Annotated in this window: 51 protein-coding genes and 1 riboswitch (1 of these 52 running past the window's edge); of the genes, 30 read left to right on the top strand and 21 right to left on the bottom strand. The window is 68.3% G+C overall.

All coding sequences use genetic code 11. From position 1 onward, the window contains the following. The 6 genes from uca to H610_RS0119705 form a co-directional block, all read right to left on the bottom strand. Positions 1 to 2458: the 5' portion of an urea carboxylase gene (uca, locus tag H610_RS0119730; RefSeq protein WP_028241267.1), read on the bottom strand. The gene continues 1226 nt to the left of window position 1, outside the view; only the first 2458 of its 3684 coding nucleotides appear in the window; its start codon is at positions 2456 to 2458; its stop codon lies beyond the left edge, outside the window. A gap of 265 nt (positions 2459 to 2723) precedes the next feature. Beyond that, positions 2724 to 3383: an urea amidolyase associated protein UAAP2 gene (locus tag H610_RS0119725; protein WP_028241266.1), complete on the bottom strand. Its 660-nt coding sequence runs from the start codon at positions 3381 to 3383 to the stop codon at positions 2724 to 2726. Positions 3384 to 3397: 14 nt separating this feature from the next. Next, the gene (locus H610_RS0119720; protein WP_028241265.1) at positions 3398 to 4126 is read right to left on the bottom strand and encodes an urea amidolyase associated protein UAAP1; all 729 of its coding nucleotides are present in this window, start codon (positions 4124 to 4126) and stop codon (positions 3398 to 3400) included. Positions 4127 to 4128: 2 nt separating this feature from the next. Further along, a complete protein-coding gene (locus H610_RS0119715; protein ID WP_051231883.1) occupies positions 4129 to 4983 on the bottom strand; it encodes an ABC transporter ATP-binding protein in 855 nt (284 codons plus the stop codon). A 5-nt stretch (positions 4984 to 4988) separates the two neighbouring features. Continuing rightward, positions 4989 to 5804 (bottom strand): ABC transporter permease, encoded by an 816-nt coding sequence (locus tag H610_RS0119710; protein WP_028241263.1) that lies wholly within the window; start codon positions 5802 to 5804, stop codon positions 4989 to 4991. Between the two features lie 148 nt (positions 5805 to 5952). Beyond that, positions 5953 to 6053, bottom strand: a riboswitch (guanidine-I (ykkC/yxkD leader). A gap of 200 nt (positions 6054 to 6253) precedes the next feature. After that, the gene (locus H610_RS0119705) at positions 6254 to 8212 is read right to left on the bottom strand and encodes a DNA topoisomerase III (RefSeq protein ID WP_028241262.1); all 1959 of its coding nucleotides are present in this window, start codon (positions 8210 to 8212) and stop codon (positions 6254 to 6256) included. Positions 8213 to 8948: 736 nt separating this feature from the next. On the opposite strand from H610_RS0119705, the gene H610_RS0119700 reads away from it, so the two are divergent. From H610_RS0119700 to H610_RS0119645, 12 genes are all read left to right on the top strand, one after another. Then, positions 8949 to 9170 carry a hypothetical protein gene (locus H610_RS0119700; RefSeq protein WP_043239123.1) on the top strand — a complete coding sequence of 74 codons (222 nt, stop codon included), beginning with the start codon at positions 8949 to 8951 and terminating at the stop codon, positions 9168 to 9170. Between the two features lie 241 nt (positions 9171 to 9411). Continuing rightward, positions 9412 to 9813, top strand: coding sequence for a hypothetical protein (locus H610_RS0119695; protein ID WP_028241260.1), 402 nt, complete (start codon positions 9412 to 9414; stop codon positions 9811 to 9813). A 246-nt stretch (positions 9814 to 10059) separates the two neighbouring features. After that, on the top strand, positions 10060 to 11112 hold the full coding sequence (locus H610_RS0119690; protein WP_051231879.1) for an isopenicillin N synthase family dioxygenase: 1053 nt from the start codon (positions 10060 to 10062) through the stop codon (positions 11110 to 11112). Between the two features lie 5 nt (positions 11113 to 11117). Beyond that, a complete protein-coding gene (locus H610_RS0119685; protein WP_408055008.1) occupies positions 11118 to 12047 on the top strand; it encodes a hypothetical protein in 930 nt (309 codons plus the stop codon). 22 nt (positions 12048 to 12069) lie between these two features. Continuing rightward, positions 12070 to 13137, top strand: coding sequence for a putative urea ABC transporter substrate-binding protein (locus H610_RS0119680; RefSeq protein ID WP_028241257.1), 1068 nt, complete (start codon positions 12070 to 12072; stop codon positions 13135 to 13137). A 416-nt stretch (positions 13138 to 13553) separates the two neighbouring features. Continuing rightward, entirely contained in the window at positions 13554 to 14819 is a 1266-nt protein-coding gene (locus tag H610_RS0119675; RefSeq protein ID WP_028241256.1) for an amidohydrolase/deacetylase family metallohydrolase, read from the top strand. A gap of 16 nt (positions 14820 to 14835) precedes the next feature. Continuing rightward, positions 14836 to 17226, top strand: a complete 2391-nt coding sequence (locus H610_RS0119670; protein WP_028241255.1) for a xanthine dehydrogenase family protein molybdopterin-binding subunit — start codon at positions 14836 to 14838, stop codon at positions 17224 to 17226. Next, complete coding sequence (locus H610_RS0119665) at positions 17223 to 18053, top strand: FAD binding domain-containing protein (protein WP_028241254.1); 831 nt, start codon at positions 17223 to 17225, stop codon at positions 18051 to 18053. The genes H610_RS0119670 and H610_RS0119665 overlap by 4 nt, the downstream gene beginning before the upstream one ends. Then, the gene (locus H610_RS0119660; RefSeq protein WP_028241253.1) at positions 18050 to 18529 is read left to right on the top strand and encodes a (2Fe-2S)-binding protein; all 480 of its coding nucleotides are present in this window, start codon (positions 18050 to 18052) and stop codon (positions 18527 to 18529) included. The genes H610_RS0119665 and H610_RS0119660 overlap by 4 nt, the downstream gene beginning before the upstream one ends. Positions 18530 to 18549: 20 nt before the next feature. Next, a complete protein-coding gene (locus tag H610_RS0119655) occupies positions 18550 to 19251 on the top strand; it encodes an SRPBCC family protein (protein ID WP_028241252.1) in 702 nt (233 codons plus the stop codon). Then, the gene (gene hpxZ, locus H610_RS24250; RefSeq protein WP_201768383.1) at positions 19248 to 20813 is read left to right on the top strand and encodes an oxalurate catabolism protein HpxZ; all 1566 of its coding nucleotides are present in this window, start codon (positions 19248 to 19250) and stop codon (positions 20811 to 20813) included. The genes H610_RS0119655 and hpxZ overlap by 4 nt, the downstream gene beginning before the upstream one ends. After that, the gene (locus H610_RS0119645) at positions 20810 to 22003 is read left to right on the top strand and encodes an amidase (RefSeq protein WP_028241251.1); all 1194 of its coding nucleotides are present in this window, start codon (positions 20810 to 20812) and stop codon (positions 22001 to 22003) included. The genes hpxZ and H610_RS0119645 overlap by 4 nt, the downstream gene beginning before the upstream one ends. Positions 22004 to 22488: 485 nt before the next feature. Here H610_RS0119645 and H610_RS0119640 read toward each other — a convergent pair whose 3' ends face one another. Beyond that, positions 22489 to 22995: a MarR family winged helix-turn-helix transcriptional regulator gene (locus H610_RS0119640; RefSeq protein WP_028241250.1), complete on the bottom strand. Its 507-nt coding sequence runs from the start codon at positions 22993 to 22995 to the stop codon at positions 22489 to 22491. 586 nt (positions 22996 to 23581) lie between these two features. Between H610_RS0119640 and H610_RS0119635 the strand changes: the two genes are divergently transcribed. Genes H610_RS0119635 through H610_RS0119600 form a run of 8 tightly spaced genes read left to right on the top strand, consistent with a single transcriptional unit; the run spans position 23582 to position 30998 of the window. After that, positions 23582 to 24337 carry an SDR family NAD(P)-dependent oxidoreductase gene (locus H610_RS0119635; RefSeq protein WP_028241249.1) on the top strand — a complete coding sequence of 252 codons (756 nt, stop codon included), beginning with the start codon at positions 23582 to 23584 and terminating at the stop codon, positions 24335 to 24337. An 8-nt stretch (positions 24338 to 24345) separates the two neighbouring features. Then, on the top strand, positions 24346 to 25314 hold the full coding sequence (locus tag H610_RS0119630) for an isopenicillin N synthase family dioxygenase (protein ID WP_161630486.1): 969 nt from the start codon (positions 24346 to 24348) through the stop codon (positions 25312 to 25314). Positions 25315 to 25364: 50 nt separating this feature from the next. Then, positions 25365 to 26519, top strand: coding sequence for an ABC transporter substrate-binding protein (locus tag H610_RS0119625; RefSeq protein WP_028241247.1), 1155 nt, complete (start codon positions 25365 to 25367; stop codon positions 26517 to 26519). 57 nt (positions 26520 to 26576) lie between these two features. Next, positions 26577 to 27449, top strand: a complete 873-nt coding sequence (locus H610_RS0119620; RefSeq protein ID WP_028241246.1) for a branched-chain amino acid ABC transporter permease — start codon at positions 26577 to 26579, stop codon at positions 27447 to 27449. Between the two features lie 3 nt (positions 27450 to 27452). Continuing rightward, complete coding sequence (locus tag H610_RS0119615; RefSeq protein WP_028241245.1) at positions 27453 to 28496, top strand: branched-chain amino acid ABC transporter permease; 1044 nt, start codon at positions 27453 to 27455, stop codon at positions 28494 to 28496. Then, positions 28493 to 29311: an ABC transporter ATP-binding protein gene (locus tag H610_RS0119610; RefSeq protein ID WP_043239119.1), complete on the top strand. Its 819-nt coding sequence runs from the start codon at positions 28493 to 28495 to the stop codon at positions 29309 to 29311. The genes H610_RS0119615 and H610_RS0119610 overlap by 4 nt, the downstream gene beginning before the upstream one ends. Continuing rightward, on the top strand, positions 29298 to 30002 hold the full coding sequence (locus tag H610_RS0119605) for an ABC transporter ATP-binding protein (protein ID WP_028241243.1): 705 nt from the start codon (positions 29298 to 29300) through the stop codon (positions 30000 to 30002). The genes H610_RS0119610 and H610_RS0119605 overlap by 14 nt, the downstream gene beginning before the upstream one ends. Before the next feature lie 27 nt (positions 30003 to 30029). Further along, the gene (locus tag H610_RS0119600; RefSeq protein WP_028241242.1) at positions 30030 to 30998 is read left to right on the top strand and encodes an XdhC family protein; all 969 of its coding nucleotides are present in this window, start codon (positions 30030 to 30032) and stop codon (positions 30996 to 30998) included. A gap of 16 nt (positions 30999 to 31014) precedes the next feature. Here the strand turns inward: H610_RS0119600 and H610_RS0119595 are convergent, their stop codons facing one another. The 9 genes from H610_RS0119595 to H610_RS0119555 all read right to left on the bottom strand — a co-directional run bounded on the left by H610_RS0119595 (position 31015) and on the right by H610_RS0119555 (position 41215). After that, positions 31015 to 32670: a dipeptide ABC transporter ATP-binding protein gene (locus H610_RS0119595; protein WP_028241241.1), complete on the bottom strand. Its 1656-nt coding sequence runs from the start codon at positions 32668 to 32670 to the stop codon at positions 31015 to 31017. Positions 32671 to 32679: 9 nt separating this feature from the next. Further along, positions 32680 to 33567 (bottom strand): ABC transporter permease, encoded by an 888-nt coding sequence (locus tag H610_RS0119590; RefSeq protein WP_028241240.1) that lies wholly within the window; start codon positions 33565 to 33567, stop codon positions 32680 to 32682. A 1-nt stretch (position 33568) separates the two neighbouring features. Further along, entirely contained in the window at positions 33569 to 34597 is a 1029-nt protein-coding gene (locus H610_RS0119585; RefSeq protein ID WP_028241239.1) for an ABC transporter permease, read from the bottom strand. Between the two features lie 3 nt (positions 34598 to 34600). Next, positions 34601 to 36229 carry an ABC transporter substrate-binding protein gene (locus H610_RS0119580; RefSeq protein WP_028241238.1) on the bottom strand — a complete coding sequence of 543 codons (1629 nt, stop codon included), beginning with the start codon at positions 36227 to 36229 and terminating at the stop codon, positions 34601 to 34603. 371 nt (positions 36230 to 36600) lie between these two features. Then, complete coding sequence (locus H610_RS0119575; protein ID WP_028241237.1) at positions 36601 to 37203, bottom strand: PqiC family protein; 603 nt, start codon at positions 37201 to 37203, stop codon at positions 36601 to 36603. Further along, entirely contained in the window at positions 37200 to 38876 is a 1677-nt protein-coding gene (locus tag H610_RS0119570) for a PqiB family protein (RefSeq protein WP_028241236.1), read from the bottom strand. Before H610_RS0119570 ends, H610_RS0119575 begins: the two co-directional genes overlap by 4 nt. Next, complete coding sequence (locus tag H610_RS0119565) at positions 38866 to 39483, bottom strand: paraquat-inducible protein A (RefSeq protein WP_028241235.1); 618 nt, start codon at positions 39481 to 39483, stop codon at positions 38866 to 38868. The genes H610_RS0119570 and H610_RS0119565 overlap by 11 nt, the downstream gene beginning before the upstream one ends. Continuing rightward, the gene (locus H610_RS0119560) at positions 39480 to 40121 is read right to left on the bottom strand and encodes a paraquat-inducible protein A (protein ID WP_201768382.1); all 642 of its coding nucleotides are present in this window, start codon (positions 40119 to 40121) and stop codon (positions 39480 to 39482) included. Before H610_RS0119560 ends, H610_RS0119565 begins: the two co-directional genes overlap by 4 nt. A 323-nt stretch (positions 40122 to 40444) precedes the next feature. Next, positions 40445 to 41215, bottom strand: a complete 771-nt coding sequence (locus H610_RS0119555) for an IclR family transcriptional regulator (RefSeq protein ID WP_201768381.1) — start codon at positions 41213 to 41215, stop codon at positions 40445 to 40447. A gap of 67 nt (positions 41216 to 41282) precedes the next feature. Between H610_RS0119555 and H610_RS0119550 the strand changes: the two genes are divergently transcribed. Genes H610_RS0119550 through H610_RS0119530 form a run of 5 tightly spaced genes read left to right on the top strand, consistent with a single transcriptional unit; the run spans position 41283 to position 47127 of the window. Then, on the top strand, positions 41283 to 42275 hold the full coding sequence (locus H610_RS0119550) for a TAXI family TRAP transporter solute-binding subunit (protein WP_028241232.1): 993 nt from the start codon (positions 41283 to 41285) through the stop codon (positions 42273 to 42275). Then, a complete protein-coding gene (locus H610_RS0119545) occupies positions 42272 to 44191 on the top strand; it encodes a TRAP transporter permease (protein WP_084166510.1) in 1920 nt (639 codons plus the stop codon). Before H610_RS0119550 ends, H610_RS0119545 begins: the two co-directional genes overlap by 4 nt. Then, entirely contained in the window at positions 44172 to 45371 is a 1200-nt protein-coding gene (locus H610_RS0119540; protein ID WP_028241230.1) for a CaiB/BaiF CoA transferase family protein, read from the top strand. Before H610_RS0119545 ends, H610_RS0119540 begins: the two co-directional genes overlap by 20 nt. After that, positions 45368 to 46201, top strand: a complete 834-nt coding sequence (locus H610_RS0119535) for a citryl-CoA lyase (RefSeq protein WP_028241229.1) — start codon at positions 45368 to 45370, stop codon at positions 46199 to 46201. The genes H610_RS0119540 and H610_RS0119535 overlap by 4 nt, the downstream gene beginning before the upstream one ends. Then, positions 46198 to 47127: an SMP-30/gluconolactonase/LRE family protein gene (locus H610_RS0119530; RefSeq protein ID WP_028241228.1), complete on the top strand. Its 930-nt coding sequence runs from the start codon at positions 46198 to 46200 to the stop codon at positions 47125 to 47127. The genes H610_RS0119535 and H610_RS0119530 overlap by 4 nt, the downstream gene beginning before the upstream one ends. 234 nt (positions 47128 to 47361) lie before the next feature. On the opposite strand, the gene H610_RS0119525 is transcribed toward H610_RS0119530, so the two are convergent. Together H610_RS0119525 and H610_RS0119520 are read right to left on the bottom strand one after the other, a co-directional pair. Further along, the gene (locus tag H610_RS0119525; RefSeq protein WP_028241227.1) at positions 47362 to 48315 is read right to left on the bottom strand and encodes a TAXI family TRAP transporter solute-binding subunit; all 954 of its coding nucleotides are present in this window, start codon (positions 48313 to 48315) and stop codon (positions 47362 to 47364) included. 344 nt (positions 48316 to 48659) lie between these two features. Then, complete coding sequence (locus tag H610_RS0119520) at positions 48660 to 49574, bottom strand: DMT family transporter (protein WP_028241226.1); 915 nt, start codon at positions 49572 to 49574, stop codon at positions 48660 to 48662. Between the two features lie 344 nt (positions 49575 to 49918). Here H610_RS0119520 and ccoG point away from each other — a divergent pair, with 344 nt between their 5' ends. Then, positions 49919 to 51331 carry a cytochrome c oxidase accessory protein CcoG gene (ccoG, locus tag H610_RS0119515; RefSeq protein WP_028241225.1) on the top strand — a complete coding sequence of 471 codons (1413 nt, stop codon included), beginning with the start codon at positions 49919 to 49921 and terminating at the stop codon, positions 51329 to 51331. Positions 51332 to 51691: 360 nt separating this feature from the next. Here ccoG and bla read toward each other — a convergent pair whose 3' ends face one another. Continuing rightward, on the bottom strand, positions 51692 to 52591 hold the full coding sequence (gene bla, locus H610_RS0119510) for a class A beta-lactamase (RefSeq protein ID WP_028241224.1): 900 nt from the start codon (positions 52589 to 52591) through the stop codon (positions 51692 to 51694). 185 nt (positions 52592 to 52776) lie between these two features. Here bla and H610_RS0119505 point away from each other — a divergent pair, with 185 nt between their 5' ends. The 4 genes from H610_RS0119505 (at position 52777) to H610_RS0119490 (ending at position 55572) form a co-directional block, all read left to right on the top strand. After that, positions 52777 to 53175 (top strand): GFA family protein, encoded by a 399-nt coding sequence (locus H610_RS0119505; RefSeq protein WP_028241223.1) that lies wholly within the window; start codon positions 52777 to 52779, stop codon positions 53173 to 53175. Positions 53176 to 53233: 58 nt separating this feature from the next. After that, positions 53234 to 53584, top strand: a complete 351-nt coding sequence (locus H610_RS0119500; protein WP_330216853.1) for a hypothetical protein — start codon at positions 53234 to 53236, stop codon at positions 53582 to 53584. Positions 53585 to 53851: 267 nt separating this feature from the next. Beyond that, on the top strand, positions 53852 to 54280 hold the full coding sequence (locus tag H610_RS0119495; protein WP_028241221.1) for a DUF2231 domain-containing protein: 429 nt from the start codon (positions 53852 to 53854) through the stop codon (positions 54278 to 54280). Further along, positions 54277 to 55572, top strand: coding sequence for a PQQ-dependent sugar dehydrogenase (locus tag H610_RS0119490; RefSeq protein ID WP_028241220.1), 1296 nt, complete (start codon positions 54277 to 54279; stop codon positions 55570 to 55572). The genes H610_RS0119495 and H610_RS0119490 overlap by 4 nt, the downstream gene beginning before the upstream one ends. Positions 55573 to 55631: 59 nt before the next feature. Here H610_RS0119490 and H610_RS0119485 read toward each other — a convergent pair whose 3' ends face one another. Together H610_RS0119485 and H610_RS0119480 are read right to left on the bottom strand one after the other, a co-directional pair. Beyond that, entirely contained in the window at positions 55632 to 56021 is a 390-nt protein-coding gene (locus H610_RS0119485) for an ester cyclase (RefSeq protein WP_028241219.1), read from the bottom strand. A gap of 33 nt (positions 56022 to 56054) precedes the next feature. Further along, on the bottom strand, positions 56055 to 56624 hold the full coding sequence (locus H610_RS0119480) for a flavin reductase family protein (RefSeq protein WP_028241218.1): 570 nt from the start codon (positions 56622 to 56624) through the stop codon (positions 56055 to 56057). Positions 56625 to 56839 lie beyond the last annotated feature (215 nt).

The raw sequence follows: 56839 nt of genomic DNA, 5'->3' as shown, positions 1-56839 counted from the left end.
CGAGGTCGAGGATGATGGGGGAGGTGAGGCGCGGTGCCAGGTTCCCCTCACCCCCGCCCTCTCCCCGGAGGGGAGAGGGGGTCGATTGTGCCGAGGCCAGCTCCGTACATGCCCTCTCCCCCTCGGGGAGAGGGCTAGGGTGAGGGGCAAGCATCACCTCCTCATCCAGCACCTTGGCCAGCACCCGCGCGGTCGCCAAGTCCACGGGCACGAAGCGCACCTTATCACCGGCCTTGAGCTGGCCGAGCTGCCAGAGGTCGGCCTCGATAATGGTCACTGGGCAGACGAAGCCGCCCAGGCTCGGGCCGTCCGGGCCGAGGATTACCGGCATGTCGCCGGTGAAGTCCACCGCGCCGATGGCGTAGGGGTTGTCATGGATGTTCGACGGATGCAGGCCGGCCTCGCCGCCGCTCTCGCGTACCCACTCGGGTTTCGGGCCGATCAGGCGCACGCCGGTGCGGCTGGAGTTGAAGTGCACCTCCCAGTCGGTGGCGAAGAAGGTCTCGATATAGCCTTCGGTGAAGTATTCCGGTGCGCCGTGCGGGCCGTAGATCACCCGGAGTTCGCGCACCGCCGGTAGCGCCGGACAGAGTTCCACGGGCAGGCTGGCACCGGCGCTGTCGTCGGCCAGCGGCGGGACGTGCAGCACGTCGCCGGCGCGCAGGGCGCGGCCGGCATGGCCGCCGAACTGGCCGAGGGTGAAGGTGCTCTTGCTGCCGAGGTAGTCCGGCACCTGGAGGCCGCCGCGCACGGCAAGATACGAGCGTGCACCGCTGCCGGCGATAGTGCCCAGCGCCAGGGTGCTGCCGGCCCTGACCCGGATCGCCGTGCACATCGGCTGCGGGGCGTCGTCCAGCTTCAGCGGGATCTCGGCGCCGGTCACCGCCACCACGGCGTCGGTGTTGAAGCGCAGCAGTGGCCCGCTCATGGTGATTTCCAGGCCGGCCGCATCGGGCGCGTTGCCCAGCAGGGCGTTACCCAGGCGCAGCGCGCGGCTGTCCATCGGCCCCGACGGCGGCACGCCCACGGCCCAGTAGCCGAGGCGGCCGGGAAAGTCCTGCACGCTGGTCTGGGTACCGGCGGCGAGCACCTCGAAGGTGCTGGCGCGGTAGCTCAGGCCTTCCAGGCAGCGGGTCCAGGGCGAGCCTTCGGCGAAGGGCGCGTAGGCGAGGATCTGCCGCAGGTAGTCGCGGTTGGTTTCCACGCCGTAGAGCAGGCTGTCGGCCAGTGCCTGGTCGAGGGCGGTGCGCGCCTCGTCGCGGCTCGGCGCCCAGGTGATGAGCTTGGCGATCATCGGGTCGAAGTAAGGCGGGATCTCACAGCCGGCCTCGACCCAGGTGTCGATGCGCAGTGCCTGGCCGTCGGTCTCGGGAAAGTCCACGGCGGTCAGCAGGCCCGGGCTCGGCTGGAAGTCGCGGCCCGGGTCCTCGGCATAGAGCCGCGCCTGGATGGCATGGCCCCTCGGCTGCAACCCATGGACCAGCTCGGCCAGCGGCGGCAGGTCGCCAGCAGCCAGCTCGATCATCCAGCGCACCAGGTCGACGCCCCAGACCTGCTCGGTGACGCCGTGCTCGACCTGCAGGCGGGTGTTCACCTCGAGGAAGTAGAAGCGCTCGGCCTCGCTGTCGTAGACGAACTCGACGGTGCCGGCGCTGCGGTAGCTGACCGCCTTGGCCAGCTTGATCGCCGCCGCGCACAGCGCTTCGGCCATGCCGGCCGGCAGGTTCGGGGCCGGGGTTTCCTCCAGCACCTTCTGGTTGCGCCGCTGCACCGAGCAGTCGCGCACGCCGAGGGCGATCACCTCGCCCTGGCCGTCGCCGAACACCTGCACTTCCAGGTGGCGGGCGCGCTGGATGTATTTTTCGATGAATACGCCGGAATCGCTGAAATTGTTCTGCCCCAGGCGCTTGACCGCCTCGAAGGCGTCAGCCAGCTCGGCGGCCGAGCGGCAGACGCGCATGCCGATGCCGCCACCGCCGGCGGTGCTCTTGAGCATCACCGGGTAGCCCACGTCCTCGCCCGCCTTCAGTGCGGCGTCGAGGTCTTCCAGCAGCTCGGTGCCTTCGAGCATCGGCACGCCGTGCTGCCTGGCCAGCGCGCGGGCGGTGTGCTTCAGGCCGAACACCCGCAACTGCTCCGGGGTAGGGCCGACGAAGGCGATGCCGGCCGCTTCGCAGGCTTCGGCGAAGGCGGCGTTCTCGGAGAGGAAGCCGTAGCCCGGGTGGATGGCCCTGGCGCCGGTTTCCCGGGCGATGCCGAGGATCTTCTCCACCACCAGGTAGGTCTGCGCGGCCGGGCCCTCGCCCAGGCTGTGCGCCTCGTCGGCCTGCTGGATGTGCAGGCTGGCGGCATCGGCCTCGGAGTAGACGGCCACGCCCTGGCAGTCGAGCGCCTTCAAGGTGCGCAGGATGCGGCAGGCGATGGCGCCGCGGTTGGCGATCAGGAGTTTGTCGAACATGAGGGAATCCCCATGGGGTGGCGGGCCGTCCCGCCGTCATTCGGTCGATGCCCCGGTCGTCCGGGGCTGGAAAGCTGGTGAAAGGCGCTTGAGGCTGGAGGCTGGACGGAAAAAGCGTTTCGCTCTGCCTCAGCTCGCAGGGTGGGCCGGGCGGCGTTCCGCTTAAGCCCACCAAAGGCATCAACATGATTCTGGTGGGCTGAAGCCCACCCTACGGTGCTGAAGCCCACCCTACGTGGAGTGCCTGGCTCTTTCCTCCAGCCTTCTAGCCTTCAGCGCTCTTCTCGGCCGTTTCCCACACCAGCACTTCGGCCGGGGTCGGATTCCAGCCATTGCACGGGTTGTTCAGTTGCGGGCAGTTGGAGATGAGCACGATCACGTCCTGCTCGGCCTTCAGCTCCACGTACTTGCCGGGGGCGGAGATGCCGTCCTCGAAGGTCAGGCCGCCTTCTGGGGTGACCGGTACGTTCATGAAGAAGTTGATGTTGGCGCCGATGTCGCGCTTGCTCAGGCGGCCGTCGTGCAGGCTGGCGCGCAGGAAGTTGTCGCGGCAGCTGTGCATGTAGCGCTTGTCCAGGGCGTAGCGCACCGTGTTGCTTTCCTGCGCGCAGGCGCCGCCCAGGGTGTCGTGGCGGCCGCAGGTGTCGGCGACTATGGTCAGCAACGGGTTGCCGAGGTTGGAATAGAGCACCGTGCCGGTGGTGAGGTAGACCTTGTTCTGCCGGCGCAGGGTGCGCTGCGGGTCGAAGCGCTCGCGCGGGTTGTTCGCGGCGAAGAACAGGGTGTCGATCGCCTGGTTGCCTTCCAGGTCGAGCAGGCGCAGGGTCTGGCCGGCCTTGACCTCGAACAGGTAGGGCTCGCCCGCCGGGATCTCATGGCGGAAGACGGCGGTTTCGGGATGCAGGTTGCTTTCGTGGATGGTCATGTCGGCACCCCTCCTCAGATGTAAAGCCGTTCGGTGTTGTGGAAGCCGCGTCCGTTTTCCGGGCGCGAGGTGCGGCAGAGCACGGTGACGCCGTCGCTCTCGACCTTCTTCCAGGTGAGCTGCACCGGCTTGGGCGCGTAGGCCGGGTTCGGGTCCATCGGGTGTTGCAGGGCGGTGAGCACCACCAGCGTGTCCATCGGCGCGTACAGCTCGACATGGTCGCCGGCCTTGCTGTTGCCGGGCTGGAAGGCGAAGCTGCCGTCGGCGTCCACGGTCACCTTGCTGAACAGGTTGAGGGTCATCAGCAGGTCCTGCAGGTTCAGGTCCCACTTGCCCATTTCCACCAGCAGGTTGTCCACGCCGTTGCGGAAGAAGCCGTTGCGCAACTCCTGGTAGCGGCCTTCGCCGTACTTCTCCTTCACCTCGTCGGCCGACAACACGCCGCCGAAGCTGTCATGCCAGCCGCAGCTGTCAGCGGTGATGCAGGCCAGCACCCGGCCCATGTCCGAATACAGGCAGTGGCCGGCGGTGAGCTTGGCGGTGTGCTGGCACTTGAGGGTGTCCGGCAGGTTCAGGCGCTCGCTTTTCTCCTGGGCGTTGAACATCAGCAGGCTGACGTTGGCGCCGCCTTCGAGATCGGTGACGCGCAGCAGCTGGCCGCGCTTGAGGACGAACGAGGTGTGTCCGCCACCGGGAACGGTTTCCTCGTAGAGCGAGGGGGCGAGGGTGAGGGATGCACTCATGGTCAGGCTCCTTGATGTGCGGCGTTCAAAGCGCCGGCGAGGTGCGCCGGCAGGGTCGCGACGGCGGCGCGGGCGGCGCGGCGGTCTTCGTTGAGCGGGATGTCGTAGGTGATGCGCGCGCCGAAGGCGCCCGGGGCGTGCGGGTCGTGCCGGGGCTTGTCGAACACCAGGATGCGGGTGCCCAGGGTGAAGCCCTCGGAGAGGTCGTGGGTGACCATGAACACGGTCAGCCGGGTCTCGTGCCACAGCTCCAGCAGCAGGCCATGCATGTCCTTGCGGATGCCTGGGTCGAGCGCGCCGAAGGGTTCGTCGAGCAGCAGCACGCGCGGCTTCATGATCAGCGCCTGGGCGATCGCCAGGCGCTGCTGCATGCCGCCGGACAGCTGTGCCGGGTACTTGTCCAGCGAGGCGCCGAGGCCGACCTTCCGCAGGATCGCGCGGGCCTGCTCGCGGGCCTCGCGGCGGGCGCCGCCGAACAGCCGGCCGAGCAGCGGGGCGCGCGGCAGTTCCAGGCCGAGGGCGACGTTGTTCAGCACCGACAGGTGCGGGAACACCGAATAACGCTGGAACACCACACCGCGGCTGGCGTCCGGCTCGTGCGCCAGCGGCTGGCCGTCGAGCAGGATCTGCCCGCGACTGGGGCGTTCCTGGCCGAGCAGCATGCGCAGGAAGGTGGACTTGCCGCAGCCGGACGCGCCGACCAGGGTGCAGAACTCGCCTTCGGCCACCGACAGGTTCAGGCGCTCGAGCACCACCTGGTCGCCGTATTCCTGCCAGACGTTCTTCACTTCTATGAAAGACGGGTTGCACGCCGCTCGATCCGCCAGGGTCGCCCTCGCGGCCGCTGCGCTGTTCATGTCGCTCATGCCTTGGCTCCTTCGTACCAGGGGAAGCACAGCCGGGTGAGCTGGCGCAGGCCGAGGTCCATCGTCCAGGCGAGGAAGGTGATCCAGATGACGTAGGGCAGGATCACGTCCATCGCCAGGTAGCGGCGGACCAGGAAGATGCGATAGCCGAGGCCGTCGGTGGAGGCGATGGCCTCCGAGGCGATGAGGAACAGCCAGGCCGAGCCGAGCACCAGGCGCAGGGCGATCAGCAGGCGCGGCAGCAGCTGCGGCAGCACCACGCGCAGGATCAGCGTCCAGGTGTTGGCGCCCAGGGTCTGCGCCTTGATCAGCAGTTCCTGCGGGATCTGCCGCGCCTGCTGTTCGAGGTCGCGCGCCAGCACCGGGGTGACGCCGATGACGATCAGCATCACCTTGGCCAGTTCGCCGAGGCCGAAGACGATGAACAGGATCGGCAGGATCGCCAGCGGCGGCACCATCGACAGCACGGTGAGCAAGGGCGACAGCGGTGCGCCGAACAGCGGCAGGGTGCCGGCGGCGATGCCGAGGCAGAGGCCGGCGAGGGCGGCGATGCCCAGGCCCATGCCGAGGCGCTTGAGGCTGGAGGCGGTGTCCTGCCAGAGCAGGTAGTCGCCGCTGCGCTTGTCCGGCGTGAAGGCCATGCGTTCGACGGCGTCGGCCATCTGCGCGGCGCTGGGCAGCAGCTTGTCGTTGGGGTTCTCCGCCAGGCGGCTGGCCGAACCGGCCAGGTAGGCGAACAGCAGCAGGGCGAACGGCAGGATGACCAGCATGGTCCAGCCCGCCCGTCCGGGACGGCGATTGATCAGGCGCATGCGAAGCCCTCCGCGGTACGGCTGTCGGCAGCCGGGCGGAGCGAGTCGCTTGGGGGATTTGCCGCGAGCGGCGCAAGGGGCGACTGGCGCATGGGGTCCTCCAGGGTTCAACAGGGCGTCAGGAGCTGCGCGATTCCTTCGAAGCGCGTTCTCCCGGGCTTTTATCCCGCCGTGTAACCTCGCTGGAGGTCGCCGACTCTCGGACCAGCCACTCGTCAACGACGAGCCGGAACCCTAGTCGGCCATTGGATCTGGGTGTTCATTCCATGAACTGCAGCGTCCTACGCCAAGGGTTTTGCAATAGCCGGGCCAGCTTCGTTCGATTGACGTAGGAGCAGGCTCTGCCTGCGACCTCGGGCGATTCGGCATGGGTGTGGTCGCAGGCAGAGCCTGCTCCTACAAAACCGAATCGCACCTATATGGTGCTGTTGTGCTTCGATGTGGTGCGCTCAGCGCGTCCGCGCGGCGGGCGCGCGCTTGCGGTCGCCTGCGGATTTCTTCGTGGCGGCCGCACGGCCGGCAGCGCGCTTCTTCTTCCACGGCTTGCCGCCGCGGCCGGGCGTCAGGGGCGGGCCACTGATGGTCAGGCGCAGGCCGGCGCAGCGCTCCACCAGCCGGCTCATCCAGGCCGATTGCTTGGCGACGAACTCCTCCAGCGGCATCTCGCCGTCCTGCACCATGTCCAGCGCCTGTTCCCAGATGGCGGTGGTGCCCGGATCGGCGATCGGGCGCGGCACGGCGTCGATCAGGCCGAAGGCCGCCGGAGTGGCGGCCAGCGCCTTGCCCTGCTTGGTCAGGTAGCCGCGGTCGAGCAGCCCCTGGATGATGCTGGCGCGGGTGGCCTCGGTGCCGATGCCGGTGGTGTCCTTGAGCTTCTGCTTCAGGCGCGGGTCTTCGACCAGTTTGGCGACGTTCTTCATCGCCTTGATCAGGTCGCCTTCGGTGTAGGGCTTCGGCGGCTGGGTGAGCAGGTCCTTCAGGTTCACCTGCCCGACCTCGCAGCGCTGCCCCTGGCGCAGGGGCGGGAGCGTCTGCGCCGGTGGTGCGTCACGCCCCTTGGCCGGGGCCAGCGCTTCCGGCAGGGCGCGCTTCCAGCCGGGTTCGACGATCTGCCTGCCGACCGCACGCAGCGCCTGGCCGGCGCAGTCGAAGTCGGCCTGGGTGCGATCGTATTCGTGGGTCGGCAGGAACTGCGCCAGGTAGCGCGCGCGGATCAGCTGGTAGACGGCGCGGGGCCTGCCGCTCAGCCGTTCGAACGCCTGCGCCGCGGCGGTGGGGATGATGCCGTGGTGGGCGCCGACCTTGGCGTCGTTCCAGGCGCGTGACTTGCGGCTCGGCGAGAGGTGCGCCTCCAGCGGCGCGAGCGACGGATCGGCGCGGCGCAGGGCGGCGAGAATGGCCGGCGCCTCGCCATGCTGGCTGAGCGGCAGGTAGCCGCAGTCGCTGCGTGGGTAGGTGATCAGCTTGTGGGTCTCGTAGAGCGCCTGGGCGATGTCCAGCGTTTCCTGCGCGCCGAGGCCGAGCTTCTTCGAGCAGACTTCCTGCAGCGTGCCCAGGTCGAACGGCAATGGCGCGGCCTCGCGCATGCGCTCGGTCTTCAGGCTCACCAGCTGCGCCTGGCCGGCGGCGCGCATGGCCTCGGCGGCCTGCTGCGCCAGCGCCTGCTTCAGGCAGCGGCCCTGCTCGTCGCAGGCGTCCTCCGGGGCGCGCCACTGCGTGGTGAAGGGCGTGCCCTCGGCGAGCAACTGCACCTCGATGGTCCAGTAGGGCACCGGCACGAAATCGGCGATGGCGCGGTCGCGGTCGACCACCAGCCGCAGCGTCGGCGTCTGCACCCGGCCCACCGAGAGCACGCCCTGGTAGCCCGACTGCCGGCCGAGCAGGGTGAACAGCCGGCTCATGTTCATGCCGATCAGCCAGTCGGCCCGCGAGCGACCGAGCGCCGCATGGTAGAGATTGAAGGTCTCGGCACCGGGCTTGAGCGCGGCGAGCGCCTTGCGGATCGACGCCTCGTCCAGCGCCGACAGCCACAGCCGCTGGATCGGCCCGCGGTAGCGGCAATGCTCCAGCAGCTCGCGGGCGATCATCTCGCCCTCGCGGTCGGCGTCGGTGGCGATCACCAGCTCGCCGGCCTCGGCCAGCAGGCGCTTGACCGCCTTGTACTGGCCGGCGGTCTTGGCCTTGACCTGCATCTTCCACTGGCCCGGCACGATCGGCAGGTCAGCCAGCACCCAGCGTTTGTAGCGGGCGTCGTAGGCATCCGGCGGGGCGGTTTCGAGCAGGTGGCCGATGCACCAGGTCACCGTCACCCCGCTGCCGGTCCAGCAGCCGTCCCCGCGCCGGGTGGCGCCGAGCACCTGGGCGATGTCCTTGGCCTGTGAGGGTTTTTCGCAGAGATAGAGACGCATGCGGCGGAGGTCGAGTCGGGGTTGCCGCCAAGCATGGGCATGGCGGCGCGATTCGGCAAGAAAAATCTGTATGGATATCCAGTGCTTTGCGGTGAGCATTCATGCGTTGGAGGCAGGCCGGGTCGCCGCGAGGTCGCGCCTCCCACAGGATACGTGCTGTACCTGGTTCGGCTGCGGGCAGGCCGGCTCGCTAGGTCGCCATGTACCCCTTCGACTGTTCTTATGTGCCTGCCGTCCCGAGCCAGGCTGAGCTCGATGCAAGCCACCTGGGCCCCGGCCTGCACCGGGGCGACGGACTGGCAGGGGCTCGTCGTACCGGCGCAGGCCGGTATCCAGGGCGCAACGCCGGGACCCTGGTTGCCTTGCTGGGCAGGGATTACTCAAGTTTGTAAAGTTGAACCGATTCGTATCGCTATTTGCACTTCTCTTGCCCGAAGAGGGCGAGCGATAAATATCAAGCGAAACGGTTCGAAGAGACTTTGGAGCGAGATATCGCTGGCGAACTAGTGGCACCCGATTTCCGAGTGCTTCTTTTTGCGACAGGAATTGCCATTGCGAATTCCCGTCTGCCGACCAGCTTTAACGAATAATGACCAAATAAGCACAAGTTTGGTGCGCAAAGTCGGTAATGCGCGCGCTAGACGTGCCGCACGTCGTTTTGACGTTGCGTCTCGGCCGCCCTGCGCTAGGCTCAGGTTACACACGACTTATTACAACAAAAAGAGTGGAGGTGAAGATGCACGATAAAAGAGAAGTCATTGCTGCATTGGAACTTGGTCGCTTTTGTGCGCATTGCATAGGGATAATCATCGCGGCCGCAATGCTGTTCGTTGGCCTGATGGGAATGTGGGCTGTCGCCTTCGAAGTCGGGTCGGTTGCATTGGTGACGATCGTCATGTTCGACGTTCTCGCCATGCGCCGCGAAGAACACCTGAAAGCGATAGAGAGCAAGGCCTGATACAAATCCAGGCGACCCACCGGAGCAGGACCGGGCGCTCAGGAAGTGCTGGATGCCAGCGGCGCTCGCCCCGGGACGGTCGCGTAACGAGCAATCCCCGCTACGGCGGACACGCGGGGATTGCTCAGTCGATTCTCCTCTTTCGTTCCCCTCGCTCCTGCAAACGAGCTGACGACCGGAGCGCCGGATATCGCCTGCGCCCATGGGCAACGCCCCGTCCGGATGGCTATGATCCGAGCCCATGAATGCGCCCCTTCCGATCCGCCAACCCTGCCCACCCGGCGCCTGCGACTGCGGGCGCGAGCGGTTGCTGGCCGAGCCGGGGGCGGACCTGCGCATCCTGCGCCTGACCCGGCAGGAGGAGAAGCGCCTGCTCGAACGCCTGGAATGCCTGGCGAGCCTGGACGACCTCGAGCACATGCAGCGGCGGATGTACGAGCAGCTCGGCATCCGCCTGCGGGTCGCGCCCGGGCACAGCGAGGTGCGCAGCATGCGCGGCATCAGCATCGAGATCGCCGAGCTGCCGGGGCTCTGCCGCAAGACCCGGCAGGCCATCCCCGCCGCGATACGTCGCGGCCTGCAGAAGCAGCCGGAAATCGCCTATCGCCTGCTGGATGCCCACGACCTGCTGCGCGACGCCTGATAGCGGTCGGGTGGGCATTCGTGGCGCCACTTCGCCCGCGCATGCACTGCGATAGTGCGGCATGGCGCCTGTTTCTGGGGCGGTAAACCGGATAAGGCCGCTTCCGAGCCGCTGGCCCCGTATTTGCAGCCTGTCTCACCGTCGACTCGCCGAGTCGCATCTTCTTTCCGGGACGACCCGGGGTGGCGCCCGCCACCAGACGATTCTGGACGGCCAGAAACTTTCATGAGCAATCAGGAGGGTTTCATGGCACCGCCCGTTTCCCGTTCGCCGCACACCGCCTTCAAGACCCTGCCGCTGGTGGACGTCGCCCCGCTGAGGTCATCCGTTCCCGAGGAGCGCCAGGCCGCCGCCCGCGCGCTCGGCAAGGCGGCGCGCGAGGCGGGGTTCTTCTACATCACCGGCCATGGCGTCGATCCGGCGCTGATCGAGGGCCTCAAGCGCGCCACCGCCGAGTTCTTCGCCCAGCCGCTGGAGTACAAGCTGCGTCACTACATCGGCCGCTCCAGCAACCACAGCGGCTACGTGCCGGAAGGGGAGGAGGAGTTCGCCTCGGCCACGGTGGACCACAAGGAAGCCTACGACCTCGGCTTCGAACCGGCCGACCCGAACCTGCGCCGGCCCATGCTCGGGGCCAACCAGTGGCCGGACCTGCCCGGCTTCCGCGAGGCCATCAAGGCCTACTACGACGCCGTGTTCGAGCTCAGTCGCAGCCTGTTCCGGGGCTTCGCCCTGGCCCTCGGGCTGGCCGAGGACGCCTTCCTGCGCCAGGTCAACAACCCGCCGAGCCAACTGCGGCTGGTGCATTACCCCTACGACCCCGACGTGCCGCAGGACCGCCCCGGCATCGGCGCGCACACCGACTACGAGTGCTTCACCGTGCTGCTGCCCACCGCGCCGGGGCTGGAGGTGCTCAACGGCGCCGGCGAGTGGATCGACGTGCCGCTGGTGGAGGGCGCCTTCGTCATCAACATCGGCGACATGCTGGAGCTGCTCAGCAATGGCGCCTTCGTCGCCACCTCGCACCGCGTGCGCAAGGTGGCCGAGGAGCGCTACTCGTTCCCGCTGTTCTGCGCGCTGGACTACGACACCCTGGTCGCGCCGGTCGCCGAACTGCTCGACCCCGGCACACCGTCCCGCTACCAGCCGCTGGTGTGCGGCGAGCACCTGTTCGCCCAGACCGCGCAGACCTTCGGCTACCTGAAACGCCGGCTCGAGTCCGGCGAACTGACCTTGCCGGAGGGCAGCAAGGGGCTGTCCTCGTTCGGCTACCAACCGCGACAGGAGGTGCAGTCGTGAACCTGATGGAACTGGCCGAAAGGCATGCCCGGCGCCCGGCCACCAGCGTGCCGGACTGGATGCTCGGCTACTACAAGCGCCGGGCGATCAGCTTCGCCAACGGCGACACGGACCTGGACACCCACGTCTGCTGGGTGCAGAGCCGCAACTTCACCATCGACCTGCGCCTGCCGCTGGCCGAGGACCAGGTGCCGGCCCGCGCGCTGGCCGACTACAGCGCCGCCGAGCTGCAGGTGCTGGCCAATCATGAAGGCTGGGAAGCGCTGTCGCACTGGGACGGCGAGCGTCTGGCCTGGCGCGGCGACACCAGCCTGCAACTGCACAACCGCTGGCCGGAGCCGGCGCTGCTGTCGCGCATCGGCAACTGCATGATCGAGTTCGCACCCAGCGGCGCCTACGTCGAGGACTGGCGCCTGCAGCCGTCCGCGCCCGGGCCGCTGATCGGCCTGCGGCTGATCGAGGAGCGCGAAGTGGACAGCGGCCGGCTGCGCCATCGCGGCGGCGGGCTGATCGTCTGTGGCGGATACGCCGCACTGGTGCTGGGGCGGCCCGAGCCGATCGAGGAAGACGGCCGCATGCTGCGCGAGCGGGTGGCCGAGGCGGCGGGCGACGCCCAGCGGCTGGCCGCGCTGTTCGCCTTCGAGACTTCGCTGGCGCACGGCAGCGTGGTGGATGGCTTCCAGGTCGCCCTGTCCACCCGGCCCGGGCGCGTCGGCCAGCCGCTGCTGTCGCTCGAGGGCTTCGAGCCGGCGGGCGAGGGCCAGGTGCGCCAGCGCTTCGAGGCCGGCGGCGTCGCCTGCCAGCGGCTGTTCGCCATCGACACCCTCGAGCCCGTGTTCGATTTCCCCCAGGCCACCGGCTTCGGCGCCGACGCCGCGTCCTGGTTCCAGCGCGAGGCTCCGACCCTGACGCGCTACACCCGGCCCCTCTACTGATCCTGCCGTTCCGGAGATACCCATGAACAAAGCCTTCCGCACCCTGGCCCTGGTGGCCGCCACGGCCTGCCTGGCCAGCGGCGCCTTCGCCGCCGAAAAGAAAACCGACTTCAAGGTCGCCTGGTCCGTCTATTCCGGCTGGATGCCCTGGGGCTACGCCGCCGAGCACGGGATCATCGACAAGTGGGCCGACAAGTACGGCATCGACATCGAGCTGGTGCAGCTGAACGACTACATCGAGTCGATCAACCAGTTCACCGCCGGCACCTACGACGCCTGCGGCATGACCAACATGGACGCGCTGACCATCCCCGCGGCCAATGGCGTGGACACCACCGGGCTGATCCTCGGCGACTACTCCAACGGCAACGACGCCATCCTGCTCAAGCAGGGCGAGACGATGGCGGACATCAAGGGCCAGCAGGTCAACCTGGTGGAGCTGTCGGTGTCGCATTACCTGCTCGCCCGCGCGCTGGACATGAACGGCATGGCCGAACGCGACGTGACGGTGATGAACACCTCCGACGCCGACATCGCCGCCGCCTTCATGACCCCGGACGTCACCGCCGCCGCGGTCTGGAACCCGCAGCTGAGCATGATCAAGGCGCAGGCGCCGGACGTCGCCGAGGTCTTCGACTCCTCGCAGATTCCCGGCGAGATCATCGACATGATGGCGGTGAACACCGAGGTGCTCGAGGCCAACCCGGCGCTGGGCAAGGCCCTGGTCGGCGCCTGGTTCGAAACCCTCGCGCTGATGAGCGCCGACGACGAGGCCGCGCGCCAGGCGCGCACCTTCATGGCCGAGCGCTCGGGCACCGACCTGGCCGGCTACGACCAGCAGCTGACCAAGACCCGCATCTTCTACGATCCGGCCGGCGCCTTCGCCTTCGCCAGCGATCCGGCCCTGCGCGAAACCATGGAAAAGGTCCGTGACTTCTCCTTCGACAAGGGCCTGCTCGGCGAAGGCGCGCCCAGCGCCGACGTGGTCGGCATGCAGTTCGCCGACGGCAGCACCCTGGGCGACGAGAGCAACGTCAAGCTGCGCTTCGACCCGCGCTACGTGAAGATGGCGCAGGACGGCGTGCTCTGAGCCACCTCGATGCAAGGCCTCGCCGTCACGCGGCGGGGCTCTGAGGCGAGCGGGCGCCAGCTCGCAAGCCATGCCTCTGTCGGCGGCCCGTCTTCACCGGGCCGCCGTTCGTTTTCTCCGCTTCACCTCCACTGGATCTGCCTGTGCCGCCGAAGGCGAAGCCTTTCGCTGCGCCCCTGCCCGGCCGGGCGGTGCCCATTCCTGGTGCTCGCCATCCAAAAGCGGTGCAGGCGCTCGCGGGATTTACCGTGCCTGAGCAATTACCGTGGTGTACCACGTAATTCTTATGGGGTATCGCGCATTATTTTTTATGATATAAATCAATGTGTTATATGTTTTTGAGCGTCATTTGCGGTTTTCGATGGCATAGGCATTGCTTTTGTTTGGGGTACTTCAAACGCACTCTGGAATGCGCCATGCAAACTACCTTGCTCAAAGGGGGGAGGGTCATCGATCCTGCCAATGGTATCGACGGCATCAGGGACGTCCTGGTCAAGGACGGACGCATTGCAGCGGTCGGCGAGGTCGCCGGCACCCCGGCGGCGGAAGGCGCCGAGATCATCGACTGCAGCGGGCGCCTGGTGCTGCCGGGGTTGATCGACACCCACAGCCACGTCTACCAGTACGTGACCGGCCGCTTCGGCCTCAACCCGGACATGTGCGGCGTGCACTCGGGCGTCACCACCCTGGTCGACCAGGGCGGCGCCAGCTGCATGACCCTGCCGGGCTTCCGCCACTATGTCGCCGAGCCGGCCGAGAGCCGCGTGCTGGCGTTCCTTTCCGCCTACTTGGTTGGTGGCCTGGAAGGGCACTTCTACCCGGAGCTGTACCGCCCCGAATGCGCCGACGTAGACGCCACCGTCAAGTCCGCGCGGGCCAACCGCGACATCGTCAAGGGCATCAAGGCGCACGCCGAACTCGGCGGCTTCGCGCGCTGGGGCGTGGACGTGATGAAGAAGGCCGCGCGCATCGGCGAGCTGACCGAACTGCCGGTGTACATCCACTTCGGCCAGCTCTGGCCGACCCCGGAAACCGGCGGCCGGCCGGTCGATCCGGACAGCATCCTGACCCAGGTGGTCGACCTGCTGAAGCCCGGCGACGTGCTGGCCCACCCCTTCAGCCGCCACCCCGGCGGCTTCGTCGAGCAGAGCGGCGAACTGCACCGGCTGGTCAAGGAGGCGGTGGCCAAGGGACTCAAGGTCGACGTCGGCCACGGCTCGCACTTCAGCTACAAGATGGCCGCCAAGGTGCTCGAGGCCGGCGTGGTGCCGGACACCCTCGGCTCCGACATGCACGGCTACAACACTTCGGTGCCGGCCCCGGCGGGCACCCCCGACGAGCATCCGGACGAGGAACACCTGTTCGCCGGCACCTCGCGCTTCAGCCTGGTCTCGGCCATGGTCAGCCTGATGGCGCTGGGCCTGAAGCTGGAACAGGTGGTGCCGATGGCCACCAGCAACGCCGCCAGGCTGCTGGGCATGAGCGACCAGCTCGGCACCCTCGGCGTCGGCCGCGAGGCGGACATCTCGGTGCTCTCCGACGAGACCGGGCGCTGGCTGCTGCGCGACAACGAAGGCACCGAAGTCATCGCCGAGCGGATGCTGCAGCCGCTGTTCTGCCTGCGCGCCGGCAAGCGTTTCGACGCCACCGCGCCGATCCTGCCGGTACCCAAGGTCGCCTGAACGACGAGAACTTCCCATGACAACTGCTTCAGACCGTTCGTCCCGCAAGGGCATAGGCGCGTCGCTCACCCGCAAGGAGGACGACCGCTTCCTCCGCGGGCAGGGCAACTACGTCGGCAACATCCGCCTGGCCGGCATGCGTGACCTGGCCTTCGTGCGCAGCCCGGTGGCCCACGGCCGCATCCTCGAGATCGAGAAGCCGGCCGGGCGCGAGGGCGACGTCTATACCATCGACGACCTGGCCGGCGTCAGGCCGATCCTCGCCGCCTCCGGCCTGCCGGGCTTCAAGAGGTCCGAACAGCCGGTGCTGGCCCGCGAGAAGGTGCGCCACGTCGGCGAGATGATCGCCATGTGCATCGCCGACACCCGCGCCGAGGCCGAGGACCTGGCCGGCGAGACCTACGTCGACTTCGACGAGCTGCCGGCGGTGGTCGACATGCTCGCCGGCCGCGAACCGGGCGCGGCACTGCTCCACGAGCACTGGGGCGACAACGTGTTCCTGGAAACCCACATCGACGCCGACCTGGAAGACATCAAGGCGCGCGCCGCGATCCACGTGCACCGCCGCCTGCGCACCGCGCGCCAGAGCATGGCGCCGATGGAAGGCCGCGGCGTGGTCGCCTACTGGGACAAGCGCCTCGCCCAGCTGGTGGTCTACACCTCGGCGCAGATGCCGCACATCAACCGCACCGGCCTGGCCGAATGCCTCGGGCTGGACGAGGGCAGCGTGCGGGTGATCTCCCCCGACGTCGGCGGCGGCTTCGGCTACAAGGGCATCCTGCTGCCTGAAGAGGTCTGCGTGGCCTGGCTGGCCATGCACCTGGGCCATCCGGTGCGCTGGATCGAGGACCGCCGCGAACAGCTGGTGGCCAACACCAACTGCCGCGAGCACCACTACGACATCCACGCCTACGCCGATCGCGACGGCCGCCTGCTGGCGGTGGACTGCGAGGCGCACGTCGATTCCGGCGCCTATTCCTCCTATCCCTTCTCGGCCTGCCTGGAAGCGGCGCAGGTGGCGAGCATCCTTCCCGGGCCGTACAAGATGGAGCGCTACCGTTGCCGCACCTGGTCGGTGGCGACCAACAAGCCGCCGATCCTGCCGTACCGCGGCGTGGCGCGCACCGGCGTGTGCTACGCCATCGAGACGATCATGGACGCGGTGGCCGCGGAGGCCGGGCTCGAACCCTACGAGGTGCGCCTGCGCAACCTGGTGCTGCCGCAGGAAATGCCCTACGACAACATCACCCACAAGCACTTCGACAGCGGCGACTACCCCGAGGCGGTGCGTCGCGCCGTCCGCGCCATCGACCTGCCGGCGGTGCGCGAGCGCCAGCGGCGGGGCGAGGCCGACGGCCGGCTGATCGGCTTCGGCCTGGCGGTGTTCTGCGAGCAGAGCGCCCACGGCACCTCGGTCTACCACGGCTGGGGCATCCCCATGGTCCCGGGGCGCGAGCCGGCGGGCCTGCGGCTGACGCCCGACGGCATCCTGGAAGTGCGCGCCGGCGTGCATTCGCATGGCCAGAGCATGGAGACCACCTTGGCGCAGATCGCCAACGAGGTGCTCGGCATCGACCCGCAGCGCGTGCGCGTGGTGCTCGGCGACACCGGCACCACGCCGTATTCCACCGGCACCTGGGGCTCGCGCTCGATCGTCATGGCCGGCAGCGCGGTGGGCCGGGGCTGCAAGGAGCTGCGCGAGCGCCTGCTGCACGTCGGCGCCTGGCTGCTGGGCGAGCCGCTGGATGCCGTGCGCTGGGAGGAGGGCGGGGTGGCCGGCACCAGCGGCCGCTTCGAACTAGCCGAACTGACCAGGATCTGGTACCTGCAACCGCAGCGCCTGCCGGTCGACGTGCACGTCGGCGGCCTGGAAGTGCACACCACCTACCAGGCGCAGCGCGACAGCGGGGCCTTCAGCTACGCCTGCCACGCGGTGGTGGTGGCGGTCGACCCGGAGCTGGGCAAGACCGAGATCCTCGACTACGCGATCGTCGAGGACGGCGGCGTGCTGATCAACCCGATGGTGGTCGACGGCCAGGTCTACGGCGGCACCGCCCAGGGCATCGGCACCGCGCTCTACGAGGAGATGGCCTATAGCGAGGAAGGCCAGCCGCTGGCCTCGACCCTGGCGGACTACATCCTGCCGGGCGCCACCGAGGTGCCGTCGATCCGCATCGAACACATGGAATCGCCGGCGCCCTACACCGAATTCGGCCAGAAGGGCATCGGCGAAAGCGGCGCCATCGGCTCCGCGGCGGCGCTCGCCAGCGCGGTGAATGACGCCTTGAAGCCGCTGGGCGCCGAAGTCAGCCGCATGCCGCTGTCGCCGCGCGCGGTGCTGGAGGCGCTGGCCCGGAGCGAAGCGGCCACGGCCGCCCGCGCCCAACCCGAGGAGGCGTTCGTATGAAGGCGGCCGCATTCGATTATCACGGCCCGGCGACCGTCGCCGAAGCCGTGGCACTGCTGCGCGAGAGCGACGGCATGGGCAAGGCGGTGGCGGGCAGCCAGTCGCTCGGCCCGATGATGAACCTGCGCCTGGCGCAGCCGACGCAACTGGTCGACCTGCGCTTTCTCGGCGAGCTGCGCGAGTGCCGTGACGAAGGCGCCGCCGTGCTCTTCGGCGCCGGCGTGACGCACGCCGCCATCGAGGACGGCAAGGTCCCCGACCCGAGCCTCGGGCTGATGCCGCATGTCGCCGGGCGCATCGCCTATCGCGCGGTGCGCAACCGCGGCACCCTCGGCGGCAGCCTGGCGCATGCCGACCCGGCGGCCGACTGGGTCAACGTCATGGCGCTGCTCGACGCCGAACTGATCCTCGCCGGCCCGGACGGCGAGCGCAGCGTGCGGGCCGGCGAGTTCATGCTCGGCGCCTTCACCACCGTGCTGGCCGAGGACGAGATCATCAAGGCCGTGCGCGTGCGCCGGCTCGGCCCCGCGGCGCGCTGGAGCTACTACAAGTTCAACCGCAAGACCGGCGAGTTCGCCGAGGCCATCGCCGCCTTCGTCGACGACCCCGAGAGCGGCGTGCGCCGCGCCATCGTCGGCGCGGTGGACGGTGCGCCCTACGTCATCGAGGACGCCTCGGCGCTGATCGACGGCTGGTCCGACCCGGCCGCCGCGTCCGCGCTGCAGGCCGCCGGGCTGGTCCCGGGAAGCTACGAATACCAGGTCCACCGGGTGGCGCTGCGGCGCGCCGCGGAGCGCCTGTCCCGCCCCAACGGAGCGCAGCAATGAAACAAGTGAACCTCACGGTCAACGGCAAGGCGGTCAGCGCGCTGGTGGAACCGCGCACGCACCTGGCCGACTTCCTGCGCGAGCAGCGCCTGCTCACCGGTACCAACATCGGCTGCGAACAGGGCGTCTGCGGCGCCTGCACGCTGATGGTCGACGGCGTGCCGACGCGCTCGTGCATCGTCTACGCGGTGGCCTGCGAAGGCGCCGAGGTGCGCAGCATCGAGGACTTCGACCACGACCCGGTGATGACCCAGCTGCGCGCCGCCTTCAGCGCCGAGCACGCGCTGCAGTGCGGCTACTGCACGCCGGGCATGCTGGCGACCGCACGCGACATCGTCACGCGCCTGCCGGACGCCGACGAAGAACGCATCCGCCAGGAGCTGTCCGGCAATCTCTGCCGCTGCACCGGCTATGTCGGGCTGGTCAGGGCCATCTCCCGCGTGCTTGACGAGCGCCGCAACCTGGCCGTCGCCTGAACCCTATCGAGGAAGTCGTAGTGGAAATCGAACAAAGCTTCAGCGTCCCCTTTCCTCGCGAGAAGGTCTGGGAGAGCTTCCAGGACGTCGAGGGCATCGTCGGATGCCTGCCCGGGGCCTCGCTCACCGAGCCTCCGCAGGGCGACCAGCTGGCGGTGGCGATGAGCGTCAAGCTCGGGCCGATCGTCGCGGCCTTCAAGGGCCAGGGCCAGATGCAGCTGGACCACGAAGCCAGGAGCGGCGTGGTCAGCGGCCAGGGCAGCGACCGCAAGAGCGGTTCCCGGGTCAAGGGCGAGGCGCGTTTCGTGCTGGTGCCCGAAGGCGATTCGGCGACCCGGGTCGACGTCACGGTGGACTACGCGATCACCGGCTCGCTGGCGCAGTTCTCCCGCGGCGGCATCGTGCGCGAACTGGCCACGCGGCTGACCGAGGCCTTCGCCGACAACCTCAAGGCCCGGCTGGAAGCCCAGCATGCGGTGGAGGTCGCGGACGCGACGGAGACGCCCGCGCCGATCCTGTCCGATCCGCTGCAGGCCGCCGAAGGCGCGCCCGCCGTTCCGGTGTCCGCCGAAGCCGCGCGCGAAGCCGAGCCGAGGCCTGCCAAACCCGCACCCGCCGCCAAGGCCGGCGAGCAGGCGCCGCTGGACCTGGGCAACCTGTTCTGGGTGGTGCTGCTCAACCGCATTCGCCGGCTGTTCGGCCTCAAGGAAAAGCACCAATGAGCGCGATCGATCGCGTGGCCGCGGCCAATGCGGCCGCACTGGCGCGCATCGGCGCGGTGCGTCCCGAGTGGTGCGGCGTGCAGGCGGCCGGCACGGCCGTGAACCTGCCGGACTTCACCCTGCTGCATGCCGGCCCGCCGTTTCGCGACCCCTGCCGGCCGAGCGCGCCCATCCTGTCCTCGGCGGTGCTGTGCTGCCTCTACGAAGGCTGGGCGAGCAGCGAGCAGGAGGCCCAGGCGATGATCGAGGATGGCCGGGTGAGGCTGCGCCCGGCCCAGGACTTCGGCGTGGTAGCGCCGTTGGCCGCGGTCATCTCGCCGAAGACCTCGCTGGTCGAGGTGCGCGACGCCGCCGGCGAAGGGCGCAGCTGGTCGCTGCTGGGCAGCGGGATCGGCCCGCAGCTTCGATTCGGTTCGCGCGATCCGCAGATCCTCGAGCGCCTGGCCCGCCGCGAAGCGCTGCTGGCACCGGCGCTGCACGCCGCCACGCGCAAGCGCGCCATCGATCTGCTGGCGCTGGCCGAAGCCGGCCTGCGCGGCGGGGACGACCTGCATGCGCAGACCACCCAGGCCAACGCGGCGCTGTGCGAGGCGCTGGCGGCCGAGCTGGCGCAGGCGCCGGAGGTGCTGCAGATCCTGCGCGACACGCCGCTGTTCTTCCTCACCCTGTGGATGGCGGCCTGCCAGCTGATGCTCGGCGCCGCGGCGCGCGACGCGGACCCTGACTGCAGCCTGGTGGTGGCCCTGGCGGGCAATGGCCAGCAGGCCGGCATGCGCCTGGCCGGGCGGCCGCAACGCTGGATCTACACAGACGCGGGCATCCCGCAGGGACCGCGGATGAAGCCGGGCAGCGCCGCGACCGCGCCACTGCTTGGCGACAGCGGCGTGATCGATGCCGCCGGCTTCGGCGCCCAGGCCTGGGGGTTGGCCCGCGCCGTCGCCGAGCCGATGCGCGACTGGCTGGCCGATCCGGCGGCCGGGCAGGCACGCTGGATGGCCGGCAGTCATCCGCGCTTCGCCGAACTCGGGCTGCGCACCGGCCTGGATGCGCGCCTCGCCGCCGAAGACCCGGCGCCGCCGAGCATCGCCATCGCCATGCTCGACGCCGCCGGTGTCGAGGGGTTGCTCGGGCGCGGCGTGCATACGCTGGACTCTTCCTTCTTCGCCGCCGCGGTGGCGCCGGTGCGGCCCATCGACGATCCGCAGGCGCTGGCCGAGCTGGAAGCCGCCTTCGATCGCTACGAGCGCGCCCTGACCGGCAACACCGTCGCGGTGCTCGACGAGCTGTTCTGGAACGACGCGCGCACCGTGCGCTACGGCGCCAAGGAAAATCTCCAGGGCTACGAGGCGATTCGCCAGTTCCGCGCCGGGCGCTCGCCACTGAACCTGGCGCGCACGGTGGTGGAGCGCTCGGTGACGGTGTTCGGCACCGACTTCGGCGCCGCCAGCATCGTTTTCGAGCGCGACGGCGAGCCCCGCCCGGGTCGCCAGACGCAGACCTGGGCCAGGCTGGACGGGCGCTGGCAGGTGGTCGCCGCCCATGTCAGCTGGATGGACATATGACCAGCGAGCTGCTGCAACCGGGATACCACGGCGCCTTCGTGCGCGACGGCTTCGGCGCCGCACCGGCGGACGCCCGCGCGGCGTCGGGCTGGCCGCGGCTGGCGGTCAAGGACGTCTTCGAGGTCGCCGGCCTCACCTGCGGCGCCGGCAACCCACGTTGGCTGGGCGAACAGATTCCTGCGCGGCGCAGCGCGGCGGCGGTGCGCGGCCTGCTGGCGGCCGGCGCCGTCTGGGTTGGCAAGACGGTCACCGATGAGCTGACCTACAGCCTGGCCGGCATCAACCGCCACTACGGCACGCCGGTCAACCCGAGCGCGCCGGACCGCCTGCCGGGCGGCTCCTCGTCCGGCTCGGCGGTGGCGGTCGCGGCCGACCACGCCGACCTGGCGCTGGGCACCGACTGCGGCGGCTCGATCCGCCTGCCGGCCAGCTACTGCGGCATCTGGGGGCTGCGCCCGACGCACGGACGCATCGCCACCGAGGGCTGCTTCACCCTGGCGCAGAGCTTCGATACCGTCGGCTGGCTGGCGCGTGACGGCGAGACCCTGGGCCGGGCGCTGGAAGCCCTGGCGCACACCTCGCTCGGCGTCGAGCAGCCCGCCGGGCGCCTGCTGGTCAGTGCCGACGTGCTGGCGCAGCTCGACCCGGCGGTGCGCGAGCGCTTCGAGCGGGCGCTGGCCGACAGTGGGCTGGAGTACCAATCGCTCGTCGCCGGCAGCCTGCCGCTGCAGCACTGGGCGCAGGCCTTCCGCACCCTGCAGGCGGGCGAGATCGGCCATCTGCACGGGCCCTGGGTACGCGAGCGGGCCCCGCAGTTCGGCGCCGACGTCGCCGCACGCTTCGCCATGGCCATGGCCATCGAACCGGCGGCGGTCGCCGCGGCCGCGCAGGTGCGGCGCGACGCGCAGATCCGGCTGGGCGCCTTGCTCGGTGCCGACGGCCTGCTTCTGCTGCCACCGGTCCCCGGCCCGGCCCCGCGGCTGAGCGCCGACGCTGCCGAAGTCGACGACACCCGCGCGCGCTCCCAGGCCCTGCTGTGCATGGCCGGCCTCGCCGGACTGCCGCAGGCGGTGATGCCCTGGACCTCCATCGACGGCGGGCCGGTCGGCCTGTCAGTGCTCGGCCCGCGTCACGCGGACGAGCTGGTCCTGCACACCCTGCGCGCCCTGCACGGACGGTTCCGGGGCTGAGGGTCGCGGCGCCGAAGCCCAACGGCTTCCGCCCCGCAGGAAAGAGTGCCCTCGACAGCATTTGCCGGCTGGGTCGCACGCAGAGCGTGCTCCTACACCGGGATGGAGTTCGGGTGAGCGGCGAAGTACGACATCCACCCGAACTCGTCCCCTGGCGTCGCGTACACCGGTTTTGTGTGGTCTCGGCCGCGAACGGGCCTGCACGGCGCCATCAACCGACACCGAACCATCCCCTCTCCCCTCGGGAGAGGCCCGGGGCGAGGGCGCCTGTGCAAGGCCTCCCTCATCCGGTCCTGCGGGCCACCTTCTCCCGGAGGGAGAGGGGAAGGCGCGGCGTGGCCAAAAGGTCTGGCACAGGACTGTAGGAGCAAGCTCTGCTTGCGATCTGGTGTGGCAGGCGTTTGGCGATGCCGGAGCAAAGAATCGCGGTCAAGACCCACGGAAAGGCGGGGTCTGTGGGAGCGAGGCGCCGCGCCTGAAAAGATTCAGGCCAGCCGGAACGGCACGGTGCCGCAATCGTTGTTGGCTTCCACCAGCTTGATCAGCTGCAGCAGGAACAGGTCGCGCTGCTCGGCGGGGATGTGCTCGATGGTGCGTTCGTGCGCGCGGGCGACGGCGGCGTCCATCTTCTTGATCAGGTACTTGCCCTTGCGCGTCAGCTTCACCAGCTTGACGCGGCGGTCTTCGGTGCTCTGCCGACGCTGCAGCAGTTCGCGGCTTTCCAGCCGCGGGATCACCTCGGCGACGCTGGTGCGCTCCAGCCCGATCTCCAGGGCCAGGGTGATCTGGTCCATCTCGCCGTGCGTGTTGAGCGCGGTCATCAGGCTGTACTGCACCGGGGTGATGTTGAACTCGCGGGTCTCGTGCAGGAACAGCGCACAGTGGATCTGGTGCAACCGGCGGATCAGGAAGCCGGGGCGGGTGAGCAGGGCGGAGCGGCCGTAGGCTGCCTCCAGTTGAACCTTGGTATCGATGATCTCGGGACTGTTCATAACTCTCGCCGTCAGGGTGACATGCCCGTTGCTGGATGGGGTCGGCGCGACTGCATGGCTACGGCCCGATTGTATGGCCAAAGGTGGCGTGTCGCCGATCCATGCAGGTGCCGGATGTCCGAACGGGGGCTTGCATGAGCCTGCCCTGCAAGTGTCCGGCCAATCCGGATGTGCCGCTCAGGCCCGGCTTGACCGCGCCGGCTGCGGCGCGGCCCGTCGTCGAGCTCGTTCCCTCTCTTGCGGCCCTGCCGGACGGATGGCGTCTACGCCAGTTCAGAGGTATGCCCCTTTGTTTGCTGCATGCTGGTGCGCGGGGCTCGAAGCGCTGCCCGCCAGCGTGCACGGCTTATAGCACCAGAGGCCGATGACGAAGCTGATCTAGATCAATGCGTGGTGCACCACGTTTTATGATTTAGAAAATGTACTTATTTATCAATTGATTAGCGTGTGGCTTTGGGAGCGCACTGGAGGATGGCATAGGAGTTGCTCTGCTCGAAGGCATTCGGAACGGTGGTCCGAAGCTGGGTTTTTCGGCTTCAGACGACACCGCATTCAGCCCTCGGCGCAAGCACTTTGGAGGTCGTCAATGAGCATGGAAGGCCAGGTGGCCATCGTTACCGGCGGTGCGCAGGGCATCGGCTTCGCCATCGCCGCGCATCTGGCCGAGAAGGGTGCCAGGGTGGTCATCGGCGATCGCCGCGGCGCTGCCGAGAGCGCGGCCGCGCTGACGGGCCGCGGGCTGGAGGCGATCGGCGTGCAGGTGGACGTCACCGACGAGCAGCAGGTCGCCGAGATGGTCCAGGCGGCCGAGTCCCGCTTCGGCCGGCTCGACGTGCTGGTGAACAACGCCGGCATCTACTCGACCCTGACGCCGACGCCCTTCGAGCAGCTGACCGTGCAGGACTGGCGGCAGGTGCTGGACGTCAACGTCATCGGGCTGTTCCTCTGCTGCCAGGCCGCTACCGGCGCCTTCAGACGTGCCGGCGGCGGACGGATCGTCAACATCTCCTCCGGGGTGGCCTTCAAGGGCAACCCGCTGATGGCCCACTACGTGGCGAGCAAGGGCGCGGTGATTTCCCTGACCCGGGCGCTGGCCACCGAGCTGGGCCCACACAACGTGCTGGTCAATTCCGTGGCGCCCGGTTTCACCCTCAGCGACGGCGTCGACGCCAACCCGACATTGGTGGCCGGGGTCAAGGGCCCCTCGCTGAAGGGCCGCGTGCTGCCCCGCGACATGTACCCGGAAGACCTGGTGGGCGCGGTGGCCTTCTTCGCCGGCCCCGATGCGGGCTTCATCACCGGGCAGACGCTGGTCGTCGACGGCGGCGCCTACTACCACTGAGGATGACCATGAGCGCTTCCATTCCCGTGATCGATCTGCAGGCGGCGCTGGCCGGCGACCCCGCCGAGCGGCTGCGCGTCGGCCGGCAGATCGACGACACCTGTCGGCAGATCGGCTTCTTCACCGTCAAGGGCCACGGTGTTGATCTGAACCTGATCGAGACCCTGCGTGCGCAGTCCTACGCCTTCTTCGACCAGCCGTTCGAGATCAAGCAGCAGGTCGCGCCGAAGGACGTGAAGATCCCGCGCGGTTACCGCGGGCTCGGCTTCGAGGCGCTGTCGTTCGGCAATGCCCTGGAGACGCCGCCGGACATCAAGGAGTACTACCACTTCGGCCGCGAGTCCTGGCCGTCGACGCCGTACTACACCGAAGGCGAGGGGCCGCGCTATTTCATTCCCAACGTCTGGCCGGAGCACCCGGCCGGCTGGCGCGAGACGGCGCAGACCTACTACCTGGCGCTGGAGCGGCTGACCGAGCAGATGATGGAGCTGGCCGCGCTCGGGCTGGGGCTCGACGAGCGGTTCTTCCGCGACAAGATCGACCGCCACATCACCGCGATGCGCATCAACCACTACCCGGCGCAGACCGCCGCGCCCGTTGCGGGGCAGCTGCGCGCCGGCGCGCACACCGACTACGGCCTGCTGACCATCCTCAACAGCGAGAACGCCAGCGGCGGCCTGCAGGTGCAGACCCGCGCCGGCGACTGGATCGACGTCGAGACCGAGCCCGACACCTTCGTCGTCAACATCGGCGACCTCTTGATGCGCTGGACCAACGACCGCTGGGTCTCCAACACCCACCGCGTGGTCAACCCGCCCGCCGAGGAGGCGGCTCGGCCGCGGTTGTCGATCGCCTTCTTCCACCACCCGAACTACGACACCCGCATCGAGTGCCTGGCACCCGAGGGGCAGGCGAAGTACCCCCCGGTGGGTTCCGGGGAGTACCGCGAGCTGAAGTACCGACAGACCCGTGTTTGATCCACGCAGCACCCACTTACCACAACGACGAGAAATGCCGGGAGAGCCCCATGTGCAACCGTAAAAAGCTACTGGCCGTATTGGCTTCGGGCGCGTTGTTCGCGTCTCAGGCCCATGCCGAGGACACCATCAAGATCGGCGTGTCGCAACCGCTGACCGGCTCGGTCGCCGCAGCCGGCACCTACGTGACCAACGGCGCGCGCCTGGCCGCCGACTACCTCAACGCCAACGGCGGCGTGCTCGGAAAGCAGATCGAGCTGGTGGTCGAGGACAACAAGTCGAACCCGCGCGAGGCGGTCAACTCCGCCGAGAAGCTGATCCTCAGCAACAAGGTGCCGGTGATGATGGGCGCCTGGGGTTCCACCTTCACCCTCGCCACCATGCCGAAGCTCGAGGAATACGGCGTGCCCATGGTGGTCGAGACGGCGTCCTCGTCCAAGGTGACCACCTCCGGCAACCCCTGGGTGTTCCGCATCAGCCCGACCTCGAAGATGGAGGCGCAGGCGTTCGCCGAGCAGCTGTCGGCGTTCCAGCCGGCGATCAAGAAGGTCGACTTCCTCTCGGTGAACAACGACTGGGGCCTGGGCGCGGCCACCGAGTTCAAGGCGGTGTTCGAGGCGAAGGGCATCGAAGTGGGCCGCTCCGAGACCATGGCGCCGGACGCCACCGACCTGTCGGCGCAGCTGGCGGCGATCAAAAATTCCGGCAGCGACACGGTGATCGTCACCTCCGGCGTCGAGCAGCTGACCCTGGCGATCCGCCAGGCCGCCGAGCAGGGCATCAAGCAGCGCATCATCACCACCGGCGGCTCCTTCCCCGAGCCGCTGGTGAAGAACCCCGGCCCGAAGGGCTACGTGACCACCCACCTGCTGTTCTTCTCGCCCTGGACCGCCGAACAGCAGGCGGCCAATCCCGAGCTGGCCAAGGCCTACATGGATGCCTGGAACGAAAAGGGCTATCCGTTCCCGGGCCTGACCGAAGGTTTCCGCGGCTTCGACGGCATCCTGACCATCGCCGAGGCGATCCGTCTCGCCGGCAAGGCCGAGCCCGAAGCCATCCGCGATGCGCTGTGGAAGGTCCAGGTCAAGGGCGTCAACGGCGACATCGCATTCCACCAGGAAGGGCCGGAAGGCAAGGAAAGCGGGCAGAACAAACCGAACATCTACATCGTTCAGCTGAAAGACGGCGAAGTCTCGGCATTGTAAAACCCGACCCGGACGGGCGCCGGCAGGCCGCGCCCGTCCGGTGGTTAGGAGAAGATTTTGGATCAGTTCCTTCAGCACATCGTGAATGCCCTGGTGCTCGGCTCGACCTACGCGCTGCTCGGCATCGGACTCACTCTGATTTTCGGCATCATGCGGGTGGTGAACTTCGCCCACGGCGAGCTCTACGCCTTCGGGGCGTACGTGTCCTACGCGCTGGTGTCCCTGCTCGGGCTCAACTACTTCGGCTCGGTCCTGCTGGCCGGCATGCTCGGGCTGCTGCTGGGCGCGGCCATCGAATTCCTGCTGCTGCGCCGCTGCAAGCTGGAGAACATCGATGAGGTCATGCTGATCATGATCGGCTTGATGATCATCATGCAGAACGCCGAGCTGCTGCTCTGGGGCGGCGTGGCCAAGGTGGTGCCGACGCCCTTCGCGCAGGAATCGATCACCATTGGCGGCATCTACCTGTCGCCCACCCGGCTGTTCGTGTTCTGCGCCGCCGTGGTGCTGCTGATCGCCTTCTACCTGATCATCGAGCGCTCGAGGCTCGGCCTGGCGATGCGCGCCACCTTCCAGGATCGCGACGCAGCGAAGATCGTCGGCGTCAACGTCGGCAGCATCTACACGCTCACCTTCGCCCTCGGTTCCTGCATGGCCGCGGTCACCGGGGCGTTGCTGGCGCCGGTGTTCGTGGTCGCGCCGACCATGGGCGACCTGGCCAGCCTGAAGGCCTTCGCCATCGTCATCCTCGGCGGCCTGGGCAACATTCCCGGCGCGGCGCTGGGCGGCTTCGCCCTGGCGGCCATCGAGGAATTCGGCTCCGGCTACATCTCGACCGCCTACCGCGATGCCCTGGGCTTCCTGGCGATTCTCATCGTGATGGTCATCCGCCCGCAGGGGCTGTTCGCCATCAAGGAGCGAGTGGGTTAACGCATGAACAAGATCGTCTTCTTCGTCGTGGTCGCCCTGCTGGCCCTGCTGCCGGTGCTCTGGCCCGACCCCTACATGCTGTCGGTGGTTTCCGCCGCCGGCATCATGATCGTCGCGGCCATCAGCCTGAACGTGCTGCTCGGCTTCACCGGCCAGCTCAGCCTCGGCCACGCGGCCTTCTTCGGCATCGGCGCCTACACCAGCGCGCTGCTGTCGCTGGGTTTCGACGTCAGCCTGTTCGGCTACCTGCTGGTGGTCGATCCCAAGCCGGTCTGGGTCGCCTTCGTCAGCGGCATCCTGGTCGCCGCCGCTTTCGGCTGGCTGATCGGCAAGCTGGCGTTCCGCGTGCGCGGCGCCTATTTCGTAATCGTCACCATCTGCTTCGCGCAGGTCATGCGCATGGTCGCGCTGAACTGGGTGGACCTCACCGAGGGCCCGATGGCGCTGGTCTCCATCCCGGCGCTGACACTGTGGATTCCCGGCGAGGGGGTGATCAAGCTGGTCAGCAAGTCCGCCACTTACTGGCTGGTGCTGGCGGCCAACGTGCTGGCCTACCTGATCGTCGCCCGGCTGGTGCTCAGCCGCTTCGGCCGCGCGGCCATCGCCCTGCGCGAGAACGAGACGCTGGCCAAGTCGATCGGCATCCCGGTGACCCGCTACCTGATCGTCTTCTCGGTGATCTCGGCCGGCATCGCCGGCGCCGCCGGCGGGCTCTACGCCCACACGGTGCGCATCATCGACCCGGAAGTGTTCATGTTCATCTACACCATCACCATGGTGATCATGGTCATCGCCGGCGGCAAAGGCACGCTGGCCGGCCCGGTGATCGGCGGCATCATCTTCGGCCTGCTGCCGGAGCTGCTGCGCGGCGTGGTGGCGCCCGAGGTGCAGTGGATGCTCTACGGCGCGCTGATGGTGCTGCTCCTGCTGTTCATGCCCAAGGGCATCGTCCCGACGTTCAACGGGCTGGTCCGGCGCCTGCGCGCGCGCCTGGCCCGGGAGAAAACCGCGGCCGCCCCGGCCAAGGCACGAGGAGCCAACGCATGAGTGCCCAGCTTCAGCCCATGGCGCAGCCCCGACCGGGCGCGCCGCTGCTCGCCCTGTCCGGCGTGACCATGAAGATTTCCGGCCTGGTGGCGCTCAGCGAGGTGAGCCTGGAGGTTCATCCGGGGCAGATCGTCAGCCTGATCGGGCCGAACGGCGCCGGCAAGACCACCGCCTTCAACGTGATCTCCGGCTACATGCGCCCGACCTCCGGGACGGTGAGCTTCCAGGGCGAGGACATCACCGGCCTGCCGCCCGAACAGATCGCCGCCCGCGGCCTGGTGCGCAGCTTCCAGCGCACCAGCGTGTTCGGCAACTGCACGGTGTTCGAGAACATCCAGACGGCCTTCCACATGCAGGGCAGCGCCAGCCTGGCGGCCTCGATCCTGCGGCTGCCGTCGTTCCGCCGCGAAGAGGCGGCGCTGCGCGAGCGCACCCGGGAGATGCTCGAGTTCGTCGGCCTGACCCGCCGCGCGGACGACCTGGCGGCCAACCTGTCCTACGGCGACCAGCGCCTGCTGGGCGTCGGCATCGCCCTGGCGGCGCAGCCCAGGCTGCTGCTGCTGGACGAACCGGCCGCCGGCCTGAACCCCTCGGAGACCGACGAGTTCAAGGACATGATCCGCAAGGTCGCCGACACCGGCGTGACCATCCTGCTGGTGGAACACGACATGCAGATGGTCATGTCGATCTCCGACTACATCGTGGTGCTCAACCAGGGACATCGCATCGCCGATGGCGGCCCGCAGGCCATCCAGAACAACCCGGACGTCATCCGCGCCTACCTCGGATCAGGATTGAAAAGTGCTAAAGCTTGAAGACGTCACCGTGCACTACGGTGCGACCGTCGCGGTCGACAAGGTCTCGCTGCAGGTGGAGGAGGGCGAGTTCGTCACCCTCATCGGCTCCAACGGCGCGGGCAAATCCAGCACGCTGCGGGCGATCAGCGGTCTCGAGCCGGTGGTTTCCGGGCGCATCACCTTCGAGGGCGCACCCATCACCAACGGCAAGCCGCAGCACATCATCGAGCGCGGCATCGCCCACTGCCCGGAAGGGCGGCGAGTGTTTCCGCATCTCAGCGTGCGCGAGAACCTGGAGATGGGCGCCTACCGGCGCAAGGACCGCCAGGCCATCCGCGACGACGTCGAGCGCATGTTCGACCGTTTTCCGCGGCTGCGCGAGCGCACCGCGCAACCGGCCGGCACGCTCTCCGGCGGCGAGCAGCAGATGCTGGCGATCGCCCGCGCGCTGATGTCGCGGCCCAGGCTGATCATGTTCGACGAGCCCTCGCTGGGGCTGGCGCCGAACTTCGTCGAGCAGGTGTTCGAGCTTGTGACGGAGATCCGCGCCGGCGGCACCACGGTGCTCATGGTCGAGCAGAACGCCTACGCCGCGCTGGAACTGTGCGACCGCTCCTACCTGCTGGAAACCGGCAACGTAGTGCTGCAGGGCAGCGCGCAGGAGATGCGCGAGAACCCGGACATCCGCAAGGCCTACCTCGGTGGCTGAACGGGTAGGCTGCGTGGAGCGATACGCATGAAGCCGCTGGACCTGCAGGTCGTCCGGCAGGCGCTCGACTGGCTCGCCGAGGGCCGCGACGTCTGGTTGTGCACGGTGCTGGCCACCTACGGCTCGGCACCGCGCTCGCCCGGCGCGATGCTGGTCGCCCTGCGCGACGGCCGGCTGCGCGGCTCGCTGTCCGGCGGCTGCGTCGAGGAAGACTTCATCCAGCGGCTCGGCGAGGGTCAGTTCGACTTGGCGCGGCAGATCGTACGCTACGGCGAGGGCGGGCTGGCGCCGACCCTGGAGCTGCCCTGCGGCGGCGTGCTCGACGTGCTGGTGGAACGGCTGACGCCCGGCTGCGAAGCCGGCGAGCAACTGGCGCTGATGGAGCAGGCGCTGCTCGGGCAACGCCAACTGGTGCGCATCGTGCCGCTGGGCGCGGGCGCGGCGGCGGTCGACACGGTCGGCACGCCGATTCCGCGCATCCAGCGCGACGACCATGAGGTTCGCATCCGCATCGGGGCCGCGCAGCGCCTGGTGATCGCCGGCATCTCGCCGGTCGCCAGTTTCTGCGCCCAGTTCGCCCTGGCGCTCGGCTACGAGGTGATCGTCTGCGATCCGCGCATCGAGCTGCACGAATCCCTCGGCGTGCCAGGCGTGGAGCTGCGCGAGGTATTGCCGGCGCTGTACATCGCCGGCGGCGGCTGCCACGAACGCACCGCGGTGGTCGCGCTGACCCACGACCCGCGGCTGGACGACCTGACGGTGATGGAGGCGGTCCGCAGCCCGGCGTTCTACATCGGCGCGATGGGCTCACGGCGCACCAGCGAGAAGCGCCTGGAGCGCCTGCAGCGCATCGGTGGCCTCGGCCCGGCCGAACTCGCCCGCGTGCACGCGCCGATCGGCCTGGCGCTGGGCAGCCGGACGCCGGCGGAAATCGCCCTGTCGGTGATGGCCGACATCCTTCGCGTATCCAACGCGGTGCCGCGCGACCGGCTCTGATTTCGCCGGCCGCGGATCAGGCCGAGGCGGGCACCGGCGGGTTGGGGATCGCCGCCAGCAGGGTGCGGGTATATTCGTGCTCCGGCGCGTTCAGAAGGCGCTCGGTGGAGCCCTCTTCGACCAGGCGGCCGGCCTGCATGATCATCACCCGGTCGCACATCAGCCGCACCACGTTGAGGTCGTGGCTGATGAACAGGTAGCTCATGCCCAGCCGCTCCTTGAGGTCGACCAGCAGGTTGAGCACCACCGCCTGCACCGAGACGTCCAGCGCCGCGGTGGGCTCGTCGAGAATCAGCATCTTCGGATTCAGCGCGATCGCCCGGGCGATGCCGACGCGCGCCTTCTGCCCGCCGGAAAGCTGGTGCGGGTAGCGATCCAGCAGCTCGACCGGCAGGCCGACGTTCTCGGCCAGCTCCTCGACGCGCCGGCGCAGCTGCGCCTTGTCACCTGTCCCGCCCAGGCGGCGGATCGGGTCGGCGATGGCGTCGCGGACCTTCCAGCGCGGGTTGAGGCTGTCGGTCGGGTCCTGGAACACCATCTGCAGCTGCGCCCGCAGCGGGTGCCGGGCGAACTGCTTGCTGGGGATGGCGCCGATGTCCTGGCCGTCGAACCACAACGCCCCGGCGCTCTGGTCGAGCAGGCGCATGAGCATCGCCGAGGTGGTCGACTTGCCGCAGCCGCTTTCGCCGACCAGGCCCAGGCTTTCGCCCTGGTGCAGCTTGAAGGAGAGGTTGTCGACCGCGCGGTGGCTGGTCGGCGAACCGGGCGCGCCGAAGGTCTTGCTCAGTCCCTCCACCGACAGCAGCACCGGCGCCTCGGGGTTCGGCGGCGAAGCCAGGGCGCGCCGCGCGTCGCCCTCGGGCAGCAGGTCGGCGACCTTCGACTCCGGCCCCGGGGTGGCCTTGAGCAGGCGGCGGGTGTAGTCGTGTTGCGGGCTGGAGAAGAGCGTGGCGGTGTCCGCCGCCTCGACGATGCGGCCCTTCTGCATCACCACGATGCGGTCGCAGTACTGCGCGGCCAGGCCCAGGTCGTGGGTGATCAGCAGGGTCGCCATGCGCTGTTCGCGGGTCAGGTCCTTGATCAGGTCCAGCACCGCCTTCTGGGTGGTGACGTCGAGGCCGGTGGTCGGCTCGTCGGCGATCAGCATCTGCGGGCGGCAGGCCAGGGCGATGGCGATCACCACCCGCTGGCACATGCCGCCGGACAGCTCGAACGGATAGGCGTGGTAGCGCCCTTCCGGGTTGGCGATGCGCACCGCGCGGAGCATGGCGATGGCCTTCTCCCTGGCGTTGGCGCGGGTGGCCATGGCGTGCTCGCGCAGCACGTCCTCGATCTGTTTGCCGACCGTGCGGATCGGGTTCAGCGCGGCGCGCGGGTTCTGGAAGATCATCGAGATCTCGCGGCCGCGCAGGTCGCGCATGGCGCGCTCGTTGGCGCCGACCAGGTCGATGCCGGAGAAGCGGATCGAACCGCGGTGGATCGAGCCGGCGCGGTCGAGGATGCGCATGATCGCGTAGGAGGTCACCGACTTGCCGGAGCCGGACTCGCCGACGATGCCCAGCGTCTCGCCCTTGTTCAGTCTCAGCCTGACCTGCTCGACCGCCGTGACGGTGCCGCGGCGGGTGGCGAATTCGATGGTCAGGTCGTCGATGTCGAGCAAAGCGGGTTGCATGGCCGGCCCTCAGGTACGGCGCTGCGGGTCGACCAGGTCGCGCAGGCCGTCCCCCAGCAGGTTGAAGGTGAATACCGCGAGGACCAGCGCGGCGCCGGGGAAGACCACCAGCCACCACTCACCGGAAATGATGAAGTTGGCGCCCTCGGCGACCATGATTCCCCACTCGGGCGTCGGCGGGCGCACGCCCAGGCCGATGAACGAGAGCCCGGCGGCGTTGAGGATGGCCCAGCCCATGTTCAGCGAGATCTGCACCATCATCGGCGGCAGGGTGTTGGGAAAGATGTGCAGCGCGAGAATGCGCCAGTCGCTGTTGCCGGACAGCCGCGCCGCCTGGACGAAGCCGGCGTTGCGCCGCACGTTGACCTCGGCGCGGGCCATGCGGGCGTAGAACGGCAGGTTGATGATCGCCGTGGCGTAGACGATGTTCTCCACCGTGTTGCCGGCCGCGGCGACGATGCCCATGGCCAGCACGAACAGCGGGAAGGCCATGATGGTGTCCAGCAGCCGGCCTGAGAGCCGGTCGATCCAGCCGCCGTAGTAGCCGGCCATCGCCCCCAGCGCGGAGCCGAAGACGAACGACAGGGCGACCGCCACCAGCGCGATCGACAGGTCGAGGCGGGTCGCCACAACGACGCGCGAGAAGACGTCGCGGCCCAGGTTGTCGGTGCCGAACCAGTGCGCCGCCGAGGGCGCTTGCAGGGGTTCGCCGGCGTAGGTGGCGAGCGGGTCGTAGGGCACCAGCCAGGGCCCGAAGAGCGCGAGCAGCAGGATCAGCGCGAACAGCACGAAGGCCATCGCCGAGACCGGGTTTTCCGCCAGCAGGTAGCGCGCCTGGCGCCAGCCGCTGGCCTGGGCGCCGGCCGCCGAGGCGGGTGTCGAAGCAGTCTGGGTCATCTCAGCTCTCCATCCGGACCCGCGGATCGACGAGGGTGTAGATCACGTCGATCAGCAGGTTGAGCAGCACGAAGAGCACCGCCATGCACAGCACGAAGCCCTGTACCGCGGCGTAGTCGGAGACCACCAGCGCCTCCACCGCGAAGGAGCCGATGCCCGGCCAGGCGAACACCTTCTCCACCAGCACGTTGGCGCCCAGGGCGAAGGAGAACACCATGCCAAGGGTGGTGATGACCGGCAGGATGGCGTTGCGCAGCCCGTAGCGGTACAGCACCTTGCGCCGTGCCAGGCCGGCGGCGCGGGCGGTGCGGATGAACTCGCCCTCCAGCACCTGGATCAGCGCGGCGCGAGTCATCCGGGCGATCGGCGCCAGGGTGAACAGGCCGAGGGTGATCGCCGGCAGTAGCAACTGGGCGAAGGCGGCGCGGGCGGTTTCCGGGTCGCCAGCGAGCAGGGCGTCGATGACGAACGAGCCGGTGACGGTTTCCGGCGGCAGGTAGGCGAAGTCCAGCCGGCCCATGGGCGAGGGCGCCCAGCCGAGCAGGAAGTAGAAGATGTACAGCAGCAACAGGCCGGTGAAGAAGGTCGGCAGCGAGACGCCGGCGGTGACCACCACGCGGCACAGGTGGTCGACCCAGCTGTTCGGCCGGGTCGCCGCCAGGATGCCGAGCGGCAGGGCCACCAGCAGCGACAGCAGCAGGGCGAACAGGGTCAGCTCCAGCGAGGCGGGCAGGCGCGAGGCCAGCTCGGTCAGCACCGGCTGGCCGGTGGAGATCGACTGCCCCAGCTCGCCCTGCAGCAGGTCGCCGATGTAGCTGAAGAACTGCAGCGGCAGCGGCCGGTCGAGTCCCATCTGCTGGCGGATCTCGGCGATCGACTGCTCGTCGGCCATCGGCCCGGCGAAGTACACGGCCGGGTCGCCCGGCAGCGCGCGGGTCAGCAGGAAGGAGACCAGCACGATGCCGAACAGCGCGGGCACGGCCTGCAGCAGCCGCAGCAGCACCAGTTTTAGTTTGTTCGAGACGCGCATCGATCAGCCCTGGCGTCCCTCGAGTGTCAGCGGACGGATGTCCAGCTGGCGGTGGAACCAGTACTGGTAGCCCTGCACCTCCGGCCGCATGGCGACGTTCACCGACGGCTGCCAGAGCGGGATGCGCGGCACGTCGTCCATGGCGATCTCGATCATGCGCAGGATCTTCGGCCGGTACTGCGGGTCGTCCTGCTCCATGTACAGGGTTTCCTCGACCAACTGGCGGATCTCGGCGTTCTCGTAGTTCGAGGAGTTGAACAGGTTGCCCTTCAGGTAGGCCCAGTAGAAGTAGTAGTCCGGCGTGTTCAGCCAGCCACCGAAATTCTCCAGGTGCAGCGGCAGCTTCTTCTCCACCAGCGCGACGGTGCGCCAGTTGGCGCCGGGGACTTTGTTCAGCGTGGTGCGAATGCCGATGCGCTGCAGGTTCTGCTGGATCAGCAGGGCGGTGGGCTCGGCCCAGTCGGCCTGGCCCAGATCGAACGACAGCGGCACTTCGAAGCCGTCCTTGTAGTCGGTCTCGGCGAGCAGCGCCTTGGCCTTGTCCAGGTCGGTGGCGTAGGGGAAGGGCTGCGGCCAGACGGCTTCGGTCGGCTTGGCGCTCTGCGCGCCCCACATGGGCAGGCCACGCTCGTAGGCGGCGTTGCGGAAGATGTCGGCGTAGGGCACCGCGTAGGCGATGGCCTGGCGGACGCGCTTGTCCTTGAACGGCTCGAAGTCGAGGTTGGTCGCCAGTACGAACAGGCAGTTCTCGATCGGCGTGCTGACCACCTTCAGCTTGCCGCCGGCTTCCAGCTCCCTGGCGTCCTTGTTGGGGATGTCGAAGGAGATGTTCACGTCGCCCCGCTCGATCAGCGCGCGGCGGGTCGAGGTCGACGGCAGCTCGCGGATCACCACGCGCTGCAATGCAGGCAGCGGGCCGCACTTCCAGTCGTCGTTGCGCTCGTAGACCAGCTGCTGGCCGACGTCCCAGCGCTGCACCTTGAAGGCGCCGGAGCCGAGCGCGGTGCGGTGCAGGAATTCGGTGGCCCAGGGGTCGGCCTCTGTGGCCTCGGCCTTGGCCGCGACCGAGTTGATGACGATCGGCACCGGCGTCGCCAGGTCCGGACGGGTCAGCTTGGACGGGTGCAGCAGGTGGATGCGGAAGGTGTGGTCGTCCAGCGCCTCGAACTGCTCGGGCTTTTCCAGCGAGCCGGCCTTCATCTGCATGGTGGGGAAGCCGCCGACGCTGACCGCGCGGTCGAACGACCACTTGACGTCGTGCGCGGTGACCGGCTTGCCGTCCCAGAAGGTGGCGTCCTGGCGCAGGTGGAAGGTGATGGACAGGCCGTCCTCGGCGGTTTCCCACTCGGTCGCCAGTTCCGGCACCAGGGTGTTGTAGTCGTAGCTGACCGAGCCGTCCGCGAGCGTCTTGGTGCCGAAGGAGACCAGGCGGTCGTAGCAGTTCACCGCGATCTGGTAGCTGGTGCGGTTGGTGCCGCTGCGGTGGATGTCGAGGCTGTTGATGGAGGCGCCGAGCGCCACGACCAGCGGGCGGTTCGAGGCGGCTTGGACGGGAAGACTCTTCAGCAAGGGCAACAGGCCGGCACCCAAGGTGGCCAGCGAGGCCCCTTTGACGAACGTGCGACGATCCATGGTGGGGTTCTCGTTTTTGGTGGACGTGCCCCTGCTTTGCACAATGCAGGCCAGCCAGGCGCCGTGCTTGGGCAATCGCCCGTTCCAGACACATTTCCCAGCAAATACAAGCAATTGCAGGCAGACAGGGATGCCCATTTTGTGCGATTACGGGGCATGCCCCGCTAATCTGCCAGTTTCTGGAGCGCGCCAGGCCGGGTTCGGTGGCGTCTGCCCGTTGCGGTGGCGAGCGGCGCGGCCCGGCTCGCCCGGACAGGTCCCGCGAAGACGCGGGCGGCCTGGCCTGGGGCCGTCCGGCCCGGTGCGGGGACTACCGGGCAGATCGGCCCGCTTTTGGTGCGGGCCGGGAGGGAAGGAGAAGGTCGGGCCCGTCAGGGGCAGCCGGCCGCGCCCGTTGCCCAGCGGCGGGCGGTCGTGGAGATCTGCTCGGCCAGCGTGGAAATCGCCCGCTGGTGCGCCAGCACCAGGCTGGGGAGCTCGGTCGAGGCCCGTTCCTGGACCACCGTGGCGCAGGTCAGCGTGCGTCGTTCGCCGCGGCTCGACGCCAGCTCCAGGCTCCACACCACGTCCAGCACCGCATGGCGGCCGGGCAGCGACTCGAAGCGGCGCACGTCGGTGCGCACGTTGAGCAGCGGCCGGTCCGGGTCGCCCGGCAGGCCGGCCAGGTCGCGCACGCCGAAGCGCTGCTCCAGTTCGGCGGCCAGCGCGTCGTGGAATTCGTCGGCCAGCGGCGCAGCCCACAGGGCGCTTTCGAGGATGGCCAGCTGGCCGTCGCTCTGCCGCACCACCAGGCTCGGCTGGTCGACCTGCACCGGGATGCGCACCGGCATCACCTGCAGCTGGAAGCCGCTCGGCTGGCCCGCGCTCGTCCCGGCCTGTGGCTCGCTGGGGATGAGCGTGTAGTAGCTGGTCGGCACGCTGCCGCAGGCGCCGAGCGCAAGCACGCCGGCGAGCAGGAAGGGGCGCAGGGTCATGGGCGGGACTCCTGGTTGAGTTCGCGGGAGGTGGCTTCGCGCTTGAAGGAGGCCGGCGTGTCGTCGCCGCCACGGCCGCGCAGCAGCGATTCCGGGTTGCGGTTCAGGTAATCCGAGAGCACCCGCACCGAGCGCACCGCGCGCTGCACCTCGTTGAGCGTGTCGCCCAGTTGCTGGCGCTGCGGCGAGCCCTCGGCGAGGCTCTGGTTGACGTTCTGCAGCGTCTGCTCGGAGCGCTCGAGGGTGCGCTGCAGCTGCGGCAGCACGTCGGCGTTGACCTGCCTGAGCGTCTGGCGCAGCTCGCCGAGGCTGCCGTTGAGGTTCTCGGCCATGCTGTCGATGGGCAGGTTGCCGAGCTTGTCGACGATGGCCTGCAGCTGCTCCTGCAGTTTGTCGAAGCTGCCGCCGATGGTCGGGATGGTCATCGGCCGGGCATTCGGGTCGTAGGCCACCGCGGGGGCCGTGCGGTCGAAGTCCAGCGAGATGTACAGCTGGCCGGTGAGCAGATTGCCGGTGCGCGCCTGGGCGCGCAGGCCGCGCTCGACGAGCATTTCCAGCAGACGCGCGGTGTTGGCTTCGTTGTCTTCGCCGCCGTAGGCGGCCATGAGCTTCTGGTGCGCCTGGCCCAGGCGCTTGGGGAAGATCACCGCGCCGACCACCACCGGGAAATTCTTGCTCTGCTCGTCGAAGTCCAGGTTGACCGAGACCACCCGGCCGATCGGCACGCCGAGGAATTCCACCGGGGCGTCCACCTGCAGGCCGCGCAGCGTCTGGTCGAAGCGCATGCGCACGAAGCGCGGCGTGCCGTCGTAGGGGGCCATCGCCTGCTGCGCGTTGCGATGCAGCTCGAACTCGCGGTACTCCTCGGCGGGCACCGCTTCCGGGCTGTAGTTGGGCGCCTGGAAGGCGATGCCGCCGGCGAGGATCGAGGACAGCGACTGGGTGTCCACGCGCAGGCCGCTGGCGCCGAGGGAGACGTCGATGCCGCTGGCGTTCCAGAAGCGCGTGTCGCTGGTGACGAAGCTGTCGTAGGGGGCGTTGACGAAGATCTTCACGTCCACGCCCTTGCCGTCCTCGGCCAGCGCGTAGGACACCACCTGACCGACCTGGATGCGCCGGTAGTAGATGGGCGAGCCGATGCCCAGCGAGCCGAGGTCCTCGGTGTGCAGGGTGAAGTGCTTGCCCTCGACGCCGAAGGTGACCGGCGGCGGCGCTTCCAGGCCGACGAACTCGCGCCGGGCTTCGTCCGAGCGCCCCGGGTCGGCGCCGATGAAGGCGCCCGACAACAGCGTGTCGACGCCGGACACGCCGCTGGCGCCGATGCGCGGGCGCACCACCCAGAACTGCGTGTCCTTGCGGGCGAAGGGTTCGGCCTTCTGCTCCAGCTCGATGGTTGCGATGACCCGGGTCTGGTCCTCGCTCAGCCGGATGCCGGTGACCAGGCCGATGACCACATTCTTGTACTTGACCTGCGTCTTGTTGGCCTCCAGCCCTTCGGCGGTCTGGAAGCTCACGGTGATCTGCGGGCCGGCCGACAGCCAGTTCTGCACCACCATGGACAGCCCCACCAGCGCGGCGGCGATGGGCACCAGCCAGACCAGCGAGACGCGGGCGCGGCGCTGGCGGATTTCCGGGGCGCCGGGGGAGGGAAGGGTGTGGGAGTTATCGGGCATCTTGTCTCTCTGCGTCCCAGATCAGTCTTGGATCGAAGCTCATCGAGGCCAGCATCGTCAGCACCACCACCAGGCCGAAGAACAGGATGCCCAGGCGCGGCTCGATGGTGCTCAGCGTGCGGAACTGCACCAGCGCGGCGACCAGCGCCACCACCAGCACGTCGAGCATCGACCAGTAGCCGATGGTCTCGATGAAGCGGTACAGCCGCGCGCGCTCCCGCATGGCCCAGCGGCTGCGGCGCTGCGCGGTGACCAGCAGCAGGGCCAGCACGAAGAACTTCATGCAGGGCACGATGACGCTGGCGATGAAGATCAGCAGGGCGATATCCCAGGAGCCGCCCTTCCAGAACTCGATCACGCCGCTGAGGATGGTGTTCTCGCTGCCGTGGCCGAACAGGTCGGTGAACATCACCGGCAGCAGGTTGGCCGGCAGGTAGAAGATCAGCGCGGCGACCAGCAGCGCCCAGGTGCGGGCGATGCTGTTCGGCTTGCGCCGGTGCAGCACGGCGTCGCAGCGCGGGCAGTCGCGGTCGCTCAGGCGGCACACCTGGCCGCAGTCGTGACACAGCTGCAGGCCCAGGTCGGCGGCATAGGGCGGCTGGCTCATCGCGACGGCACTCCCAGCTCGTTCCACAGGTCGCGGATGTCGCGCCCGCCGATCAGGATGATCAGCACGGTGAGCATGGCCATGGCCCAGAGGCCGAGGCCCGGGTGCACGTCGAGCATGCCGGCGAGCTTGATGATGGCCACCAGGATGCCGAGCAGGCAGACCTCGAGCATGCTCCACGGTCGCAGGTGCTCCAGCGCGCGCATGCAGGTGCGGAAACCCGGCGCGATCCGCCCGGAGCGGGCATGTACCAGCACCCATATCAGCAGGATGATCTGCAGCCCCGGCGCGAAGATGATGCTCAGCCCGGTGACCAGCGCGATCAGGGTGATCCTTCCCTGCGCCAGCGCTTCCACGGTCTGCCACAGCGTCGCCTCGTTGCTCAGCCCCTGCAGGCTGATGCTCAGCACCGGGAAAGCGTTGGCGAACAGGAACAGGACCGCGGCGGCGATGCTCAGCGCCAGCAACTGGTCGGTGCTCAGGTGACGGCCGCGCTCCAGCAGCGCGCCGCAGCGCTGGCAGTGGGCGCTCTGCCGGCGCGCCAGGCTCGGGCGCCGGTACACCGAGTCGCAGTGCTCGCAGATGATCAGCGGCGCGTCGTCCGGGGCGTCCGGGCGCGTGGCGAGGTCGGTGCTCAAGGCAGCCACTCGCAAGGCAGGGCGCGGCCCACCGGCAGGCCGGTGGGCAGGAGGCGCTGGCAGGCAGGGGTCGGGTACATGAAGCAGCGAGTCGCCAAGGTCATCTCTTCTGTCTGGCAGGCAATCGCGCCAGCAGTTCGGGCACGCCGGCCGGCGGGCAGGGTATCGTCACACGGCAAACGGCGCGCCGTCCCGGCTCCGGTCAGGCCGGTGGAAAACGGCAGATGCTAGCGGAGCTGCGGCGATCGTGCAGCAAAGCGGCGGAAAATTCTGTTCGGTCTGGACAAGTAGGAGGGGATGGGCACGGGAGACCGATTCGCCCTTCACTGAGGCAAGAGCTTTCCGTCGATGTTCTTCGCCTCCTGCCGCAGCGCAGCGAGTGCCCGCTCCACGAACGAATCGGTGAAGCGGCTGCGCAGCCCCGAAACCGACAACGCCCCCACCAGGCTGCCGTTGACGGCGCGGACGGGAACGGCCACGGCAGCGACGTCCGAAGCGCGCTCGCCCTTGGAAAGGTAGTAGCCCTCGCGCCGGATGGTTGCGAACGGTTCGCCCGGCTCGTCGGCAAAGGCCAGCAGGACGCGCCCGCTGGCGCCTCGGTTGAGCGCCATGCGGGCCCCTTCATCCAGATGGTGGCGGATTTCCTGGCGGGAATTGCAGCGGAACAGGCAGACCCGTTCGCCCCCTTCGCGAACGTAGAACGATGCGGTTTCCTCGGTTTCGTCGGCCAGGCGCTGCAGGACGGGCCGGATCAGCGAAGCGTTGTCCCGCTGCGATAACGAGGCCAGCCGGACCAGCGCCGGCCCCAGCCTGAATTCGCCGTGCTCGTCGCGGCTCAGGTAGCCGAAGTGCTCCAGCGAGCCGCTCAGTCGCAGGATGGTGCTCTTGTACATGCCCGTCAGTTCGGCGAGCTCGCGCAGGCTCAGGCTCGGCTTGCCGCCGTTGAAGGCATCCAGTAGCGAGAGTGCGCGATCCACGGCCTCGACACGGTTCTTGGTCATCGTTCGCTCCAGTGTTCTGCCATCCATTGCGAGACGGCGATTGTAACCACGGCTCTCGGCGCGGCGCCCGTCAAGCTTGACGATTCTGTTCAATAGAATATAGTTCTGTCTAGTAGAACGTAAGTCCCAGAACAAGATCACACAACAAGAGGGTGTCCCCATGCATATCAAGCAGCTGCTGTCCGCTTCGTGCCTGTCCCTGGCCGTGCTGGCCGCACAGGCCTCGGCGAAGGAAGTGATCGTCAGCGCCGTATCTCCCACCTCCGACGACTACGCCCTGGCGGTGGCCTGGTCGAACATCAGTGCCCGGGAAAAAGGCGAATCGCTCACCGTGGTGGACAACGGCACCATCAAGGGCCTGCGGCTCCTGGCAACGGACAAGGTGAACGTGGCGGTGATCGGCTCGCCTCACTTCAAGGACGCAACGCTTCGCCAGGGCCAGTTCTCGGAAGACCCGGATCGCCTCGTCGAGCGCTACAAGCACATGAAGGCGCTGTTCGCCATCCGCTCCAGCGCCGGCCAGTACCTCGTCACCGAAAAGAGCGGCATCAAGGCGTTCGCCGACTTCAAGGGGCGCAGCCTGGCGGTCGGGCGCCCCGGAGGCCAGGCCGGGAGCGTTACCGCCGGCTTGCTGAAGGCGACCGGACTGGAGCCGGGCAAGGATGTCGACACGCAGTACATCACCTATAGCGAAGCCTTCGACCAGATGGCCAACGGCAGCCTGGACGGCACCATGGTCTGGGGCAGCGTGCCGCAGGCGGCGGTGGACAACGCTTCGCGCACCATGAAGCTGCGCTTCGTATCGCCGGACCCGGCCGTCTTCGAGGATTTCAAGCGCGATGTCACCAGCGGCGAGTACTTCTCGCTGAAGACGGTGCCGGCCAGCCGCATCCAGTCGGCTTACGAAGGACGGGTCGAAAGCGACGGCGACGTGCGTTTCTGGACCTTCCCCTTCATGTTCGTGGTGAACGACACCATGGATGAAGAAACCGCCTACCGGATCACCAGGAGCCTGTGGGAGCACGTCGAGGAAATCCGCTCGACCACCAGCGCACTGGCGCTGCTGGACATCGACGACGCTACCCAGATGCTCTCTGCCGACCTTCATCCCGGCGCCGCCCGCTACTTCCGCGAGAAGGGTCTGATCCAATGAAAGCTGCACCTCTGCTGCGCGCTGCCGATGGCGAGGCGCCCTGGCAACCGCTTCTGCGGGGGACGGGGTTGCTGGCGTGCGCGCTGACCAGTGCGTTCGTCATCTACACCACGGCAGTGGGCAAGTTTCCCGCGCAGGTCCAGTACGGCCTGGTCCTGCTGCTCGGCCTGATCGCCGTGTTCTGTCTCAAGCCGGGGCCGCTAGCGCGAGTCGGTCGCGGCGGGCTGGATGCGCTGCTGAGCCTGGCGTTCATCGCCATGAGCCTGTTCAGCTGCGTCTATCTCCTCCGCGAATACAACGAGATCGCCGCGCTGCGCGAAGGCCTGCCGAACGACCAGGACCTGTTCTGCTATCTGCTCGGCACCCTGGCGGTGCTGGAAGCGTCGCGCCGGGTCGAGGGCTGGGTGCTGCTGGCCATCGTGGGTGCGGCGCTGGGCTATCTCTTGTTCGGCAACTACCTGCCGGGGCTGCTCGGCCACCGTCCGTTCGGAGTGGACGAGGTGCTGGAGATCTCCTTCAGCTACCAGGGCATCTTCGGCGTCGCCCTCGGGGCGGTGGTGGACGTGGTGCTGGTGTTCGTCATCCTCGGCGTTGCGCTGCGGCTGACCGGCGCCGGCGACTTCTTCAACTTCGTCGCGCTACGGGCCACCCGCCGGTTGCGCTCGGGGCCGGCACAGGCCTCGATCATCGGTTCCGCGCTGTTCGGCTCGGTCAACGGGTCGGCGCCGGCCAACGTCGTCGCTACGGGCGTGCTCACCATCCCGATGATGCAGCGCTCCGGGTTCAAGGCGAGCTTCGCGGGCGCAGTGGAGGCGGTGGCTTCGTGCTCGGGGCAGATCATGCCGCCGATCATGGGGGTCGGCGCCTTCATCATGGCGGAGATCACCGGCATTCCCTATGCCAAGATCATGCTCGCCGCCGTTGTGCCGGCCTTCCTCTATCTGTTCGCGCTGTCCGCCGCCGTGGCGCTGGAGGCTGCCCGGCTCGGCATCAAGCCGCTGGAGGGGCAGGGTCGCGAGACCATGGATGCCCGCCGGCTGTGCGAGTGCATCACCTTGCTGGCCGGCTTCGGCACCCTGATCGGCATGCTCTTTTCCGGGTATGCGCCAACCTACTGCGGCCTGGTCGCCGCGGCCGTCGTGATGGTGGTTGGCAACCTGCTGCCGCGCACCAGAATGAGCCTGTCCGACTGCGGCCGATTCCTGGTCGACGGCGGCCGCGACGGCCTCGCGGTGCTGATTTCCTGTGCCGCGATCGGCATTGTCATCGGGGCCGTCAGCAGCACCGGGCTGGGCATCAAGCTCAACCAGATGATCATCGCCCTCGGCAGCCACAGCCTGTTGCTGGCGCTCATCCTCGCCGCGGCCTGCTCGATCCTGCTCGGGATGGGCCTGCCGACCGCTGCTTCGTACCTGATGGTGGTCTACGTGGCCGGCCCGGCCATTCTCAAGCTTGGCGTGGACCTGCTGCAGACGCACCTGTTCGTCTTCTACTTCGCCGTGCTCTCGGCGATCACGCCGCCGGTCGCGTTAGCCGTATTCGCCGCGGCCGCCATCGCCAAGACCAGCAGCATGAAGATCGCGGGCAACGCCATGCGGCTTTCGCTCGTGGCCTTCGTCCTGCCGTTCGCCTGGATCTACCACCCGGAAATCAACCTGCAAACGCTGAACGCCGAAACCCTGTGGCCGACGCTCGCTTTCATCGCGGCATTGATGATCGCCACCTTCGGCCTCACCGCTGGACATATCGGTTTCTTCTGCCAGCGCCTGTCGGTGATCGAGCGGATCGTGCTGGTGGCCGCCGGTGCCCTGGTGCTGGCGCCGGGATGGGGGCCGACCACCGCCGGCGTAGCCGTGATCGTCGCCGTACTTGGCCTTCGCTACTGGAGAAAAAGCAATGTTCAAGCCTTTGCGTGAGATTCGCGTGCTGGATCTGACCAATGTGCTGGCCGGGCCCTTCTGCTGCCATCAGCTCGCGCACATGGGGGCCGACGTCATCAAGGTTGAGGTGCCGGGCTCGGGAGACCTGGCGCGCCAACTGGGGGCGGACCCGGAGCTCAACGAGAAGCTGATGGGCGTCTCCTTCCTCGCGCAGAACCCGGGCAAGCGCTCGCTGACCCTGAACCTCAAGAGCGCGGCCGGCCGGGCGGTGCTGCATCGCCTGGTGCAGAGCGCCGACGTCCTGGTGGAGAACTTCCGGCCGGGCGTCATGGACCGGCTGGGCGTCGGCTACGAAGCCTTGCGCAAGATCAACCCGCGCCTGGTCTATTGCGCCATCTCCGGTTTCGGCCAGGACGGGCCCCTGCACGACCTGCCGGCGTACGACCAGATCATCCAGGGCATGTCGGGCGTCATGAGCGTCACCGGGGCGCCGGAGAACGCCCCTTATCGGGTCGGTTATCCAATTTCCGATACGGTCGGCGGCATCACCGCCGCCTTCGCCATCGCCAGCGCGCTGGCCGACGCCTCGCGGGAGGAAGGCTGCTTCATCGACGTCTCGATGCTGGAGGCGACGCTGGCCACCATGGGCTGGGCCGTGTCGAACTATCTGGTGGCTGGCCGCGAGCCGCAACCGATGGGCAACGACAACGTTACCGCCAGCCCCTCGGGGACCTTCCGCACCGCCGACGGGCTGATCAACATCGCGGCCAACAAGCAGGAGCAGTTCGAAGCGGTATGCCGGGTTCTCGGCGTTCCGGCACTGATCGACGACCCCCGGTTCGCCAAGCGCCAGGCGCGTCTGCAGCACCGGGCCGCGCTCACGGCCCTGCTCGAGGAAGCGCTCGCCCATCGCACCACGGAACAGTGGTGGACGTTGCTGAACGAGGCGGGTGTTCCCTGCGGCCCGGTGTACCGCGTGCCGGAAGTGCTGGCGCATCCGCAGATTCGGGAGCGCGGCATGATCGGCACCTTCGACCGGGTTCCCGGTGTCGGCAAGGCCGTCAGCCTGTTGCGTACCGGGGTCAAGATCAATCGCCAGGCGCCGGCAGTCGAGATGCCGCCGCCGGCGCTCGGGGAACACACCGACGAAATCCTGGCGGAGCTTGGCTACAGCGCCGGGGAAATCGAGCGTATGCATGAGGAGCGTGCCGTATGAGTATCAAGGATCCATCCCGGCAGCTGGCCGAGGACTGGTGGGAAACCCGGATCATCGACATGCAGCCGGGCGTGATCCGCTACCGCGGCTATCCCGTCGAAGAGCTGATCGGCAATGTCGGGTTCGCCCAGATGATCTGGCTGATGTTGCGCGGCGAGTTGCCTTCACGCGGGCAGGCTGACCTGCTCGAGGCGGCGCTGATGGCGGCGGTGGATCATGGTCCGCAGGCGCCGAGCATCGCCATCGCACGCATGGCCACCACCTGCGGCGTAGGTCTGAACAGCGCCATGGCATCGGCCGTCAACGTTCTTGGCGACGTCCATGGGGGGGCTGGCGAGCAGGCCGTCGAGCTCTACCTGGATATCGCCTCGCGCGTCGATGCCGGCACGGCAATGGCGCAGGCGGTGGAGCAGGCCCTGGATGCCTTCGTCGACGCGCATGGCAAGTTCATTTCCGGCTTCGGACATCGCTTCCATCCCGTGGACCCGCGCACCGCGCCGCTGCTGGCGCTGGTCGACCGGGCGGCGACCGAAGGGATCGTCGACGGACGTTTCGCCATGATCGGGCGGGCGGTCGAGGCCTGCCTCGAGGCCCGCAAGGGCAAGCGCATCCCGATGAACATCGATGGGGCGACCGCGGTGATCTACGCCGAGCTCGGCTTTCCTCCGCCGCTCGCGCGCGGGCTGTTCTGCCTCTCGCGCTCGGTGGGCATCCTGGCCCACGCCTGGGAACAGACCCAGCAGGGCGGTCGCAACAAGGGGCCGATACCGCGCCAGTTCATCGGCTCCTATTCCGGCCATCCGCCACGTTCGCTGAAGGAGACGCCATGAGCCTGTACGCCCCGCCCAGGGACCTGCCGACGCGTGTGTTCACCCGCATGCCCGACGAACTGCGGCGTCCGGACGGCGATTCCGACTGGGGCCGGGCAAACAAGCCCGGGCAATCGGTACCCTGTTTTCTGGAAGGCCCCTCGTTCGACCGGGCGGGCAATCTCTACGTCACCGACATCCCCTATGGGCGCATCTTCCGTATCTCGCTCAGCGGCGAATGGAGCCTGGTCGTCGAGTACGACGGCTGGCCGAACGGGCTGAAGATCCATCGCGACGGGCGAATCTTCGTTGCCGACTACAAGCACGGCATCCTTTTGCTCGACCCGGAAAAGGGCGAGGTCACGCCTTTTCTCACCCATCGCCGCAGCGAAGGGTTCAAGGGCGTGAACGACCTGTTCTTCGATCGCGAGGGGTGGCTGTACTTCACCGACCAGGGCCAGACCGGGATGCATGATCCCAGCGGCCGCGTTTTCCGCTACGAGCCGGACAGCCAGCGCCTCGACTGCCTCATCGACAACGGGCCGAGCCCCAACGGGTTGGTCATGGATCTGGACGAACGCGCCCTGCTGGTTGCGATGACCCGCGGCAATGCGGTCTGGCGCCTGCCGCTGCAGGCCGATGGCAGCACCTCGAAGGTCGGCATCTTCACCGCCATGGCGGGCGGCGTCAGCGGTGCGGACGGAATGGCGCTGGACAGCGCCGGCAATCTGTTCGTCTGCGACGCTGGAAATGGCTGCGTGTGGGTGTTCGATCGCCATGCGGTGCCGCTCTACCGCATCCGCTCCTGCACCGAGGGACGCACGCTGACCAATCTGGCGTTCGGCGGTGAAGACGCAAGGCAGCTGTTCATCACCGATTCGTCCACCGGCTCCATCCTGGTTGCCGACCTCGAGGTGGCCGGGCGGCCGATGTATTCGCACAGCTGATCCCGCGCCGGCGCTGGATGCGCCCTGGCGTCGGACTGGCTGGATGCTGAAAGGCCGGTACCGTGCCTAGGCTTGCGAAGGTGCAGATGATGCCCTTGCTCGGCCGTGCCGAAGCGGTACATCGGGGTGTCGTGCGGGGAAGGGATGTTCGCGGATGGGCTGCGGTAGCCCGACAGGCGCGCTGCCAAGGCTACGGGAAAGGGAGCCGCCGGATGCAGCGGCTCCCGGTGGCGGTCAGAGCGCGCCGATTTCCTTGTAGTAGCGCTCGGCGCCCGGATGCAGCGGGATGGGCAGGTTCTTGGTGGCGTTTTCCAGAACGATGTCCTTGGCTGCCGAGTGGGCGTTCTTCAGATGGTTGAGGTTTTCGAACAGCAGCTTGGCCATCTGGTAGGCGACTTCGTCGGAGACGTTCTCGTGGGTCACCAGGATGTTGGTGATCGCCACGGTAGGCACGTCGGTTTCCTGGCCGTCGTAGGTGCCGGCGGGCATCTTGGCCGCCTGGTAGGCGGGGTTGCCGATCTTGGCCACGACGTCGGCCGGCACTTCCACGTAGTTCAGCGGCATGGTCGAGGCGAGGTCGCGGATGGCGGCCATGCCCAGGCCCGAGGACTGCAGGGTGGCATCCAGCTGGCGGTTCTTGACCAGTTCCACCGACTCGGCGAACGGCAGGAATTCGACCTTGCCCATGTCGTCGTAGGTCAGCCCGGCGGCTTCGAAGATGGCCCGTGCGTTCAGCTCGGTGCCGGACTTCGGCGCGCCGACGGAGATGGTCTTGCCCTTGAGGTCGGCCAGCGTCTTGATGCCCGACTCCTTGCTGGCGACGATCTGGATGTAGTTCGGATAGGTGCCGGCGATCGCCCGCAGCTTCTTCAGCGGTGCCTTGAAGCCGGCGTCCGCCACGCCGTTCCAGGCGTCGGCGACCGAGTCACCGAGTGCGAATGCCAGTTCGCCGCGGCCGGCCTGCAGCAGGTTGAGGTTTTCCACCGAGGCCTTGGTCGCCTGGACCGAGGTCTTGGAACCGCTGATGCCGTTGCTGTAGACCTGCGACAGGGCGACGCCCATCGGGTAGTAGACCCCGCTGGTGCCCCCGGTGAGGATGTTGATGAAGGTCGGCGCCGCGACCGCGGCGGTGCTGGCGGTGAAGGCCGCTGCCGCAGTGAGCAGAGCGAAGCGTTTGGTCAATTTCATTGATGCATCTCCATTTGTTGTTATTGGCGTATGCAATGTCCGTTTGAAGGGCCTCGGGGTAACCGGGCATGCCCATGCAAGCAGAAGGAGAGACGGCAGCGCGGGGATCCGGATCGTCACGGGTCAGGCGCGAGGGACGCATGATCGGGCGAGCGGGTGTGCGCTGGCAGAGGAGGCGGTCGATGGCGCATCTCTTGTCTTTCTTGTTCAGCCAGGGCGCATAGGCGCCGTTGCCGACTCTAACAGAAGCGGTGGGCCGAGCAAGCCCTCCAGCGAAGCGGTGGAAAAAGAGCGCTCGCGTCTGGGACGGCCCTTGCAGCGATGCCGGCCTCGCCTGGACCGGACTATCGCTTGAGCAGCGACACGAACCAGCCGTGCCCGCTGACCAGCACGATGCCGCCCAGGGCCAGGATCGCCCCGGTGACGAAGCCGGGCTCGATGGGTTCGGCCAGCAGCCAGGCGCCGAGCACGACACCGAACAGTGGTGTGAGAAAGGACAGCACCCCGAGCCGCGAGGCCAGGTAGCGCCGCAACAGGGCGAACCAGACCAGGAAGCTGGCGAAGCACACCACGATCGACTGGAACCCCAGGCTCAGCCAGACCAGCGGGGTGGGGTTGAAGGTGGTGTGGCCGGTGAGCAGGGCCAGCGGCAGCAGCAGGACGAAGCCCGTGCCCAGCTGGTAGAGCAGCGTCTGGGTCGCCGGCAGCGACGACAGCCGGGTGGCGCGGATCAGTACGGTGGTGGAACCCCAGGCGACGCCGCCGAGCAGGGCCAGGAAATCGCCCCAGAGCACGCCGGACAGGCCGCCGTCGGCCTTTGCGCCGCGCAGGAAGGCCACGGCGATGCCGGCGAACGCCAGCGCCACGCCGAGCCACTGCAGGGGCGCGAGCCGCTCGTTCGGCAGCTTCCAGTGCAGGCCCAGGGCGGCGAACACCGGGGCGGTGTAGAGGAACACCACCACGTGCCCGGCCGAGGTGTGCCGCACCGCCTCGCCGACCAGCAGGAACTCCAGCGTGAAGCAGCCGCCGGCCAGGCAGCCGGCTCGCCAGATGCCGTCGGCCACGCTCAGCCGCTCGCGCCGCAGCAGCATCAGCACGGCGACCAGCAATCCGCCGATGCCAGAGCGCAGGGCGATCTGCAGCACCGGGGAGAAGTCCGGCGCGGTCGCCTTCAGCGCGATCTGTTGCATGCTCCAGATCAGGCAGAGGATCAGCATCAGCCCGACGGCGGTCGGATCGAGCGGCTTGCGGGTGTCCATCGAAGGCTCCATGAGCGAGCGGGGCGGGCATTGTCGGCCTTGCCGCCGTCTTGGTGAAGATGGGGCGCTGTTCGCGGCCAGGGCCGCTCCCACACAGACGTAGGGTGGAAAACCGCGAAGCGTTTTCCACCCTGGGCCGCGGTGGTGCCCGCTGATCACGGCGAGTTCGGCGTCGGTCCCACCGGACGCGTGGATGAGGCTGCGCCGTCATCCACCCTACGTGCTCGCGGACCTGACCTCGTGGGTGGCATCTGATCCGTATTTTTCCGCTCGACCTGAGTCTGTTTTGTCTCGCTGCTACGCCCGATCATGCGCGCGTCCGAAACGGCCCATGAGGCGACGCCATGACCGACCAGATCCCCGTGCGAATCATCGAAACCGTCGACCCGGGCAGGCCCATCCGCCTGACGCCGGCGCAGCTCGGCGGCCCGATTCACACGCGCACTTTCACCGGGCTGTTCCGCAACCTGCGGCTGCTCGGCGCCGGCGCGCTCTTCGTGCTGTTCTTCGGTACCGCCTGGCTGGACTGGAACGGCCGGCAGGCGGTGCTCTGGGACCTGGGCCGGCGGCAGTTCCACGTCTTCGGCGCGACCTTCTGGCCGCAGGATTTCATCCTGCTCTCGGCGCTGCTGATCATCGCCGCCTTCGGGCTGTTCTTCGTCACCGTGCTCGCCGGGCGCGTCTGGTGCGGCTACGCCTGCCCGCAGAGCACCTGGACCTGGGTCTTCATGTGGGCCGAGAAGGTCACCGAGGGCGACCGCCTGCAGCGCATCAAGCTGGACGCCGCGCCCTGGACGCTCCACAAGCTGCTGCGCCGTGGCGCCAAGCATGCGCTCTGGCTCGCCGTCAGCCTGGCCACGGCGCTGGCCTTCGTCGGCTACTTCACGCCCATCCGCGAGCTGGTGCGCGAGCTGTTCACCCTTCAGCTCGGCCTGCAGACCGGCTTCTGGCTGTTCTTCTTCACCGCCGCCACCTACGTCAACGCCGGCTGGCTGCGCGAGCAGGTGTGCCTGCACATGTGCCCGTACTCGCGCTTCCAGAGCGTGATGTTCGATGCCGACACCCTGGTGGTGTCCTACGACGCCGCACGTGGCGAAAGCCGCGGTCCGCGCCGCAGGGACAGCGATCCGCGCGCGCAGGGCCTGGGCGACTGCATCGACTGCACGATGTGCGTGCAGGTCTGCCCGACCGGCATCGACATCCGCGACGGCCTGCAGCTGGACTGCATCAGCTGCGGCGCCTGCGTCGACGCCTGCGACAGCGTGATGGACAGGATGGGCTACGCCCGCGGGCTGGTCCGCTACACCTCCGAGCGCACGCTGCAGGGCGGCCGTACGCGGCTGCTGCGGCCGCGCCTGGTGGGCTATGCGGCCATGCTGGCGCTGATGGTCGGAACCTTCGCCTGGGCGCTGCAGGCGCGGCCGCTGGTCTCGCTGGACGTTACCCGCGATCGCACCCTGTTCCGCGAAAACAGCGCCGGCCAGATCGAGAACATGTACAGCCTCAAGGTCATCAACAAGACCCAGCAGCCGCGCGAGTACCGGCTCGCGCTCACCGACGGGCCTTTCGAGCTGCACGGCCCGAGCCGCCTTGCCCTGGCCCCGGGCGAGATCGCCGACGTGCCGCTGAGCGTCGCGCTGGTGGACGAGGGCGCGCCGGCCTCGCGCCGCGACCTCGGCTTCGTCGTCAGCGACCGCGCCGATCCGGCCAGCCGCGTCGTCACCGCCAGCACCTTCGTCGCGCCGGCGACCCGGTAGGCCGGCTCCGGCGGCGGTGTCGGTCACCCAGGCAGCATCGCCCCGAGGTCGGGCCTCCCACAAAAGCCGCGTCGCTGTGGGAGGCGCGCCCCCGCGGCGACGTAGGCCGCGGGCCTGCCCGAGTCGTCATCGCTTCGCGCAAGGTCGGGCCTGCCACAAAAGCCGCGTCGCCGACCGGGCCCCGTGGAGGCGCGCCCCCGCGGCGATGCAGGCCGCAGGCCTGCCCGAGTCATCATCGCTTCGCTGCAGGGTCGGGCCTGCCACAAAAGCCGCGTCGCCGACCGGACCCGGTGGGAGGCGCGCCCCCGCGGCGATGCGGGCCGCAGGCCTGCCTGCAAGTCAAAAGGCTTCCATCGGTCTTCACCCGGCCGCCGCGTTCACCTCGGCCAGCGCCGTCCCCACCTGGACGATGGCCGCGTTGCGCCGGTCCATGTCCGCCGCGCTGCCGGTGAGGTAGACGGCCACCAGAACAGGCCCGCGCGTCGGCGGCCAGAAGATGGCGATGTCATTGGCCGTGCCGCGCTCGCCCGAGCCGGTCTTGTCGCCGGCGCGCCAGTCCTTCGGCACGCCGGCGCGCAGCCGCGCGTCGCCGGTCCGGTTGGCGATCAGCCAGGCCTGCAACTGCTCGCGCGAGGCGGGCGAGAGGTGCGTGCCCAGCAGCAGCTCGCGCATGTCGGCGAGCATCGCCGCCGGCGTGGTGGTGTCACGCGGATCGCCGGGCAACGCCTCGTTCAGCTCGGTCTCGAGCCGGTCCAGCCGCGTCTGCCGGTCGCCCAGGCCGCGGGCGAAGGCGGTCAGTCCTTGCGGCCCGCCGAGGTGGGCGAGCATCAGGTTGCCGGCGGTGTTGTCGCTGCGGGTGACCGCCGCCTCGCAAATCTCCGCCAGGGTCATGCCCTCGCCGCCAGTGCGCGCGCCGGTCACCGGCGAATATTCGACCAGGTCGGCTTCGCCGAACACCACCCGCTGCGCGAGGCTCAGCTCGCCGCGGTCCTGCCGGGCCAGCAGCGCGGCGGCGGCGAGGAACTTGAAGGTGCTGCACAGCGGGAAGCGCTCGTCCTGGCGCCGGCCGGCCCGCAGGCCGTCGTCCGTATCCAGCAGCGCCACGCCGAGGCGCCCGCAAACCTCCGCCTCGATGCGCGCCAGGCGCCGTTCGAAGGCCTCGATACGGCCTTGCGAATCGGCCGCCGCGAAGCGGATGCCCGTCAGCCCCGCCAGGGACGTGGCCAGCACCGTTGTGGTGAATGCGCGTCGGGAAAGCATCGGTATTCCTCCGTATGAGGCCAACTATCGTGCAGCGCAGCGGTATGGACAAACGATGTTCGAACGCGGGGCGATCCGAATGGTTGGCCGCCAGCCGCTTGGGCGATACATTGCGCGACGGCGGAACGCGAATACTCTGTTCCCTTTTTGTGGATAGTGGTTGAACCCTAATAGGAGAGACCTTCGTGCTCAAGGAAATCGGCGGAGTCCAGATACAGCCCAAGCACAGGGCCTCATGCCATTGCGGCTCGGTGGTGCTGGAGCTGAGCCTGCCCGACGGCGTGGTGGATCCACGCCGCTGCAATTGCTCCATATGTCGACGCAAAGGCGCGGTTGTCGCCTCCGTGCCCTTGAGCGGCATCCGCATTCTGCAGGGGGCCGAACATCTGAAGCTCTACCAGTTCAACACCTTTACCGCGAAGCACTACTTCTGTTCGAACTGCGGCATCTACACGCATCACCAGCGCCGCTCCAACCCCAACGAATATGGTTACAACGTGGGCTGTCTCGAGGGCGTCGACCCGTTTGCCATTGCCGATATTCCCACCAGCGACGGGGTCAACCATCCGGCGGATCGGCATTGAATTCCAACAGGCTGGACAGCGTCTTGCCGCCGGGCGTTAGGTGGCCATGAAGGCTCCGGTGATCCGTTCCATTCTGATCGCGGCACTGGCCGGTGCCGTGATCTGGGCCGTGTCACCTGTAATGACCGGCCAGCCAGAACCCTGGGATGCAGGCGGTCTCTACTACTGCGGCGCCATGGTGCTTGGCGGACTTCTCTCGGGCCTTATCGCAACGGGGCCACTCTGGGCGCTCTATGTCGGTGCGATCCTGGGGCAGGTCCTGTACCAGCTTGTGTTCTTGCCTCTGGATCCTTTAATCCTGGTTGGGCTTTTGTTCTTGTCGGCGTGGTCGTTGCTGTTTCTGTTCGGGGCCTATCTTGGCTCTCGCATTCGCGGTTTTGTCAGTGCTCGCTCAGGCGCGACTCGCTAACTCGTTACTTATTATCGTGCGGCGATAACGACATCTTTTGCGGTCCATCTCTTTGCAATTGGCTGATGGCCTGTTTGTTCGTCGCGGCCTGCGCACGAAGTTCACGGCCTCGAGCCGGTCAGTCTTTACCATGGCGATGGGCTGCCAAATCGAAGTGAACTAACACCCCAGCGGCACGATCCTCTTTTAGGCACATTCAGCGCGAGCCCGGCGGCCACGCATCTGCAATGGCAGCGCGTCAGGCCGCCGAGCGACGAGGAGGCCTCCGTGACCGCAACCACCCACCGCACGTACCGAAGCATGCCGAACCCGCTGCATGCGACCCTGCTCGCCGGGACCGTTCCCCTGTTTCTCGGCGCCTTGCTGAGCGATATCGCCTACTTCCGCAGCTACCAGATCCAGTGGAGCAATTTCTCATCCTGGCTGATCGCCGGGGGGCTGGTGTCCTGTGGCCTGGCCCTGCTGTGCGCGCTGGTCGGGCTGATCCGGGCCGACCGGAAGACGGGGCGGCCCTTGCTCTACGTCCTGCTGCTGCTGGCGACCTGGGTGCTGGGTTTCATCAATGCCCTCGAGCACGCCAAGGATGCCTGGGCCACCATGCCGGCCGGGCTGGTCCTGTCGGTGATCGTCACCGTGCTGGCCTGCGTGGCGACCGGGGTCGGCATCACTCACCGGCATGCGGGAGGTGCGGCATGAGACATTCCAGCGCACCGACTGCCCTGACCCTGGCGCTGTTTCTCGCCGCATGCGGCGGCGGGGGGCAGGATAGCGCCCAGCAGTACGGCCCCGATCCCAGGCTCGTCGAACCCGAGCGGGGGCTGTTGCCGAGCATGACGATCGCCGAGCCGGCGCCCTGGGGCGACGAGAAGCCGACGGTCCCGCAGGGCTTCACCGTGACGGCTATCGCCACCGACCTGAAGATCCCGCGGCAGACGCTGGTACTGCCCAATGGCGACATCCTGGTGGCCGAGGGCCGGGGCGGCAACGCACCGAAGCTCAAGCCGAAGGACGTGATCGCCGGCTACATCAAGGCGAAGGGCACCACCCCGGTGGAAAGCGGCAATCGCCTGACCCTGCTGCGCGATGCCGATGGCGACGGCACCTACGAGCTCAAGACCGTGTTCGCCGACAACCTCGACGCGCCCTACGGGTTGGCGCTGCACGAGGGCAATCTCTACGTGGCCAACCAGGATGCGCTGGTGCGCTTCGATTACCAGGAGGGCCAGACCGAGGCCAGCGGGCCGCCGGAAAAGGTCACCGACCTTCCCTCCGAGATCAACCACCACTGGACCAAGGCGCTGACCATCAGCCCCGACGGGCGCTTCCTTTACGTCGGTATCGGCTCCAACAGCAACATCACCGAGCGCGGGATGGAGGCCGAAGTCGACCGCGCCCTGGTCTGGCAGATCGACGCCGAGACGGGCGCCCACAAGCCCTATGCCACCGGCCTGCGCAACCCCACCGCGCTGACGATCCAGCCAGGGACCGGGCAGCTGTGGGCGGTGGTGAACGAGCGCGACGAGTTCGGCGAGGACCTGGTGCCTGACTACCTCACCTCGGTGCGCGAAGGCGGCTTCTATGGCTGGCCCTACAGCTACTGGGGGCAGAACGTCGACCCGCGAGTGCGGCCGCAGGACCCGGACAAGGTCGCCGCGGCGATCGTGCCGGATTACGCCCTCGGATCGCACGTCGCCGCCCTCGGCCTGGATTTCTCCGAGCCGCCCATGGGCGAGCAGTTCGCCGACGGCGTGTTCGTTGGTGAGCACGGCAGCTGGAACCGCAAGGAGCCGGTCGGCTATCGGGTGATCTTCGTGCCGTTCAGCAACGGCCGCCCCTCGGGGCAGCCGGTCGATTTCATGACCGGCTTTCGCACGGAAGACGGCAAGACCCGCGGCCGGCCGGTCGGTGTTACGGTCGACCCGCGCGGCGCCCTGATCGTCGCCGACGACCTGTCGAATACCGTGTGGCGAGTGACCCGCACGCCGTGACGGTCCCCCGGCAAGTCGGCGGCCGCAGGATCGTCGACTTGCCGGGTCGAGCGACCTGGCTAACCGAGCTGCGCTGCGATCGCGGCCTTGTCGATCACGGACCAGACCTCCCGGATGCGCCCGTCGCTGAACCCGTAGAACACGTTCTCGCCGAAGCGGACGCGCCGGCCGTTCACTGGCAGGTCGAACAGGATGCCGCTGGGCGTGCAGTCGAACTGCAGCCGGCACGCCACCTGCGGCGGGTCGACGATCAACTGCTGCACGTCGAAGCGAAGGTCCGGTATCGCCCTGATGTCGTTCTCCAGCATGGTGCGATAGCCGGCCAGGCCGACGTGCTGGCCGTTGTAGTGCACCTCGTCGTGGACGAAGGTTCCGAGCCTGGGCCAGTCCTGCTCGTTCAGGCAGGCGATGTAGCCGCGATAGTGCTCGGCAAGGTCGGTTTTGTTCATGGGCTGGGCCTGTCGTTATGCAAGGGTGGTCTTCTAATCATCCAGCAATTCCGGACGAAACAATTCGCGCCTGTCCGCCACCCGGTCTCCCGCCACCACGAACACCCCGTTCCCGGTGTAGTGCAGCGTCTGCGGATGCGCCGGCTCGGGCGCGACATGCGCCTTCACCACTTCGAAGATGAAGAAGTTGTACCGATCCACCAGCGCATCGTCGTGCAGCCGGCATTCGAAGCTGGCGTGGCACTGTTCCAGCAGCGGGGCGGCGACGCATTCGGCCCTGGTGGTGGCGAGGCCGAAGGCTTCGAACTTGTCGACCTCGGCGCCGGAACAGTTGCCGATCCGCACCATGGTGTCCAGCAGCGGCAGGGTGGGCAGATTGATCACGCATTCGCCGCTCTGGCGGATGAGTTCGAAGCTGTGGTTGCCGGCGGAGATCATGCAGCCGACCAGCGACGGCGAGAACTCCATGACGGTCTGCCAGCCGAGGGTCATGACGTTGCGCTGGCCGGCGTGGCAGGAGGTGATGAGCACGATGGGGCCGGGTTCGAGGTAGCGGCGCACCTGGTGGACGGGGAAGTCCTGCTTGGCGATCGGGCGGGTCATGGCGGGCCTCATGGGGGAGCGGGTGGTTCCATGATTCGGACCGCGTCGTCCGGCAGGGTTCAGCCGAGACGATGGAGTGGCCGGCGGATAACGCTGCGCGGTTATCCACCCTACGGGCGAATGCCTTGCCTGTGGGAGGCGCGCCCTCGCGGCGATTATTTGCCGGCCAGGGTCTTTGCACGGCTCCTGTAGGAGCGGCCCTGGCCGCGAACGGG

This window comes from Stutzerimonas azotifigens DSM 17556 (assembly GCF_000425625.1).
GTDB classification, from domain to species: domain Bacteria; phylum Pseudomonadota; class Gammaproteobacteria; order Pseudomonadales; family Pseudomonadaceae; genus Stutzerimonas; species Stutzerimonas azotifigens.
The sequence above is the reverse complement of the archived record's forward strand: the minus strand, read 5'-3'. Positions and strand labels throughout refer to the sequence as shown.

Bases quoted from the DNA above. Each gene is read 5' to 3' on its own strand.
- H610_RS0119675 (WP_028241256.1), top strand. From the start codon at position 13,554: ATGCAAACTACCTTGCTCAAAGGGGGGAGGGTCATCGATCCTGCCAAT.
- H610_RS0119640 (WP_028241250.1), bottom strand. From the start codon at position 22,995: ATGAACAGTCCCGAGATCATCGATACCAAGGTTCAACTGGAGGCAGCC.
- H610_RS0119490 (WP_028241220.1), top strand. From the start codon at position 54,277: ATGAGACATTCCAGCGCACCGACTGCCCTGACCCTGGCGCTGTTTCTC.
- H610_RS0119545 (WP_084166510.1), top strand. From the start codon at position 42,272: ATGAAAGCTGCACCTCTGCTGCGCGCTGCCGATGGCGAGGCGCCCTGG.
- H610_RS0119550 (WP_028241232.1), top strand. From the start codon at position 41,283: ATGCATATCAAGCAGCTGCTGTCCGCTTCGTGCCTGTCCCTGGCCGTG.
- H610_RS0119670 (WP_028241255.1), top strand. From the start codon at position 14,836: ATGACAACTGCTTCAGACCGTTCGTCCCGCAAGGGCATAGGCGCGTCG.
- H610_RS0119520 (WP_028241226.1), bottom strand. From the start codon at position 49,574: ATGGACACCCGCAAGCCGCTCGATCCGACCGCCGTCGGGCTGATGCTG.
- H610_RS0119565 (WP_028241235.1), bottom strand. From the start codon at position 39,483: ATGAGCCAGCCGCCCTATGCCGCCGACCTGGGCCTGCAGCTGTGTCAC.
- H610_RS0119700 (WP_043239123.1), top strand. From the start codon at position 8,949: ATGCACGATAAAAGAGAAGTCATTGCTGCATTGGAACTTGGTCGCTTT.
- bla (WP_028241224.1), bottom strand. From the start codon at position 52,591: ATGCTTTCCCGACGCGCATTCACCACAACGGTGCTGGCCACGTCCCTG.
- H610_RS0119535 (WP_028241229.1), top strand. From the start codon at position 45,368: ATGAGTATCAAGGATCCATCCCGGCAGCTGGCCGAGGACTGGTGGGAA.
- H610_RS0119480 (WP_028241218.1), bottom strand. From the start codon at position 56,624: ATGACCCGCCCGATCGCCAAGCAGGACTTCCCCGTCCACCAGGTGCGC.
- H610_RS0119680 (WP_028241257.1), top strand. From the start codon at position 12,070: ATGAACAAAGCCTTCCGCACCCTGGCCCTGGTGGCCGCCACGGCCTGC.
- H610_RS0119585 (WP_028241239.1), bottom strand. From the start codon at position 34,597: ATGCGCGTCTCGAACAAACTAAAACTGGTGCTGCTGCGGCTGCTGCAG.
- H610_RS0119715 (WP_051231883.1), bottom strand. From the start codon at position 4,983: ATGAACAGCGCAGCGGCCGCGAGGGCGACCCTGGCGGATCGAGCGGCG.
- H610_RS0119695 (WP_028241260.1), top strand. From the start codon at position 9,412: ATGAATGCGCCCCTTCCGATCCGCCAACCCTGCCCACCCGGCGCCTGC.
- H610_RS0119710 (WP_028241263.1), bottom strand. From the start codon at position 5,804: ATGCGCCTGATCAATCGCCGTCCCGGACGGGCGGGCTGGACCATGCTG.
- H610_RS0119720 (WP_028241265.1), bottom strand. From the start codon at position 4,126: ATGAGTGCATCCCTCACCCTCGCCCCCTCGCTCTACGAGGAAACCGTT.
- H610_RS0119615 (WP_028241245.1), top strand. From the start codon at position 27,453: ATGAACAAGATCGTCTTCTTCGTCGTGGTCGCCCTGCTGGCCCTGCTG.
- H610_RS0119525 (WP_028241227.1), bottom strand. From the start codon at position 48,315: ATGAAATTGACCAAACGCTTCGCTCTGCTCACTGCGGCAGCGGCCTTC.
- H610_RS0119530 (WP_028241228.1), top strand. From the start codon at position 46,198: ATGAGCCTGTACGCCCCGCCCAGGGACCTGCCGACGCGTGTGTTCACC.
- H610_RS0119725 (WP_028241266.1), bottom strand. From the start codon at position 3,383: ATGACCATCCACGAAAGCAACCTGCATCCCGAAACCGCCGTCTTCCGC.
- H610_RS0119580 (WP_028241238.1), bottom strand. From the start codon at position 36,229: ATGGATCGTCGCACGTTCGTCAAAGGGGCCTCGCTGGCCACCTTGGGT.
- H610_RS0119540 (WP_028241230.1), top strand. From the start codon at position 44,172: ATGTTCAAGCCTTTGCGTGAGATTCGCGTGCTGGATCTGACCAATGTG.
- H610_RS0119485 (WP_028241219.1), bottom strand. From the start codon at position 56,021: ATGAACAAAACCGACCTTGCCGAGCACTATCGCGGCTACATCGCCTGC.
- H610_RS0119630 (WP_161630486.1), top strand. From the start codon at position 24,346: ATGAGCGCTTCCATTCCCGTGATCGATCTGCAGGCGGCGCTGGCCGGC.
- H610_RS0119595 (WP_028241241.1), bottom strand. From the start codon at position 32,670: ATGCAACCCGCTTTGCTCGACATCGACGACCTGACCATCGAATTCGCC.
- H610_RS0119575 (WP_028241237.1), bottom strand. From the start codon at position 37,203: ATGACCCTGCGCCCCTTCCTGCTCGCCGGCGTGCTTGCGCTCGGCGCC.
- H610_RS0119685 (WP_408055008.1), top strand. From the start codon at position 11,118: ATGGAACTGGCCGAAAGGCATGCCCGGCGCCCGGCCACCAGCGTGCCG.
- H610_RS0119635 (WP_028241249.1), top strand. From the start codon at position 23,582: ATGAGCATGGAAGGCCAGGTGGCCATCGTTACCGGCGGTGCGCAGGGC.
- H610_RS0119625 (WP_028241247.1), top strand. From the start codon at position 25,365: ATGTGCAACCGTAAAAAGCTACTGGCCGTATTGGCTTCGGGCGCGTTG.
- H610_RS0119645 (WP_028241251.1), top strand. From the start codon at position 20,810: ATGACCAGCGAGCTGCTGCAACCGGGATACCACGGCGCCTTCGTGCGC.
- H610_RS0119590 (WP_028241240.1), bottom strand. From the start codon at position 33,567: ATGACCCAGACTGCTTCGACACCCGCCTCGGCGGCCGGCGCCCAGGCC.
- H610_RS0119570 (WP_028241236.1), bottom strand. From the start codon at position 38,876: ATGCCCGATAACTCCCACACCCTTCCCTCCCCCGGCGCCCCGGAAATC.
- ccoG (WP_028241225.1), top strand. From the start codon at position 49,919: ATGACCGACCAGATCCCCGTGCGAATCATCGAAACCGTCGACCCGGGC.
- H610_RS0119660 (WP_028241253.1), top strand. From the start codon at position 18,050: ATGAAACAAGTGAACCTCACGGTCAACGGCAAGGCGGTCAGCGCGCTG.
- hpxZ (WP_201768383.1), top strand. From the start codon at position 19,248: ATGAGCGCGATCGATCGCGTGGCCGCGGCCAATGCGGCCGCACTGGCG.
- H610_RS0119705 (WP_028241262.1), bottom strand. From the start codon at position 8,212: ATGCGTCTCTATCTCTGCGAAAAACCCTCACAGGCCAAGGACATCGCC.
- H610_RS0119610 (WP_043239119.1), top strand. From the start codon at position 28,493: ATGAGTGCCCAGCTTCAGCCCATGGCGCAGCCCCGACCGGGCGCGCCG.
- H610_RS0119690 (WP_051231879.1), top strand. From the start codon at position 10,060: ATGGCACCGCCCGTTTCCCGTTCGCCGCACACCGCCTTCAAGACCCTG.
- H610_RS0119665 (WP_028241254.1), top strand. From the start codon at position 17,223: ATGAAGGCGGCCGCATTCGATTATCACGGCCCGGCGACCGTCGCCGAA.
- H610_RS0119600 (WP_028241242.1), top strand. From the start codon at position 30,030: ATGAAGCCGCTGGACCTGCAGGTCGTCCGGCAGGCGCTCGACTGGCTC.